Source organism: Klebsiella sp. HMSC25G12 (assembly GCF_001807705.1).
Classification (GTDB): Bacteria; Pseudomonadota; Gammaproteobacteria; order Enterobacterales; family Enterobacteriaceae; genus Klebsiella; species Klebsiella variicola.
In genome coordinates this window covers 96,783-151,722 of the sequence record NZ_KV789880.1, presented here as the reverse complement: position 1 = coordinate 151,722, position 54,940 = coordinate 96,783, and the positions used below count along the sequence as shown (strand labels likewise).

62 protein-coding genes and 2 pseudogenes (1 of these 64 running past the window's edge) are annotated in these 54,940 nt (G+C 56.8%); 55 read left to right on the top strand and 9 right to left on the bottom strand.

All coding sequences use genetic code 11. The features are described from left to right. On the top strand, nt 1-1,610 hold the 3' portion of the coding sequence (locus HMPREF3096_RS12385; RefSeq protein WP_070544481.1) for an ABC transporter permease. The gene continues 46 nt to the left of window position 1, outside the view; only the last 1,610 of its 1,656 coding nucleotides appear in the window; its start codon lies off the left edge, out of view; the stop codon is at nt 1,608-1,610. 76 nt (nt 1,611-1,686) lie between these two features. Next, nucleotides 1,687-2,532 carry an N-hydroxyarylamine O-acetyltransferase gene (gene nhoA / locus HMPREF3096_RS12380; RefSeq protein WP_070544480.1) on the top strand — a complete coding sequence of 282 codons (846 nt, stop codon included), beginning with the start codon at nt 1,687-1,689 and terminating at the stop codon, nt 2,530-2,532. A gap of 300 nt (nt 2,533-2,832) precedes the next feature. Here nhoA and narI read toward each other — a convergent pair whose 3' ends face one another. The 6 genes from narI to HMPREF3096_RS12350 form a co-directional block, all read right to left on the bottom strand. Further along, nucleotides 2,833-3,513: a respiratory nitrate reductase subunit gamma gene (gene narI, locus HMPREF3096_RS12375; protein WP_009484267.1), complete on the bottom strand. Its 681-nt coding sequence runs from the start codon at nt 3,511-3,513 to the stop codon at nt 2,833-2,835. After that, on the bottom strand, nt 3,510-4,205 hold the full coding sequence (gene narW / locus HMPREF3096_RS12370; RefSeq protein WP_004180106.1) for a nitrate reductase molybdenum cofactor assembly chaperone: 696 nt from the start codon (nt 4,203-4,205) through the stop codon (nt 3,510-3,512). Before narW ends, narI begins: the two co-directional genes overlap by 4 nt. After that, nucleotides 4,205-5,749, bottom strand: coding sequence for a nitrate reductase subunit beta (gene narH / locus HMPREF3096_RS12365; protein WP_049157847.1), 1,545 nt, complete (start codon nt 5,747-5,749; stop codon nt 4,205-4,207). The genes narW and narH overlap by 1 nt, the downstream gene beginning before the upstream one ends. Next, complete coding sequence (locus HMPREF3096_RS12360; protein WP_070544479.1) at nt 5,746-9,486, bottom strand: nitrate reductase subunit alpha; 3,741 nt, start codon at nt 9,484-9,486, stop codon at nt 5,746-5,748. The genes narH and HMPREF3096_RS12360 overlap by 4 nt, the downstream gene beginning before the upstream one ends. Before the next feature lie 113 nt (nt 9,487-9,599). Then, the gene (locus tag HMPREF3096_RS12355) at nt 9,600-10,982 is read right to left on the bottom strand and encodes a NarK family nitrate/nitrite MFS transporter (RefSeq protein WP_016161149.1); all 1,383 of its coding nucleotides are present in this window, start codon (nt 10,980-10,982) and stop codon (nt 9,600-9,602) included. A gap of 174 nt (nt 10,983-11,156) precedes the next feature. Further along, nucleotides 11,157-11,732: a TetR family transcriptional regulator gene (locus HMPREF3096_RS12350; protein WP_070544478.1), complete on the bottom strand. Its 576-nt coding sequence runs from the start codon at nt 11,730-11,732 to the stop codon at nt 11,157-11,159. 119 nt (nt 11,733-11,851) lie between these two features. Here HMPREF3096_RS12350 and kmrA point away from each other — a divergent pair, with 119 nt between their 5' ends. After that, entirely contained in the window at nt 11,852-13,351 is a 1,500-nt protein-coding gene (gene kmrA / locus HMPREF3096_RS12345; RefSeq protein WP_016161147.1) for an efflux MFS transporter KmrA, read from the top strand. Here kmrA and HMPREF3096_RS12340 read toward each other — a convergent pair. Next, entirely contained in the window at nt 13,346-14,182 is an 837-nt protein-coding gene (locus tag HMPREF3096_RS12340) for an IclR family transcriptional regulator domain-containing protein (protein WP_008804726.1), read from the bottom strand. The two genes, kmrA and HMPREF3096_RS12340, sit on opposite strands and share 6 nt — an antisense overlap. Nucleotides 14,183-14,353: 171 nt before the next feature. On the opposite strand from HMPREF3096_RS12340, the gene HMPREF3096_RS12335 reads away from it, so the two are divergent. From HMPREF3096_RS12335 to HMPREF3096_RS12305, 7 genes are all read left to right on the top strand, one after another. Continuing rightward, nucleotides 14,354-15,517 (top strand): muconate cycloisomerase family protein, encoded by a 1,164-nt coding sequence (locus HMPREF3096_RS12335; protein ID WP_165451320.1) that lies wholly within the window; start codon nt 14,354-14,356, stop codon nt 15,515-15,517. 12 nt (nt 15,518-15,529) lie between these two features. Further along, nucleotides 15,530-15,820, top strand: coding sequence for a muconolactone Delta-isomerase (gene catC / locus HMPREF3096_RS12330; RefSeq protein ID WP_012968100.1), 291 nt, complete (start codon nt 15,530-15,532; stop codon nt 15,818-15,820). Nucleotides 15,821-15,889: 69 nt separating this feature from the next. Next, entirely contained in the window at nt 15,890-16,816 is a 927-nt protein-coding gene (gene catA, locus HMPREF3096_RS12325) for a catechol 1,2-dioxygenase (protein ID WP_012541594.1), read from the top strand. A gap of 109 nt (nt 16,817-16,925) precedes the next feature. Next, nucleotides 16,926-18,308 (top strand): Rieske 2Fe-2S domain-containing protein, encoded by a 1,383-nt coding sequence (locus tag HMPREF3096_RS12320; RefSeq protein ID WP_023322700.1) that lies wholly within the window; start codon nt 16,926-16,928, stop codon nt 18,306-18,308. Further along, nucleotides 18,308-18,793, top strand: coding sequence for a benzoate 1,2-dioxygenase small subunit (gene benB / locus HMPREF3096_RS12315; RefSeq protein ID WP_015366457.1), 486 nt, complete (start codon nt 18,308-18,310; stop codon nt 18,791-18,793). Before HMPREF3096_RS12320 ends, benB begins: the two co-directional genes overlap by 1 nt. 9 nt (nt 18,794-18,802) lie before the next feature. Further along, nucleotides 18,803-19,819, top strand: coding sequence for a benzoate 1,2-dioxygenase electron transfer component BenC (gene benC, locus HMPREF3096_RS12310; protein WP_023322699.1), 1,017 nt, complete (start codon nt 18,803-18,805; stop codon nt 19,817-19,819). Between the two features lie 9 nt (nt 19,820-19,828). Next, entirely contained in the window at nt 19,829-20,602 is a 774-nt protein-coding gene (locus tag HMPREF3096_RS12305) for a 1,6-dihydroxycyclohexa-2,4-diene-1-carboxylate dehydrogenase (protein ID WP_023322698.1), read from the top strand. Here the strand turns inward: HMPREF3096_RS12305 and yddG are convergent. Further along, on the bottom strand, nt 20,599-21,477 hold the full coding sequence (gene yddG / locus HMPREF3096_RS12300) for an aromatic amino acid DMT transporter YddG (protein WP_023322697.1): 879 nt from the start codon (nt 21,475-21,477) through the stop codon (nt 20,599-20,601). The two genes, HMPREF3096_RS12305 and yddG, sit on opposite strands and share 4 nt — an antisense overlap. A 225-nt stretch (nt 21,478-21,702) precedes the next feature. Here yddG and HMPREF3096_RS12295 point away from each other — a divergent pair. Continuing rightward, nucleotides 21,703-22,008: pseudogene (locus tag HMPREF3096_RS12295) on the top strand (formate dehydrogenase); the annotation flags it as partial. 264 nt (nt 22,009-22,272) lie between these two features. Here HMPREF3096_RS12295 and HMPREF3096_RS12290 read toward each other — a convergent pair. Then, nucleotides 22,273-22,911 carry a helix-turn-helix domain-containing protein gene (locus tag HMPREF3096_RS12290; RefSeq protein ID WP_023301752.1) on the bottom strand — a complete coding sequence of 213 codons (639 nt, stop codon included), beginning with the start codon at nt 22,909-22,911 and terminating at the stop codon, nt 22,273-22,275. A gap of 171 nt (nt 22,912-23,082) precedes the next feature. Between HMPREF3096_RS12290 and HMPREF3096_RS12285 the strand changes: the two genes are divergently transcribed. From HMPREF3096_RS12285 to HMPREF3096_RS31450, 44 genes and pseudogenes are all read left to right on the top strand, one after another. Further along, the gene (locus tag HMPREF3096_RS12285) at nt 23,083-23,307 is read left to right on the top strand and encodes a helix-turn-helix domain-containing protein (protein ID WP_023301751.1); all 225 of its coding nucleotides are present in this window, start codon (nt 23,083-23,085) and stop codon (nt 23,305-23,307) included. A 2-nt stretch (nt 23,308-23,309) separates the two neighbouring features. After that, nucleotides 23,310-25,385, top strand: a complete 2,076-nt coding sequence (locus HMPREF3096_RS12280) for a Mu transposase C-terminal domain-containing protein (protein ID WP_064182400.1) — start codon at nt 23,310-23,312, stop codon at nt 25,383-25,385. 36 nt (nt 25,386-25,421) lie between these two features. Further along, on the top strand, nt 25,422-26,369 hold the full coding sequence (locus tag HMPREF3096_RS12275; RefSeq protein ID WP_023301749.1) for an AAA family ATPase: 948 nt from the start codon (nt 25,422-25,424) through the stop codon (nt 26,367-26,369). Between the two features lie 4 nt (nt 26,370-26,373). Further along, nucleotides 26,374-26,613: a hypothetical protein gene (locus HMPREF3096_RS12270; RefSeq protein WP_004114539.1), complete on the top strand. Its 240-nt coding sequence runs from the start codon at nt 26,374-26,376 to the stop codon at nt 26,611-26,613. A gap of 2 nt (nt 26,614-26,615) precedes the next feature. Then, nucleotides 26,616-26,903 (top strand): helix-turn-helix domain-containing protein, encoded by a 288-nt coding sequence (locus HMPREF3096_RS12265; RefSeq protein ID WP_004114541.1) that lies wholly within the window; start codon nt 26,616-26,618, stop codon nt 26,901-26,903. A gap of 15 nt (nt 26,904-26,918) precedes the next feature. Further along, nucleotides 26,919-27,536 (top strand): DUF3164 family protein, encoded by a 618-nt coding sequence (locus HMPREF3096_RS12260; RefSeq protein WP_064176652.1) that lies wholly within the window; start codon nt 26,919-26,921, stop codon nt 27,534-27,536. 80 nt (nt 27,537-27,616) lie between these two features. Beyond that, nucleotides 27,617-28,114, top strand: a complete 498-nt coding sequence (locus HMPREF3096_RS12255) for a nucleoside triphosphate pyrophosphohydrolase family protein (RefSeq protein ID WP_070544476.1) — start codon at nt 27,617-27,619, stop codon at nt 28,112-28,114. Then, complete coding sequence (locus tag HMPREF3096_RS12250; RefSeq protein WP_070544475.1) at nt 28,107-28,412, top strand: hypothetical protein; 306 nt, start codon at nt 28,107-28,109, stop codon at nt 28,410-28,412. Before HMPREF3096_RS12255 ends, HMPREF3096_RS12250 begins: the two co-directional genes overlap by 8 nt. A 117-nt stretch (nt 28,413-28,529) precedes the next feature. Next, on the top strand, nt 28,530-29,084 hold the full coding sequence (locus tag HMPREF3096_RS12245; RefSeq protein WP_070544474.1) for a gp16 family protein: 555 nt from the start codon (nt 28,530-28,532) through the stop codon (nt 29,082-29,084). Further along, on the top strand, nt 29,081-29,476 hold the full coding sequence (locus HMPREF3096_RS12240; protein ID WP_064173996.1) for a Mor transcription activator family protein: 396 nt from the start codon (nt 29,081-29,083) through the stop codon (nt 29,474-29,476). Before HMPREF3096_RS12245 ends, HMPREF3096_RS12240 begins: the two co-directional genes overlap by 4 nt. A gap of 3 nt (nt 29,477-29,479) precedes the next feature. Then, nucleotides 29,480-29,992, top strand: a complete 513-nt coding sequence (locus tag HMPREF3096_RS12235) for a hypothetical protein (protein ID WP_064173995.1) — start codon at nt 29,480-29,482, stop codon at nt 29,990-29,992. Nucleotides 29,993-30,092: 100 nt separating this feature from the next. Next, nucleotides 30,093-30,671, top strand: a complete 579-nt coding sequence (locus HMPREF3096_RS12230) for a glycoside hydrolase family 108 protein (RefSeq protein ID WP_070544473.1) — start codon at nt 30,093-30,095, stop codon at nt 30,669-30,671. A 2-nt stretch (nt 30,672-30,673) separates the two neighbouring features. Next, entirely contained in the window at nt 30,674-30,892 is a 219-nt protein-coding gene (locus HMPREF3096_RS31455; protein WP_071786705.1) for a hypothetical protein, read from the top strand. Beyond that, on the top strand, nt 30,885-31,292 hold the full coding sequence (locus HMPREF3096_RS12225; RefSeq protein ID WP_070544472.1) for a hypothetical protein: 408 nt from the start codon (nt 30,885-30,887) through the stop codon (nt 31,290-31,292). Before HMPREF3096_RS31455 ends, HMPREF3096_RS12225 begins: the two co-directional genes overlap by 8 nt. After that, nucleotides 31,280-31,891 carry a hypothetical protein gene (locus tag HMPREF3096_RS12220; protein WP_070544471.1) on the top strand — a complete coding sequence of 204 codons (612 nt, stop codon included), beginning with the start codon at nt 31,280-31,282 and terminating at the stop codon, nt 31,889-31,891. The genes HMPREF3096_RS12225 and HMPREF3096_RS12220 overlap by 13 nt, the downstream gene beginning before the upstream one ends. Continuing rightward, the gene (locus HMPREF3096_RS29210) at nt 31,888-32,118 is read left to right on the top strand and encodes a TraR/DksA family transcriptional regulator (RefSeq protein ID WP_032751432.1); all 231 of its coding nucleotides are present in this window, start codon (nt 31,888-31,890) and stop codon (nt 32,116-32,118) included. The genes HMPREF3096_RS12220 and HMPREF3096_RS29210 overlap by 4 nt, the downstream gene beginning before the upstream one ends. Continuing rightward, nucleotides 32,099-32,401, top strand: a complete 303-nt coding sequence (locus tag HMPREF3096_RS12215) for a DUF2730 domain-containing protein (protein ID WP_019704469.1) — start codon at nt 32,099-32,101, stop codon at nt 32,399-32,401. Before HMPREF3096_RS29210 ends, HMPREF3096_RS12215 begins: the two co-directional genes overlap by 20 nt. A 9-nt stretch (nt 32,402-32,410) precedes the next feature. Next, nucleotides 32,411-32,698, top strand: a complete 288-nt coding sequence (locus tag HMPREF3096_RS12210; protein WP_016807465.1) for a VpaChn25_0724 family phage protein — start codon at nt 32,411-32,413, stop codon at nt 32,696-32,698. Next, complete coding sequence (locus HMPREF3096_RS12205) at nt 32,698-32,985, top strand: hypothetical protein (RefSeq protein WP_077270166.1); 288 nt, start codon at nt 32,698-32,700, stop codon at nt 32,983-32,985. Before HMPREF3096_RS12210 ends, HMPREF3096_RS12205 begins: the two co-directional genes overlap by 1 nt. Continuing rightward, nucleotides 32,975-33,550 (top strand): DUF3486 family protein, encoded by a 576-nt coding sequence (locus HMPREF3096_RS12200; protein ID WP_064173990.1) that lies wholly within the window; start codon nt 32,975-32,977, stop codon nt 33,548-33,550. Before HMPREF3096_RS12205 ends, HMPREF3096_RS12200 begins: the two co-directional genes overlap by 11 nt. Next, the gene (locus tag HMPREF3096_RS12195; protein ID WP_176747750.1) at nt 33,550-35,136 is read left to right on the top strand and encodes a terminase large subunit domain-containing protein; all 1,587 of its coding nucleotides are present in this window, start codon (nt 33,550-33,552) and stop codon (nt 35,134-35,136) included. The genes HMPREF3096_RS12200 and HMPREF3096_RS12195 overlap by 1 nt, the downstream gene beginning before the upstream one ends. After that, entirely contained in the window at nt 35,136-36,707 is a 1,572-nt protein-coding gene (locus tag HMPREF3096_RS12190) for a DUF935 domain-containing protein (protein WP_070544468.1), read from the top strand. Before HMPREF3096_RS12195 ends, HMPREF3096_RS12190 begins: the two co-directional genes overlap by 1 nt. Further along, nucleotides 36,700-37,554 carry a phage head morphogenesis protein gene (locus HMPREF3096_RS12185; RefSeq protein WP_070544467.1) on the top strand — a complete coding sequence of 285 codons (855 nt, stop codon included), beginning with the start codon at nt 36,700-36,702 and terminating at the stop codon, nt 37,552-37,554. Before HMPREF3096_RS12190 ends, HMPREF3096_RS12185 begins: the two co-directional genes overlap by 8 nt. A gap of 114 nt (nt 37,555-37,668) precedes the next feature. Then, nucleotides 37,669-38,004 carry a hypothetical protein gene (locus HMPREF3096_RS30440; RefSeq protein ID WP_141749336.1) on the top strand — a complete coding sequence of 112 codons (336 nt, stop codon included), beginning with the start codon at nt 37,669-37,671 and terminating at the stop codon, nt 38,002-38,004. A gap of 92 nt (nt 38,005-38,096) precedes the next feature. Continuing rightward, nucleotides 38,097-39,068, top strand: coding sequence for a phage protease (locus tag HMPREF3096_RS12180; RefSeq protein ID WP_070544466.1), 972 nt, complete (start codon nt 38,097-38,099; stop codon nt 39,066-39,068). Between the two features lie 2 nt (nt 39,069-39,070). After that, nucleotides 39,071-39,973 (top strand): Mu-like prophage major head subunit gpT family protein, encoded by a 903-nt coding sequence (locus HMPREF3096_RS12175; RefSeq protein ID WP_064360136.1) that lies wholly within the window; start codon nt 39,071-39,073, stop codon nt 39,971-39,973. Nucleotides 39,974-40,048: 75 nt separating this feature from the next. Further along, nucleotides 40,049-40,669: a hypothetical protein gene (locus HMPREF3096_RS12170; protein WP_228704803.1), complete on the top strand. Its 621-nt coding sequence runs from the start codon at nt 40,049-40,051 to the stop codon at nt 40,667-40,669. Then, the gene (locus HMPREF3096_RS12165; protein WP_064174045.1) at nt 40,669-41,109 is read left to right on the top strand and encodes a gp436 family protein; all 441 of its coding nucleotides are present in this window, start codon (nt 40,669-40,671) and stop codon (nt 41,107-41,109) included. The genes HMPREF3096_RS12170 and HMPREF3096_RS12165 overlap by 1 nt, the downstream gene beginning before the upstream one ends. Then, complete coding sequence (locus HMPREF3096_RS12160; protein WP_070544464.1) at nt 41,109-41,651, top strand: phage virion morphogenesis protein; 543 nt, start codon at nt 41,109-41,111, stop codon at nt 41,649-41,651. Before HMPREF3096_RS12165 ends, HMPREF3096_RS12160 begins: the two co-directional genes overlap by 1 nt. Then, entirely contained in the window at nt 41,648-42,259 is a 612-nt protein-coding gene (locus HMPREF3096_RS12155; protein ID WP_070544463.1) for a hypothetical protein, read from the top strand. Before HMPREF3096_RS12160 ends, HMPREF3096_RS12155 begins: the two co-directional genes overlap by 4 nt. A 2-nt stretch (nt 42,260-42,261) precedes the next feature. Continuing rightward, on the top strand, nt 42,262-42,513 hold the full coding sequence (locus HMPREF3096_RS12150; protein ID WP_064360133.1) for a DUF2635 domain-containing protein: 252 nt from the start codon (nt 42,262-42,264) through the stop codon (nt 42,511-42,513). Between the two features lies 1 nt (nt 42,514). Beyond that, nucleotides 42,515-43,996 carry a phage tail sheath subtilisin-like domain-containing protein gene (locus tag HMPREF3096_RS12145; protein WP_064360132.1) on the top strand — a complete coding sequence of 494 codons (1,482 nt, stop codon included), beginning with the start codon at nt 42,515-42,517 and terminating at the stop codon, nt 43,994-43,996. Nucleotides 43,997-44,005: 9 nt separating this feature from the next. Beyond that, a complete protein-coding gene (locus tag HMPREF3096_RS12140) occupies nt 44,006-44,359 on the top strand; it encodes a phage tail tube protein (protein ID WP_023343241.1) in 354 nt (117 codons plus the stop codon). A 3-nt stretch (nt 44,360-44,362) separates the two neighbouring features. After that, a complete protein-coding gene (locus HMPREF3096_RS12135) occupies nt 44,363-44,746 on the top strand; it encodes a phage tail assembly protein (RefSeq protein ID WP_064360131.1) in 384 nt (127 codons plus the stop codon). A 98-nt stretch (nt 44,747-44,844) separates the two neighbouring features. Beyond that, nucleotides 44,845-46,722: a phage tail tape measure protein gene (locus tag HMPREF3096_RS12130; protein WP_070544462.1), complete on the top strand. Its 1,878-nt coding sequence runs from the start codon at nt 44,845-44,847 to the stop codon at nt 46,720-46,722. Then, nucleotides 46,722-47,978, top strand: a complete 1,257-nt coding sequence (locus HMPREF3096_RS12125; protein WP_070544461.1) for a DNA circularization protein — start codon at nt 46,722-46,724, stop codon at nt 47,976-47,978. The genes HMPREF3096_RS12130 and HMPREF3096_RS12125 overlap by 1 nt, the downstream gene beginning before the upstream one ends. Next, a complete protein-coding gene (locus tag HMPREF3096_RS12120) occupies nt 47,971-49,050 on the top strand; it encodes a phage baseplate assembly protein (protein ID WP_070544460.1) in 1,080 nt (359 codons plus the stop codon). The genes HMPREF3096_RS12125 and HMPREF3096_RS12120 overlap by 8 nt, the downstream gene beginning before the upstream one ends. Continuing rightward, the gene (locus tag HMPREF3096_RS12115) at nt 49,041-49,580 is read left to right on the top strand and encodes a phage baseplate assembly protein V (protein ID WP_070544459.1); all 540 of its coding nucleotides are present in this window, start codon (nt 49,041-49,043) and stop codon (nt 49,578-49,580) included. The genes HMPREF3096_RS12120 and HMPREF3096_RS12115 overlap by 10 nt, the downstream gene beginning before the upstream one ends. Further along, on the top strand, nt 49,577-50,029 hold the full coding sequence (locus HMPREF3096_RS12110) for a phage GP46 family protein (RefSeq protein ID WP_019704449.1): 453 nt from the start codon (nt 49,577-49,579) through the stop codon (nt 50,027-50,029). The genes HMPREF3096_RS12115 and HMPREF3096_RS12110 overlap by 4 nt, the downstream gene beginning before the upstream one ends. After that, complete coding sequence (locus HMPREF3096_RS12105; RefSeq protein ID WP_070544458.1) at nt 50,016-51,092, top strand: baseplate J/gp47 family protein; 1,077 nt, start codon at nt 50,016-50,018, stop codon at nt 51,090-51,092. The genes HMPREF3096_RS12110 and HMPREF3096_RS12105 overlap by 14 nt, the downstream gene beginning before the upstream one ends. Next, entirely contained in the window at nt 51,077-51,661 is a 585-nt protein-coding gene (locus HMPREF3096_RS12100) for a YmfQ family protein (RefSeq protein ID WP_070544457.1), read from the top strand. The genes HMPREF3096_RS12105 and HMPREF3096_RS12100 overlap by 16 nt, the downstream gene beginning before the upstream one ends. A 2-nt stretch (nt 51,662-51,663) precedes the next feature. Continuing rightward, complete coding sequence (locus HMPREF3096_RS12095; RefSeq protein WP_070544456.1) at nt 51,664-52,476, top strand: phage tail protein; 813 nt, start codon at nt 51,664-51,666, stop codon at nt 52,474-52,476. Continuing rightward, the gene (locus HMPREF3096_RS12090) at nt 52,476-53,351 is read left to right on the top strand and encodes a tail fiber assembly protein (RefSeq protein ID WP_070544455.1); all 876 of its coding nucleotides are present in this window, start codon (nt 52,476-52,478) and stop codon (nt 53,349-53,351) included. Before HMPREF3096_RS12095 ends, HMPREF3096_RS12090 begins: the two co-directional genes overlap by 1 nt. Before the next feature lie 9 nt (nt 53,352-53,360). Beyond that, nucleotides 53,361-54,940 (top strand): annotated as a pseudogene (locus tag HMPREF3096_RS31450) (hypothetical protein); the annotation flags it as partial.

Here is a 54,940-nt window from a genome sequence, read left to right as displayed (position 1 = left end):
TGCTGGTCGCGTTGCCGTTAGTATTTATTCTGCTGCAGGCGATTTTTCCCCATTTTAGCGCCGGTTCGCTCGGGGACGCCTTTGGCGGCGTCTCAGTGCTGCTGGCCGATCCCCAGTTACCGGCGATGCTCGGCGGTACGCTGTGGATCGCCGCCGGCGTGGCGCTGGTCAGCGTAATGATTGGCCTGCCGCTCGGCATCCTGCGCGGTATGTTTTCGCTGCCGCTGCCCCGACTGTGGGATCTCCTGTTTTTGATCCCCTTTCTGACGCCGCCCTATATCTCGGCGCTCTCCTGGATGCTGGCCCTGCAAAGCCAGGGCTATCTGCAGCAGCTGACCGGCTGGCAATTGAACGATCTGCTGTTCAGCCGCAGCGGTATCGTGCTGGTGATGACCTTTAATATTTTCCCGGTGGTGTACTTTGCCGTCTCCCGCAGCCTGCTGGCGAGCGGGACCCGGCTGGCGGTGGTCGCCCGCGTCCATGGCGCCACCGCCTGGCGCGCCTTCTGGCACGTGACACTGCCGATGCTCTCCCCGGCGCTGGCGGCGGGCACGCTGTTGGCGTTTACCCTCGCTATCGAGGAGTTTGGTGTACCGGCGGCGCTGGGCAGCCGGGCGGGAGTGGTGATGCTGACGGTCGGTATTGAGAAAAAGCTGGCCGACTGGCCGGTGGACCTTACCGGCGCCGCGCTGCTGTCGCTGCTGCTGATGGCGGTGGCGTTGTTCGCCTGGTGGCTGCAAAAGCGGCTGGTGGGGGAGAAAGAGGTCACCAGCGTCACCGGCAAGCCGGGAGAAAACCGCGGGGCATCGCTGGGCTGGATGACGCTGCCCGCCGTGCTGGTGATGGCGGCCGTCGGCGGCCTGGCGGTCGGCATCCCTGCCGCCTCGATGATGCTCACCAGCGTGATGGGCACGCTCTCAGGGGGCGTGAGTGTTGAGAATGTCACGCTGCGTCACTTCGCGGCGCTGTTTGACCAGCAGGGGGATGCCCTGTCGGCCCTCGGCACCAGCCTGTCGCTGGCCCTGGGCTCGGCGCTGATCGTCGGCGTGCTGGGCCTGCTGGCCGCCTGGCTGGTGATGGTGCAGAAGATTAAAGGGCGCGGGATGGTGGACGCGCTGTCGCTGATGCCGGCGGCGCTGCCGGGCGTGGTGGTAGGCGTCGGTTTGATCCTGCTGTGGAATCAGCCTTTCTGGCCGCGCTCGCCCTATAACACGCTGTGGATGTTGCTGCTCTCCTATTGCTGCCTGCTGTTGCCCTGGCCGGTGCGCTATGTCGGCAGCGCGCTGCGCCAGCTGGGCCCCAATCTTGAGTCCGCCGCCCGGGTGCACGGGGCGTCGCCACTGCAGGCGCTGCGGTTGATTGTCCTGCCGCTGGTCTTTCCGGCGCTGCTGGCGGCGATGCTGATGGTGTTCGCGGTGGCCTCCCGGGAGCTGGTGACCTCGCTGCTGCTCTCTCCGGCCGGTACGCAAACCGTGGCGGTGTTTATCTGGCGCCAGTTCGAACAGGGTTCCGTCGGTCAGGGCATGGCGATGGCCAGCCTGACGCTGTTGACCGGTCTGGTCCTGATGCTGACGGCGCTGGCGCTGATGCAGCGCAGCACGCGCGGTTAACGACAAGCGCACAAAAAAGACGGTCGGCGCGGAAAAATAGGCTATAAATGTCGGACACCTACAGCTGGAGGCCTTGATGAGTCCCTTTTTACGCGCCTATTTTTCCCGTCTGGGCTGGACGGGTGAGCCTGATGTATCCATTGATACCCTGCGGGAATTGCATCTGCAGCATAACAGCGCCATCCCCTTTGAAAACCTCGACGTCCTGCTGCCGCGGGAGATCCACCTTGACGATCGGGCGCTGGAAGAAAAGCTGATCGCCGCCCGCCGCGGGGGGTATTGTTTTGAACAGAATGGCCTGCTGGAGCGCGCGCTGCGCGAGATAGGCTTTAACGTCCGCAGCCTGCTGGGCCGCGTGGTGCTGGCCAATCCGCCGCAGATGCCGCCGCGTACTCACCGTTTATTGCTGGTGGAAGTGGCGGGCGAGCGCTGGATCGCCGACGTCGGCTTCGGCGGCCAGACATTGACCGCGCCGATCAAACTGCTGGCCGATATCCCCCAGCAAACGCCGCACGGTAGCTATCGTCTGGTGCATGAGGGCGATGAGTGGACGCTGCAGTTCAACCATCACGAACACTGGCAGTCGATGTACCATTTCGATTTAGGCCGGCAGTATGCGTCTGATTATGTGATGGGTAACTTCTGGTCGGCGCACTGGCCGCAGTCCCACTTCCGTCACCATCTGCTGATGTGCCGTCATCTGCCCGACGGCGGCAAAATGACCCTCACCAATTTCCACTTTACCCACTGGGAGAATAACCACGTGGTGGAGAAGGTCGATTTTGCCGATGTCTCCGCGCTGTATGAAGCGCTGCAGACCCGCTTCGGGCTGGGCGTGGACGATCCTAAACATGGCTTTAGTGAAGCGGCGCTGGCGGCGGTAATGGCGGCGTTCGATACCCATCCGGAAGCCGGGAAATAACTCTCCTCATGCCCGGCGGCGCTGCGCTGACCGGGCCTGTGAGACGACCCTGTAGGCCGGGCAAGGCGACAGCCGCCACCCGGCGAAATTACAGGTGCCGTGCCTGATATCTTGCCCGGCGGCGCTGCGCTTGCGCGGGCCTGGGAGGTATGAGCCTTTGAGAGGCCCCTGTAGGCCGGATAAGGCGTAGCCGCCATCCGGCATAAAGGCTGGAACCGGGGCTGAAAAATATGACCCGGAGTCGGCGCGAGCGCCTCGTCCGGGCTACCGGTAAACGGGCATGGCTGGGGCCGCCAGCCTTCAGCGGCGGGAGCGTACCACCTGGTAACGGCGGGTAAAATACTCCACCGGCGCACTCCAGACGTGAACCAGACGGGTGAAGGGGAAGATCAGAAAGATAGTCATCCCCAGCACCAGGTGGACGCGGTAAATCCACGCCACGCCGTCCAGATGCGCTGAGGCGCCGCCGTGGAAGGTGACCACCGCCTGCGCCCAGTCCACCAGCTTGAGCATTTCGCTGCCGTCCGGATGCCGGGCGGAGAAGGGGATGGTCGTCAGCCCCAGCGCGCACTGAATCAGCAGAATGCACAGGATCAAAATATCCGCGGTCGTGGAGGTGGCGCGAATGCGCGGGTTGGTCAGGCGGCGCATCAGCAGGCCGATACCGCCGACCAGGGTCAGCACGCCGCAGATGCCGCCGAGGATCATGGCCATCAGCTGCTTCTGCGACATCGGCAGGAACCACGAGTAGACCCAGTGCGGGGTCAGCATGCCAAAAAGATGGCCGAAGAAGATGCCGAGAATGCCGATATGAAATAAGTTCGACCATAGCACCATCCCGCGCTTATCCAGCATCTGGCTGGATGAGGCGCGCCAGGTATACTGCCCGTAATCGTAGCGCAGCCAACTGCCCACCAGAAACACGGTGCCGCACAGGTAAGGGTAGATATCATAAAAGAAGACGTTCAGATACTGGATCATTTCGGGCCTCCGGCGCGGATGTCAACGTACTGCGGCGCCACATCCTGACTAAAGCGTCGTTGATAAGCTTGCATCGACGAGCTGTCGCAAGCGGTCGCGTTATCTTCGATAAACTTCACCTGCTCTTCTTCCCACACGGCGTCCAGCGCCTGACGGGTATCGTCGCGCTTTTCTCCCGCCACCTGTTTTGTGACACTGTCACTGGTGAGCGGGCTTTTAGCCAGCGCCAACAGGGCGTCAAACAGCTGATAATACGGACAGGCTCGCTGCTTCAGGCGGCCGCCGATCAGCGCCAGAATCGGCGCGATATTCTGCAGCCCTTCGCGCGCCTCCGCGGGGGGTAAAATACTGAGGTACTCCAGATACAGCGGCAGATGATCGGGCAGCTCGCGACAATCGATCTGCAGACCCGCCTGCTGATACTGATTCATCAGGTCGACCATCGCCTGGCCGCGGTCTCGCGACTCGGCATGCACATGTTCAAACAGCAGCAGCGAGGTGGCGCGCCCGCGCTCGAACACCTCGCACCACTCGGCCTGGCGATCCAACAGCGGAGCCGTCAGCAGCTCACTGACAAACGGCGTCAGGGAAGGGACATCGGCCCTGACCAGCGCCAGGGCGTCGTCGCGGTTCTCCCACAGTAACTCGTCGGGGTACTCAAGCAGCAGACCGATCACTTTCAGGATCCGCATCACTCGCCCTCCCCATGCCTACGCACGCCGCTGACGTCGATGGCGTCGATCCGCCGGCTGTTAAACAGGTTGAATTTCGTATCTGACCCGTGGCAGCCATCGCCGAAGGTAAAGCCGCAGCCGTTACGTTCCGGGAAGGCATCCTCCGCCAGTTCGCGATGGCTGGTGGGGATCACGAAGCGGTCTTCGTAGTTGGCGATCGCCAGATAGCGATACATCTCTTCGACCTGCTCAACGCTGAGGCCCACCTCTTCAATGGCCCGGGTATCGGTGACGCCCTCGACGGTTTGCGAGCGCTTGTAGTGGCGCATCGCCATCATCCGTTTCAGCGCGCGCAAGACCGGCCCGGTATCGCCTGCGCTCAGCAGATTCGCCAGGTATTGCACCGGGATGCGTAGACTCTCAACCGCTGGCAGGATGTTGCCGTTGCCCGGCAGGCCGCCGGCGTCGGCAACCGACTGGATCGGCGACAGAGGCGGCACGTACCAGACCATCGGCAGGGTGCGATACTCCGGATGCAGCGGCAGGGCCAGCTTCCAGTCCATCGCCAGCTTATAGACCGGCGACTTCTGCGCCGCCTCAATGACGTTATGCGGGATCCCTTGTTTTAGCGCTTCCTCAATGACCGCCGGATCGTTTGGATTAAGAAACACCTCGCACTGGCGCTCATAGAGGTCGGTTTCATGTTCGGTACTGGCCGCCTCTTCGATGCGGTCGGCGTCATACAGCAGTACGCCAAGATAGCGGATGCGCCCGACGCAGGTTTCTGAGCAGACCGTTGGCTGTCCGGACTCAATACGCGGATAGCAGAAAATGCATTTTTCCGACTTGCCGCTCTTCCAGTTAAAGTAGATTTTTTTGTACGGACAACCGCTGATGCACATCCGCCAGCCGCGGCATTTATCCTGATCGATCAGTACGATGCCATCTTCCTCACGCTTGTAGATCGCGCCGCTCGGGCAGGTGGCCACGCAGCTCGGATTGAGGCAGTGCTCGCACAGGCGCGGGAGATACATCATGAAGGTATTTTCGAACTGGCCGTACATCTCTTTTTGCATGGCTTCGAAGTTACGGTCGCGGGCGCGTTTCTCGAATTCGCCGCCGAGCAGCTCCTCCCAGTTAGGGCCCCAGTTAATCTTATCCATACGCTCGCCGCTGATCAGCGAGCGCGGGCGGGCGGTCGGCAGATATTTGCCCTCCGGCGCGTTGTGCAGATGCTGGTAGTCGTAGGTAAAGGGTTCGTAGTAATCGTCGATCGCCGGCAGCACCGGGTTGGCGAAAATCTTCGATAATACGCTGACCCGATTGCCGAGACGGGGCGTCAGTTTACCGCTAATGCCGCGGATCCAGCCGCCTTGCCACTGATCCTGGTCCTCCCAGTTTTTTGGGTAGCCAATGCCCGGTTTGGTCTCCACGTTATTGAACCACGCGTACTCCATGCCTTCGCGGCTGCTCCAGACGTTTTTACAGGTGACCGAGCAGGTGTGACAGCCGATGCATTTGTCCAGATTCAGCACCATTCCAACCTGAGAACGGATTTTCATTTTTTCGCCTCCTGTACCTGATCGCGACCTTCGTCATCCAGCCAGGCAATATTCTTCATTTTGCGGATCATGATGAACTCGTCGCGGTTCGAACCGACGGTGCCGTAGTAGTTAAAGCCATAGGCTAGCTGGGCGTAGCCGCCAATCATGTGCGTTGGCTTCGGACAGACGCGGGTTACCGAGTTATGAATACCGCCGCGACGACCGGTCACTTCCGAACCCGGGATATTCATAATCCGCTCCTGCGCGTGGTACATCATGGTCATCCCCGGCGGCACGCGCTGGCTCACCACCGCCCGCGCGGTGAGGGCGCCGTTGGCGTTGAAAGCTTCAATCCAGTCGTTATCTTCAATGCCCAGTTCTTTCGCGTCGGTTTCGCTTAGCCAGACGATGGGCCCGCCGCGCGACAGCGTCAGCATCAGCAGGTTTTCGCTGTAGGTGGAGTGGATCCCCCATTTCTGGTGCGGCGTCAGGAAGTTGAGCGCTTTTTCCGGGAAGCCGTTTGGCGGTACGGCCTTCATCTGGCTGACGCTGCGGGTATCGACAGGCGGGCGATAGGCCACCAGGCTTTCGCCGAAGGCGCGCATCCACGGATGGTCCTGATAGAGCTGTTGCCGCCCGGAGAGGGTGCGCCAGGGGATCAGCTCATGCACGTTGGTATAACCGGCGTTGTAGGAGACATGCTCGCTTTCCAGCCCGGACCACGTTGGGCTGGAGATGATCTTGCGCGGCTGCGCCTGAATATCGCGAAAGCGGATCTTCTCATCCTCTTTATTCAGCGCCAGATGAGTGTGCTCGCGGCCGGTAAATTCTCCCAGCGCTTGCCAGGCTTTCACCGCCACCTGGCCATTGGTTTCCGGCGCGAGGCTGAGAATAACTTCGGAGGCGTCGATGGCGCTGTCGATGCGCGGGCGGCCTTTGGCCGGACCATCCGGCTTGAGGTAGTTAAGCTTGCCGAGGAAATCGACTTCGCTCTGCGTATTCCACGCAATACCTTTCCCGCCGTTGCCGAGCTTATCGAGCAGCGGGCCGAGAGAGGTGAAGCGGTCCCAGGTGGCGGGATAGTCGCGTTCAACCAGGGCAATTGACGGTGCGGTTTTGCCTGGAATGAGATCGCATTCGCCTTTGCGCCAGTCGAGGACATCGAACGGCTGCGACAGCTCCGCCGGAGAGTCGTGCTGCAGCGGCACCAGCACTACGTCGGTCTCTTTGCCAAGATGGCCGACGCAGACCTGCGAGAAGGATTTGGCGATATCCTTGTAGATCTCCCAGTCGCTTTTCGCCTCCCAGGCCGGGTCGACGGCGGCGGAGAGCGGGTGGATAAACGGGTGCATATCCGAGGTGTTCATATCGTCTTTTTCGTACCAGGTGGCGGTCGGCAGGACGATATCGGAGAACAGGCAGGTACTGGACATGCGGAAATCGAGAGTCACCAGGAGATCGAGTTTGCCCTCAATCGCCGCGGTCTGCCACTCGACTTCCTCCGGCTTCACGTCAGCGGCAGAGCCAAACTCCTCGCCCTGAATACCGTTATCGGTACCGAGCAGATACTTGAGCATGTACTCATGGCCCTTACCGGACGAGCCCAGCAGGTTCGAGCGCCAGATAAACAGGTTGCGCGGGTGGTTGTTGCCGCTGTCCGGCTGCTCGGCGGCAAAGCGAATGTCGCCTGATTTTAACGACTGGACGGTGAACTCAGCGGGGGAGAGCCCGGCGGCGTCGGCCTGCTGCCTGATGCTCAGCGGATTAACGTTAAGCTGCGGCGCGGAGGGCAGCCAGCCCATGCGCTCGGCGCGAACGTTGAAGTCGATCATATGGCCGCTGAATTTGCTGGCGTCGGCCAGCGGCGACAGCAGCTCCTGCGCGGTCAGTTTTTCATAGCGCCACTGGCTGGCGTGGTTGTAGAAATAAGAGGTACTGTTCATCTGCCGCGGCGGACGACTCCAGTCCAGGGCGAACGCCAGCGGCAGCCAGCCGGTCTGCGGGCGCAGCTTTTCCTGGCCGACATAATGCGACCAGCCACCGCCGCTCTGACCAACACAGCCGCAGAATACCAGCATGTTGATCATCCCGCGGTAGTTCATATCCATGTGGTACCAGTGGTTCACCCCGGCGCCGAGGATAATCATTGAGCGACCATGGGTCTTGTGCGCCGTCTCGGCGAACTCGCGGGCGATTTGTTCGATATGCTGGCGCGGCACGCCGGTGATCTGCTCGGCCCATGCCGGGGTATAGGCTTTGACCTCGGCGAAATCCTTCGCCGCATTGACATCGTCAAGCCCGCGATCCAGACCGTAGTTAGCCAGAATCAGGTCATAGACGCTGACCACCAGGCCGCGTTCACCGCTGGCCAGCGTCAGCTGTTTCGCCGGTAGCAGGTGAAGGGTCACCGGTGACTGCGCTACGCTGCGAAAATGCGGGTTTTCGTTGCCGCCAAAGTAAGGGAAGCCTACCGACACCACGCTGTCGCGAATATCCAGCAGCGACAGCTTCAGCTCGACATCGTTGCCGTCTGCCCGTTGTTCAAGATTCCATTTGCCTTTTTCGCCCCAGCGAAAGCCGATGGAGCCGTTCGGCGCCACCAGTTCGCCGTCAGCGTTACAGGCGACGGTTTTCCATTCCGGGTTATTCCTTTCCCCGAGACCGTCAAGCAGGTCGGAAGCACGCAGCATACGGCCCGGCGTATAGCTGCCGTCGTCGCGCGGCTCGAGCATCACCAGCATCGGCATGTCGGTGTAGGTCCGGCAGTAGTTAAGAAAGTAATCGCTCGGGTTATCGAGGTGGAAGGCTTTAAGGATCACGTGGCCCATGGCCATCGCCAGCGCGCTGTCGGTGCCTTGCTTCGGCGCCAGCCACTGGTCGCAGAGCTTGGCGACTTCCGAATAGTCCGGCGTGATGGCGATGGTTTTGGTGCCCTTGTAGCGTACTTCGGTAAAGAAGTGGGCGTCCGGGGTTCGGGTCTGCGGGACGTTGGAGCCCCAGGCAATAATGTAGCTGGAGTTGTACCAGTCGGCGGATTCCGGCACGTCGGTTTGTTCGCCCCAGGTCATCGGCGAGGCGGGGGGGAGATCGCAGTACCAGTCATAAAAGCTCAGGCAGGTGCCGCCGATCAACGATAAATAGCGGGTGCCCGCGGCGTAGGAGACCATCGACATCGCCGGGATCGGCGAAAAGCCCGCGACGCGGTCCGGGCCGTAGTGTTTGATGGTCCAGACGTTGGCGGCGGCGATCAGTTGATTTAACTCTTTCCAGCTGGAGCGAACAAAGCCGCCTTTGCCGCGGACTTGTTTGTAGCTGCGGGTTTTTAGCGGATCCTGCATGATGCTATCCCAGGCCTGTACCGGGTCGGGATGCTGCGCCAGGGCTTCGCGCCACAGCTCAATCAGCCGTTTACGCGCCAGCGGGTACTTCAGCCGGTTGGCGCTGTAGAGATACCAGGAGTAGCTGGCGCCGCGCGGGCAGCCGCGCGGTTCGTGGTTTGGCAGATCTGGCCGGGTGCGCGGATAATCGGTCTGCTGGGTTTCCCAGGTAACGAGGCCGTTTTTGACGTAAATTTTCCAGCTGCAGGAGCCGGTGCAGTTCACACCGTGCGTGGAGCGGACAATTTTGTCGAACTGCCAGCGTTGACGGTAACTATCTTCCCAGTCACGGTTGTTGTTGTAGACCTGGCCGTGGCCGTTGGCAAAGGTCTCGCCTTTCTGCTTAAAGTAGCGAAAGCGATCCAGTAATTTACTCATGACATTTCTCCTGCTCCGATGATGTCCGGCATCGTGCCACCCGGCCGGATGAGCGAACGAACTCGTAGGCCGGATAAGGCGTAAGCCGCCATCCGGCAGATAAATCGTTATGGTTAAGCGGGTTTACGGCGGCCGTAGACCAGCCAGGTCACCAGCACGCAAACCACATAAAAAACAAAGAAGACCTTCATGGCCCCGACCGGCGAGCCGGTCATCGCCAGCGAGGTGCCGAAGGCTTTTGGAATAAAGAAGCCACCGATGGCGCCGATCGCCGAGATAAAGCCCAGCGCGGCAGCGGTATCGGTCACCGCCTCGTGCTGCGCTTCTTCATCGCTGCCGCCGCGCTGCTTTACGCTGTCGATGGTGAGCTGGCGGAAGATGACGGCGATCATCTGGAAGGTGGAGCCGCTTCCCAGACCGGCGGTTAAAAAGAGCCCCATAAACACCACGTAGAAAGCGAGAAAGCTGCCGGAGCCGCTGCCTGGCAGGGTCAGAAACAGCAGGCCGGTAAACAGCGCCATCAGGACGAAGTTGACCAGCGTCACCCGCACGCCGCCCAGACGGTCGGAGATGATCCCGCCGAACGACCGCGCCAGCGCGCCGATGAACGGCCCAAAGAAGGCGAGTTTGAGGATATCGACTGCGGGAAACTGGGTTTTCGCCAGCATGGCAAAGCCGGCGGAAAAGCCGATAAACGAGCCGAAGGTCGCCAGATAGAGCAGGCTTAACAGCCACATATGCGGTCGCTTGAGTACGGGAAGCTGATCGCGAATCGAGGCCTTTGAACCGGCGATATCGTTCATGCCGAACCAGGCGGCGACGGTGGCGAGCAGCAGCAGCGGTACCCAGACGAGCGCCGCATTACTCAGGGTGATTGTCGAACCATCGGGCTGGGTGACGCCATGGACGCCGAGGAAGGTGAAGAGCGGCAGGAAGATCACCGCCGGGGCGACCATCTGCATCACACTGACGCCGAGATTGCCAAGGCCGCCATTGACCCCCAGCGCGCTGCCCTGTTTGGCTTTGGGAAAAAAGAAACTGATATTTCCCATGCTGGAAGCAAAATTCGCGCCGGCAAAACCGCATAGCAGTGCAATAACAATAAATACCCAGAACGGAGTAGTAATATACTGGATCGCCACCCCTAACCAAATACAAGGCACAATCAGGATCACGGTACTTAATACGGTCCAGTAGCGCCCTCCCAAAAGGGGTACCATAAAGGAGTAGGGCACCCGTAATATCGCGCCGGAAAGTGAAGGGAGGGCGGTTAATAAAAAAAGCTGGTCGGTAGTGAAATGAAAACCGACCTTATTGAGATTGACCGCCACGGCGCTGAATAACATCCATACGCAGAAAGCAAGCAGTAAGCAGGTTACTGATATCCATAGATTTCTTCTCGCGATGGCTTGACCTTTATTTTCCCAGAATGCCTTGTTTTCAGGCCGCCAATTCTTCAAAAGGTAATGATTATCTTTCTCATTATGTACCGACATATTGCCCTCTACTTGCCCGGAAAGGAGTAAATAAATAAGGTCAACTGCTGAATACAAGGGGATGGTGAATAACGCTTAATCTGCGTTATCTATGAAGCGTAGATAAAAAAAACGTGCTGACAGAGAGCACGTGGTAAGCGTAGCGGAATTAATTGTTACTAAATGTAAAGATGGCTAAAATAACTCCAGCGTAATCATCTTATTCAAATAACGGCTAAACGCCGCCTCATCCAGGGCCTGGGTACCAAGGGCATAAATCCCGTCGAGGCCGCACACCAGGGCGATAAAACGCCAGGCGATATCCGCCGCAGGCTCAGCCGATCGAAATTCGCCGCAGGCGAGGCCCTGCTCGATGATGGCGACGGTCTCTTCATGCCACATGGTCATCGTCAGCAGGTAGGCCGCTTTGATATCCGGGTCGCTGTCGGCCAGCACCTGGCCTTCGCGCCACAGGCGGATATAGGGCTCCAGCCGGCCATCTTCGCTGCCGATCATCGAGAATAACCGCTCGCGCCAGCTGGCGTCTTCGGCCACCAGCGGCATATCGAGCATCTCGCGGATCAGACGGATGAAAACCTGCGATTTCAGCTCGCCGATGGAGGCGAAGTGGTGGTGTAGTTGCCCGGCGGCCACCTGCGCTTCGCGGGCGATCTGCCGCACGGTCATGGCGGCAAAGCCGCCGCGCAGCGCCAGGCGCATGGCGGCCTGCATAATCCCTTCCCGTCGTGCATCCCGCTGTAAATAGTGCATAGAACCCCGCTGTCATCTGGCTTTGGCCGAGTGTAACAAAAAGTTGGACATGCGTTCAACAATCCGGCAGGATCGCCATCCTGGACGTGTGTCCAATTTCCAACATTGAGGTACAAGCTATGTCACGGCAATGGATGACGCTGATGGCGATTTTGCTGGTTTATATTCCGGTGGCGATTGACGCCACGGTATTGCATGTGGCCGCGCCGACGCTCAGCGTCGCGCTGGGTAGCAGCGGCAATGAGCTGCTGTGGATTATTGATATCTACTCCTTAGTCATGGCCGGTATGGTGCTGCCGATGGGCGCCCTCGGCGATAAAATCGGCTTCAAGCGCCTGCTGCTGCTCGGCAGCGCCATTTTTGGCGTCGCCTCGCTGTGCGCCGCGCTGTCGCCGACGGCCCTGACGCTGATTGCCTCACGCGCTTTGCTGGCGGTGGGGGCGGCGATGATCGTCCCGGCGACGCTGGCTGGGATCCGCAGCACCTTTGCCGAGGCCAGCCAGCGCAATATGGCGCTGGGTCTGTGGGCGGCGGTGGGCTCCGGCGGCGCGGCTTTTGGCCCGCTGGTGGGCGGCATGCTGCTGGAGCATTTCTACTGGGGGTCGGTATTCCTGATCAACGTACCGATCGTGCTGGTGGTTATCGCCATTAATGCGAAGGTGGTGCCGCGCCAGCCTGCGCGCCGCGAACAACCGCTCAATCTGCTGCAGGCGCTTATTTTGATTGCGTCGATCCTGATGCTGGTGTTTAGCGCGAAATCGGCGCTGAAGGGCCAGCTGGCGCTGTGGCTCACCGCACTGGTGGCGATCGGCGGGGCGGCGATGCTCACCTGGTTTATCCGCAAGCAGCTGTCGGCGACCCGCCCGATGGTGGATATGCGGCTGTTCACCCATCGTATTATTTTAAGCGGGGTGATGATGGCGATGACGGCCCTGATTACCTTGGTCGGTTTTGAGCTGCTGATGGCTCAGGAGCTGCAGTTTGTGCATCAGAAAACGCCGTTCGAGGCGGGGATGTTTATGCTGCCGGTGATGGTCGCCAGCGGCTTCAGCGGCCCGATTGCCGGCCTGCTGGTGTCGCGGCTTGGGCTGCGCGAGGTGGCGACCGGCGGGATGTTGCTCAGCGCCTTCAGCTTTTTGGGCCTCGCGCTGACCGATTTCAGCAGTCAGCCGTGGCAGGCGTGGGGGCTGATGACGCTGCTGGGCTTCAGCGTCGCCAGCGCGCTGCTGGCCTCCAGCTCCGCGATTATGGCGGCGGCGCCGAAGGAGAAAGCGGCGGCGGCCGGGGCCATCGAAACCATGGCCTATGAACTTGGCGCCGGTCTTGGCATTGCGCTGTTTGGCCTGATCCTGACCCGCAGTTACAGCGCCACCATTGTGCTACCGTCCGGGCTGAGTGAGTCCATGGCGCAGCAGGCGTCGTCGTCAATCGGCGAGGCGGTCAGCCTGACGCAGGCGCTGCCCGCCGGGATGGCTGAGGCGCTGATGGCGGCGGCGAAGGCGGCCTTTACCCAGGCTCACAGCCTGGTGCTGGCGACGGCGGGCGTACTGCTTCTGCTGCTGGCCGCCGGCATCTGGCGCAGCCTGGCGAGCGTGGCGAAACCGCAGTCAACGCTATAGCTGTAGCGACAGGTCCATCGCCGCGCGTCGAAGCGGGGCGAGGGCCTTCTCTTTTAACGCCGCGGCGCTGGTCGTCGCGGCGGGGACCCCGACATTCAGGGCGGCCACCACCTGGCCATGGCGTGACAGCACGGGCACCGCCAGCGAACACAACCCCACCTCAATCTGCCGGTCGGCGAGAGCATAGCCCTGCATGCGCACCCGGGCGATCTCCGCGCGTAGCCCGGGCATATCGCACAGGGTATGCGGGGTGTAGCGGATTAACGCTGCTCGTGACAGTGTCACTTCAAGCTGTTCCTCCGGCAGTGCGCTCAGCAATACCCGTCCCATAGAGGTCGCCCATGCTGGCAGGCGACTGCCGCGCCCCAGGTCGATGCTCAGTAAATTATTGACCGCCGCGCGGGCGATATAGAGCACGTTGTCGCCGTCCAGCGTCGCCGCTGAGCAGGATTCGCCGAGCGCTTTGCCAAGGCTATCCAGCGCCGTCTGCGCGACTTTCGCCAGCGGCGTGCCGGCCAGATAGGCGTGGCCGACGGCCAGCACCCGGGGCAGCAGTTCATAGCTGCGGCCATCCGGACTGTGCACCATGCCCAGCGCGGCGAGGGTATACAGGCAACGGCGTACCGCCGCGCGGGAGATTTGGGTTTTCTGGCTCAACTGAGAAATGGTCAGCCGCTGGCGCTGGGGAGTAAAAGCATTGAGCACCTCCAGCCCGCGGGCGAGTGACAGCATAAAATTGGGGTCGTGCTCGGCCTGCCTGGCGCTCAAGGTGGTGGGGGTATGGTCACGCATTGATTCCCTCTCCGTTGCAATGCAAAGCTCACGGGGCATCACTATACCGTGCGCAAACTGCACCGTCCTGAATTGTGCCGGTTTTACCACCGCGATCACATTATTAACTGCCTTTTAACAAACGTGCCGATAATCGCACAACATTTCGATTATCGCCGTTGACCAGCCGCCAGGCTGAACCCTATTGTCAATGGCACACACCTCCCCGTTATGGATGTGGGTACAAAAAGTTATACATCTCATCAGGAACCGAAAATGACCGCCACCGTAGAACGTATTGAGAGCTGGATAGTGGATGTCCCGACCATCCGGCCACACAAGTTATCGATGACCACCATGGGCTGCCAGACGCTGGTGATCGTGCGGCTTACCCGCTCCGACGGCATCTGCGGCATCGGCGAAGCCACCACCATTGGTGGTTTGAGCTATGGCGTCGAGAGCCCGGAGGCTATCTCGTCGGCGATAACCCATTATCTGACGCCGCTGTTGAAAGGGCTGCCGGCCGATAACCTGCATGCGCTGACGGCGCGTATGAACAGCGCCATTAGAGGCAATACTTTCGCAAAGTCTGCCATTGAAACCGCACTCCTTGATGCCCAGGGCAAAGCTTTAGGGCTACCGGTATCGGCGCTGCTCGGCGGCGCGCTGCAAACGTCGTTGCCGGTGCTGTGGACGTTAGCCAGCGGCGATACCGCGAAAGATATCGCCGAAGGGGAAACACTGTTAGCCGAGCGCCGTCATCAGGCGTTCAAGCTGAAAATTGGCGCACGGGAATTAGCCACCGACCTGCGTCATACCCGGGCCATTGTGGAAGCCTTAGGCGATCGCGCCAGCATTCGCGTTGACGTTAATCAGGCCTGGGACGCCGCGACCGGCGCGAAGGGCTGTCGCGAGCTGGCGGCGATGGGCGTCGATCTTATCGAACAGCCGGTCAGCGCCCACGACAATGCTGCACTGGTGCGCCTGAGCCAGCATATTGAAACTGCGATCCTCGCGGATGAAGCGGTCGCGACCGCTTACGATGGTTACCAACTGGCGCAACAGGGATTTACCGGCGCTTATGCCCTGAAAATCGCCAAAGCCGGGGGACCGAACAGCGTGCTGGCGCTGGCCCGCGTCGCCCAGGCGGCGGGGGTTGGCCTGTATGGCGGCACCATGCTGGAAGGGACCGTCGGTACCGTCGCGTCGCTGCACGCCTGGTCGACGCTGCCGCTGCAGTGGGGCACTGAGATGTTCGGCCCGCTGCTCCTCAAAGACGATATTGTCAGCGTGCCACTCACCTTTGCCGATGGTCAGGTAGCGCTCCCGCAGACGCCAGGGCTCGGCGTGGAGCTGGATGAAGACAAGCTGCGCTTCTATTCCCGTAAAGCATAACAGGAGTAAATAATGCTATTTAAAGTGGAGATGACCGTTAATATTCCGCTCGGTTTTCCTGCCGCCGAAGCGGATGAAATTAAACAACGCGAGAAAGCCTATTCGCAGCAATTACAACGTGAAGGCAAATGGCGACATATCTGGCGCGTCGCCGGTCTTTACGCCAATGTCAGCATTTTCGATGTTCGAGATGCCGAAGAGTTACATCAAATTTTAATGGGATTGCCGCTGTATCCCTTTATGGATATTCGCGTCGAGGCGCTGTGCCGTCATCCCTCGTCTGTTCGTGAAGACGATAGCTAATAATAATAACATCTGACCTCATGCCGGGAACACCCGGCAAATATCCTACAACGATAAGAGAGAATAATTATGAGTAATGCTTTCGTACAACAAGAAGCCGTGCAGAAATTATTACGTGAAGGCGCGGGGTTAAATGTCCCTGGCGGTAATGAACGTTTTAAAGCCATCGTCCACCGTTTGCTGGAGAATATCTGCACGCTGATCGATGACTATAACGTCACAGAAGAAGAGTTCTGGCACGCGGTGAACTATCTGCACGAGCTGGGTGGGCGTCAGGAAGCGGCGCTGCTGGCGGCCGGGCTGGGACTGGAGCATTTCCTCGACCTGCGTCAGGACGCCATTGATGCGGCGGCGCGCCGGGAAACCGGTACCCCGCGCACCATCGAAGGGCCGCTGTATGTGGCCAATGCGCCGCTGGCCGACAGCCACGCCCGGATGGATGATGGCACTGATGCCGGGGAAGTAATGTGGCTGCATGGTCAGGTTAAAGATAATCAGGGCCAGCCGATCGCTAACGCCATTGTTGATATCTGGCACGCCAATACCCTCGGTAATTACTCGTTTTTCGATCAAAGTCAGAGCGACTACAACCTCCGTCGCCGGATCCGCACTGGCGCCGATGGCCGCTACAGCGTGCGCAGCATCATGCCTTCCGGCTACGGCTGCCCGCCGGATGGTCCGACGCAGAAGTTGCTGGATCAGTTAGGCCGCCACGGCAACCGTCCGGCGCACATTCACTTCTTCGTCTCCGCCCCGGGCCATAAGCATCTGACCAGCCAGATTAACCTCAGCGGCGATAAATATCTGTGGGATGATTTTGCCTTTGCTACCCGCGACGGTCTGATTGCCGACCCGGTAAAAGTGACCGACCGCGAGACCATCGCGCAGCGCGATCTTGAGGGAGAGCACACCGAGGTCTGTTTTGATTTCACCCTGTGTAAAGCCCTGAACGCCGACGAAGAGCACCGCGGCACCCGCCTGCGCGCCAAAGAGTAACCGGCATTATCGGCCCCGGGCACGCCGCTGCCCGGGCCAGACATTGCACCCGAAAACGACAAATTCACCCTGTTTCTTTCATCCTGAATCCTGCAGGAGGAGTTAACTCATGCAAAAAACGCTATCAGCGCTTAAAGACAAAATTAACAAAGCGTTAATTGTCGACCGTGAAAATCATATTTACCGTTGCCACCGCTCTATATTTACCGATCAGCAGTTATTTGATTTTGAAATGAAACATATCTTCGAAGGTAATTGGGTGTTTCTCGCCCATGAAAGCCAGATTGCCGAGCCGGGAGATTATTATACTCTGACGCTGGGACGGCAGCCGGTTATTATTACTCGCGATAAAAAGAATGAATTGCATGCATTAATTAATAGCTGTGCCCACCGCGGCGCCATGTTATGTCGACGCAAAACCGGGAATAAAAATTCGTTTACCTGTCCGTTCCACGGCTGGACCTTCAGCAATAACGGCAAATTATTAAAAGCCAAAGATGAGAGCACCGGCGCCTATCCTGACACCTTCAAACATGAAGGGTCTCACGATCTGCAAAAATTGCCGCGTTTTCAGTCTTACCGCGGTTTCTTATTCGGTAGCCTCAATGCGGACGTGCAGCCGCTGGAGGCCTATCTCGGCGAAACCCGCAAAATCATCGATCTGATCGTCGATCAGGCGCCGGAAGGACTGGAAGTGCTGAAGGGCTCGTCGAGCTACGTTTACGAAGGCAACTGGAAGCTGGGCGCGGAGAACGGCGCCGATGGTTATCACGTCAGCGTGGTGCACTGGAATTACGCCTCAACCATGTCACGCCGCAACTATGAAGCGGAAGGGACGCATGCGGTTGACGCCAACGGCTGGTCAAAGAGCGTCGGCGGCGGCTACGGATTTGACAACGGCCATATGTTGCTGTGGACCCGCGCGTTGAACCCGGAAGTGCGCCCGGTCTATGCCCACCGCGACCGTCTGCAGGCGGAGTTCGGTGAACTGCGCGCCGACCAGATGGTCAATGAAACCCGCAACCTGTGCCTGTATCCCAACGTCTACCTGATGGATCAGTTTTCTACCCAGATCCGCGTAATTCGCCCGATTGCGGTCGATAAAACCGAAGTCACCATCTGGTGTTTTGCGCCGAAAGGGGAATCAGACCAGGCCCGGGCGTTACGCATCCGCCAGTACGAAGATTTCTTTAACGTCAGCGGAATGGGGACGCCGGACGATCTGGAAGAGTTCAGCGCCTGCCAGCGCGGCTATCTTGGCGAAAATCTGGCATGGAGCGACCTCAGCCGCGGCGCGCTACGTTGGGTCGACGGCCCGGATGAACACGCCAGGCACGCGGGTTTTACGCCGCGGCTAAGCGGGGTGAAATCGGAAGATGAGGCGCTGTATATTGCCCATCATCACCACTGGCAAACGGTCATGCTGGCGGCGCTGGAACAGGAACAGCAGCGCTACAACCAGTCCATTACCCAGCGCGTGGAGGTGGCCTGATGCTGAATCTCGAACAAGTTCGTCAGTTTCTCTATTACGAAGCCCGCCTGTTGGATGACCGTCAGTGGGATGAGTGGCTGAGTTGTTACAGCCCGCAGGTGGTCTACTGGATGCCGGCATGGGGCGACGATGACCAGCTGACGCGCGACCCGCAAAAAGAGATTTCACTTATCTACTACCCCAACCGTGAAGGACTGGAGGATCGTGTCTATCGCATTAAAACCGAACGTTCCGGCGCCAGCACGCCGGAGCCGCGTACCACGCACATTATCAGCAATGTCGAGCTGATGGGCGAGAGCGATGAGGGGCTTGCGGTGCGCTACAACTGGGTCACCTGGAGCCATCGCTATCAACACACGGATGCCTATTTCGGCTCTACCTGCTGCACGCTAATTGAGCAGGACGGCAGGCCGCAGATCGTTCGTAAAACGGTACGCCTGAATAACGACTATATCCGTCAGGTTATCGACGTTTACCACATTTAAGAGGCGCTTATGACTTTTAATATTGCTCTTAATTTTGAGGACGGCATTACGCGATTTATTCAATGCAATGCCGGGGAGAAGGTGCTGGATGCGGCCTATCGCCAGAAGGTAAACCTGCCGATGGACTGTTCGGACGGCGTTTGCGGTACCTGCAAATGCCATTGCGCCAGCGGTGAATACGATCTGGGTGAAGATTATCTCGACGAGGCGTTAAGCGACGACGAAGCGCAGAATCGCCAGGTGCTGACCTGCCAGATGGTCCCGACCAGCGACTGTGTGATCGACGTGCCGGTGGCCGCCGCCCAGTGCAAAACCGCGCTGACCAACACCGGGGCGCAGGTGCGGCAGGTGAATTGTCTGTCCGATACCGCCATCGAACTGGTGGTCGCCCTGGATGAGCCGCTGGCTTTTCTGCCGGGACAGTACATTAACATTCAGGTACCGGGCACGCCTCATGTGCGCGCCTACTCATTTAGCTCGCTGCCGGGTTCTCTTGAAGGGCGCTTTCTTATTCGTAACGTGCCTGGCGGCATGATGAGCCAGTGGTTAACCCAGCAGGCGCGGCCCGACGATCGTCTGACCCTCAGCGGCCCCATGGGCAGCTTCTATTTGCGCAGCGGCGAACGCCCGCTGCTCATGCTGGCGGGCGGCACCGGGCTGGCGCCGCTGCTGTCCATGTTACACACCCTGCAAACACAGGGCAGTCAGCGCCCGGTAACGCTACTGTACGGCGTGACCCGCGATTGCGATCTGGTGAAAACCGACGCGCTGGATGCGTTTAACCAACAACTGACGGGATATCGCTGGCTGCCGGTGGTGGCGGATGAAAACAGTACCTGCCCGCAGCGCGGTTTTGTCACCGACCATCTCGATGACGCGATGCTGAATAACGGCGACGTTGACATCTATCTTTGCGGACCGCCGCCGATGGTCAACGCGGTCGCCACGGCGCTGCGCGACAGAGGAATTTCCCCGGCAGGCTTCTGGTATGAAAAATTTATCGCCAGCCAGAGCGCGGCGGCATAAGGAGGCAGTATGCGTTTTACCGATAAAGTCGTCGCTATCACCGGCGCGGCGCAGGGGATTGGCCGCCAGACCGCGGAGCAGGCGGCAGCCGAAGGCGCTGCTCTGTTGCTGATTGACCGCTCGCCTTACGTACACGAACTGGCTGCCGTACTAGCCCTGGCCGGAAGTCAGGTACTGGCGCTGGAGGCTGACCTTGAGCAGTGGCAGAGTACCGAGCAGGCGTTTGCCGCTGGGATCGCGCATTTTGGCCGCCTCGATGTGTTAATCAATAACGTCGGGGGGACTATCTGGGCGCGACCTTTCGCTGAATATCAGCCAGAACAAATTGAGAAAGAGATCCGCCGCTCGCTGTTCCCCACCTTGTGGGGCTGCCGCGCGGCGCTCCCCGGGATGCTGAAGCAGGGGAAAGGCAGCATCGTCAATATCTCGTCGGTGGCGACGGCGGGGGTGAACCGGGTGCCTTATTCGGCGGCGAAAGGCGGCGTTAACGCGCTGACCCGGTCGATTGCCATGGAGTACAGCGGCAGCGGTATTCGGATTAACGCCGTCGCGCCTGGCGGGACGGAGGCGCCGCCACGTCTGACGCCGCGCAACGATGAGCAGCCGAGCGAGCAGGAAACGGCGTGGTATCAGCAGGTGGTCGATCAGACGGTAGCGAGCAGTCTGCTGCACCGGTACGGCACGCTGGCGGAACAGGCGAATGCGATCCTGTTTCTCGCCAGCGATGAGGCCAGCTATATCACCGGCGTGACGCTACCGGTAGCGGGCGGCGATCTCGGCTAGCGGCGGGTGGCGTACCAGCAGAGCAGGGAGCCGAGACACACCATCCCGGCCCCCTGCCAGAAAGACCACGACAGTGTAGCGCTAAGCAGGACAGCCGCCAGCGCGGAAGAGAGTACCGGCGTGAAGTACGAGGCCGCCGCCAGCAGGCTGACGTTGCCGTGCAGGATCCCGACGTTCCACGCCGCGTAGGCCAGCCCCAGCGCCACAGAGACCGTCATCAGCTTAATGACTACCGGCCAGCTAAACAGCATCGGCGGCTGGTCGCTGGCGAGAAATTTCAGCCATAGCGTCAGGGCGGTTAACAGGACAAAGAGGGTAATGCCATTTTTACCTTTGGCGTACTTCGCGGTCACCGTGCAGTACGCCGCCCAGATAAACGCCCCGACAAATGCCAGAATGTAGCTCAGCGGGCTGGACACCACGTTATTGATGATTTCCTCGGGGTTGAGCCCGTGCTCGCCGCCAAGTACCCAGCTCACGCCGAACAGCGCCAGCAATAAGCCGGGGATCACCAGCCAGCTGCTTTTCTGGCCATTAAAGAGAATGGCGAACAAAATCGTCAGGCTGGGCCACAGGTAATTGACCATCCCCACTTCAATGGCCTGCTGGCGAGTGGCGGCGAACCCCAGCGACAGGGCGAGGCAGATTTCATAGCTGACAAACAGCACGCTGCCAGCCAGCAGATAGCGGCGCGGGATCTGGTGCAGGTTGGGAAAGCCAACGGTAAAAATGAGCAGCAGGCCGCTGAGGCTATAAATCATCGCCGCGCCGCCAACCGGGCCTAACCCTTCGCTGACGCCGCGAATCAATCCGACCATCGTGCTCCATAAGATAATGGCGGCGAAGCCGATTGATGTCGCTCTCTTTTTTTGCATATTTAACCTGATAGTGACGCAAACGCAGCCGGAATTTATAACATCTTTTGCCGGTCGATGGTCGATATTTCCCGCCGGCGTTAACTCTTTGGTATTAGTCAAACTCGTCGCCGCTGACTATTAAGGGGGCGAGCGTTTTCGACCTTGATTTGACGCAAATAAAACAAAGGTATTGCTGTTAGTTTCCTCCGCGCGATGAATCAACATCCTGCATGGAGGAATGCAATGGACGTCAGCCGCAGAAAGTTCTTTAAGATCTGCGCAGGCGGTATGGCCGGAACCACAGCCGCCGCCCTGGGCTTTGCCCCTAAAATGGCGCTGGCTCAGGCACGCAATTTCAAATTGCTGCGTGCGAAAGAGATCCGCAACACCTGCACTTACTGCTCCGTGGGCTGTGGGCTATTAATGTATAGCCTCGGCGACGGCGCGAAAAACGCCAAAGATGCGATTTACCATATTGAAGGGGACCCGGACCATCCGGTGAGCCGCGGCGCGCTGTGCCCGAAAGGCGCAGGCCTGCTGGACTATGTCCTGTGGAGAACTAAAAGATTTGATACATCCGGGAACATGAGGAATTAAGCGGAAACTCGCGGGATTACTGGACTCGGCACAAAATTGGATTTGATACCGATTTGTAGAAAATGAAGCCGATCGGCAAAACATTTGATACTGCTAAGTATTGGACTTTAAAACCATAAAACCATCGTTCAAAATCAATTCTAACATATTCCTCAAAAAAACAGGCCGGCTAAATGTGGCTGGCATGGACCGCGATAAATGAAGATAAGCACCACATTAACTGGCCTTCTTGCTGGAACTGGATGGGCTGGGCTTGGTCACACCTTCACTACTTTCAGGTGCCTCTTTTTTCATTTGCATATTTAACCGGATCAGGCGCTCTTTCTCCTCGTTGGTTAAATCGTACCAGGTCGAGTTAACATCATTGATATTATTAAACATTTTTATTACACCTTGAGCGCCAAAGGTTACAAAAATATTAATCAACTTGACCTTATCATTGATGTTGAGGGCATCAAAGATAGCTCCCCACGTTAGTGACAGTGCATCTTCTGGTTTAGTGAAGTGCTTTGAAAAATCTTCATTAAATCCCTCCTTCGAGCTGATTGAGAGCTTTGTGGATTCTGTTGCGTCCAGAGTTTTGAAGTTATCTCCTTTCATACCTGTCCCCCAATCGCTCTCCCCGGTTGCTAGCCAACCAATCGATACGCCTTCATACGCTGAGATTCTTATGACTACATCTAGACCAGGTGTTGCTCCCTTAGCGAAATAATTATTTAAAGTAGAATACGGAAGCCCCCAGTCAATGGATGCCTGTCGCATGGATCTCCCTTTGAAGAGATACTTCAGCCTATCCTGAATGCTTTCTTTCGCGTTGCAATCAAAAGAAAAACTGTTTTCTTTTATGTTTGGCATTTTCTATTCCAATTAACTGTATGTTTTTAAATGAATTATCTATATGTAGCCCACACAAAACCTACATAGAGAAAAGAAAGGTTGATATTTTCTTTTTGTAGATCAATACTTACTCCAACAGATAACCCCGGCGGATTATTCCGGCGGATAACTTTTAAGAGTAAACGAACTATGGAAAGAAATGAAGTGCGTGACTGGCATCGCATTGACATTGTCGCCGAGCTTCACAAGCGTGGCGTGACAATGCGCAGCCTTTCCACCAGTGCGGGGTTAAGTCCCGACACACTGAAAAATGCGCTGGCTCGTTCATATCCTAAAGGTGAGCGCATCATCGCGAATGCTCTCAATCTGGAGCCGTCATCCATCTGGCCCAGCCGCTACAGCAAGGACTTGTGATCATGTTTGCCACGGTGAATGAATTAGTGGGCCTGCCAGGTTTGCCGGGAACGCCACAGGGCATCAGAGCCATGATGGGCAAACTGGTCAAAGACAACCAGGTTCTGTTGCGTAAGCGTCAGGGAAGCAAGGCGTTTGAATATCACATCGACAGCCTTCCCGCAGTTACCCAGAAAGCACTGCGTGACCGTCAGGTTAAAGAGCTGATGAAGATTCAGGATGCCGCGTTGCCTGCCCCTGAGCATTCCGCTGTGACGGAAAAGAGTGATACCCGGTTATCGCTTTACCGTGCTCACCCTGTGCTGATGGAACAAAAGCTCACCGGCTTAACTGCCGACCAGCAAAAGATTGCTGATGCCCGTATTGCGCTGGTATCGGAAGTCCTGAAACTGGGTGAAATACCCGGATTCAGCTGCGCGAAAGCCATCAGGGAAATCGTCAGACAGTCCCGCAGTGGCGAGTTACCTGAGCATCTGGCCGTACAGGTGACGTTGGCCAATGCCAAAAAAGGTTCATCCCGCACCCTGAGCGAGATCTCCCTCAAGCGCTGGATGGCGGATTTCAAAAAAGCCAGAACGTCGACTGAGCGTCTGGTACTCCTTGCGCCGGGTAAGCGTCAGCGTGTGGAGCCGGAGGAAATTGCGTGGCTGCCTGATTTTCTGGCGTATTACCGTAATCCCAATGGTGTGACGATGGCTGAGGCATATGAGGATTTTATTAAGGGCTGGTATACGCGATATGCAGATCAGCCGGAGATGCTTTTCTCTGCCCCGACCTATAACACGGTTCGCTACGCGATGGATAAGCTGCCGGAAGTGGTGAAACAACATCGCCGGATCACCGGTAGCGAAGCCCGACAGATTGAGGGTTTTGTGCGCCGTGACTGGCTGAGTATGCCGGTGAACTACGTCTGGATCGGGGATGGTCACGGCATGAAGATGAAGGTTGCCTCTCCTGAGCATGGTAACCCTATCACACCAGAGGTGACATTCATTATGGACGGGAGCTGCCGGTATATTGTGGGCTGGAGTCTGGCGCTATCAGAGAGCGTTATCGCAGTTGCCGACGCCCTGCGTCACGGCATTAAAAATAACGGCGTGCCTTATATCTATTATTCCGATAACGGCGGCGGTGAGACCAATAGTACGCTTGACGCTAATATCACCGGTATCTTACCGCGCCTTGGTGTTGACCACCGTCTGGGTATTCCTGAGAACCCACAGGGGCGCGGCATCATTGAGATCCTCAACAAAACGCTGGGGATGCGTATCTCCCGGCAATTTGCCACTTACTACGGAACTGGCGCGGATAAAAGCACCACGCGTAAGGTATCAAAATCCCTTATTGCCGCGCTGAACGCGGTGGATAAAGGGCGCGAACTGACAGCTAAGCAGGAGCAGACCCTTCGCGATTTCCCGTCATGGAATGAGCTTATTGGGGAGATTGAAGCCGGGGTTCACTGGTATAACAACCGCGCCCACGATTCACTGCCGTTGAAAGCTAATGGCGAGCATTTCACGCCAGCGCAGTTTCGTAAGTACAAGCTGGAAAAAGAAAAAACAGAGATTGAATGGCTCTCCGATATTGAGCTTCGTCATATGTTTATGCCGGAGGTTGAGTGCTCGGTCAGACGTTGTGAAATTCGACTTTTCAATAACCTGTATTACTCCGAAGCACTTCGCGAGGAGCATGGCCGCAAAGTGCGTGTCAGCTACGACATTCACGATGCAACGAAGATCGTCGTTCGTCGGATGGATGGTTCGCTGATATGTGAAGCCATATGGGACGGCAACAAGAAAGCGGCATTCCCTGTCACTGCGGAATACTGGCAGAAACAGAAACGTATCAAAGGTATGCGCGAACGTGGCGAGAAGAAGGTCCGTCTGGCCGAGGCCGAGAATGTACTCACTCTCTCCGAACCAGCAGGGCCGGACTGGCTAAACAGCAATGTATATCGCCCCAGCCAGCCCGCCCCCGCGATGAAGGTCGTACCTGAAGAAGAGGAATATACGGAGGACGAATATCTGAATAACTCGCTGGATATGCTGGAATCAAATAAACGTAAAAACTCGATTTAATACCGTTTAAATACCCTTCAAATAATGGAGTGAATTATGTCTGAGGTGAATATTTCCGATATTCGCGAGGTTCTGCGCAACCTCGTCGATGGTACCCGTTTTACTTTTGCTCAGGTTGCCCGTGAAACCGGCCTCTCAACCGGCGTTGTCAGTGGCTTCATGAATAACAAATATGCCGGTGATAACGACCGCGTCGAGAAAGCCCTGCAACGCTGGGTCGATAAACAAAACTCTGCCGCCGAGCTGCCGGAGCCGCCGCGCTTTATTGAGACTCCAACCGTTAAACAGATCTGGACGGCTTTCCGCTATGCGCACCTGACGGAGTGCATCGGCGTGGTTTGCGGTAATCCCGGCGTCGGCAAGTCAGAATCAGCGCGTGAATACCGCCGCAGTAACGATAACGTCTGGATGATAACGATCACCCCGTCCTGCGCCAGTGTACTGGAGTGCCTGACCGAACTGGCCTACGAGCTGGGGATGAATGATGCGCCGCGCCGTAAGGGGCCGCTGGCCCGCGCATTGCGCCGCCGTCTCGATGGCACTCAGGGCCTTGTTATCATTGACGAAGCGGACCATCTGGGTGCTGAAACGCTCGAAGAGCTGCGCCTGCTGCAGGAAGCCACCCGCGTCGGGCTGGTGCTGATGGGTAACCATCGCGTCTACAGCAATATGACCGGCGGCAACCGTACCGTTGAGTTCGCCCGTCTGTTCTCCCGTATCGCCAAGCGCGTCGCCATTAACAAAACCAAAAAGGCCGATGTGGCCGCGATTGCCGATGCCTGGCATATCACCGGCGAAAAAGAGCGCGATTTGCTCCAGCAGATCGCACAGAAGCCCGGCGCTCTGCGTATCCTCAGCCACTCACTGAGGCTGGCGGCGATGACGGCCCACGGTGCCGGTGACGCTGTCAGCGAAAGCTACATCCGCAAGGCACTGCGCGATCTGGATCTGGACGTAGATGTTTCAACCTTACTAAGGGGTTAACACCATGATTACTGAACGTATTGCTGAACATGTTGGAATGGCCACCGCTGCGCAGGCATGGCTGCAGGCGCGCGGTAGTCGTGTTACGGAGATGCGGGTGTGGATGCGCCGCCCGTGTCTGGAAATCACCTGTCCGCCAACTGAGCTGGTGAACAGGGCTAATCATCTGATTGAACGCTGCCCCACCGGGACCCGTTCCGTGTGGATGGCCACCCTTGAAGGCTGTCATGTTATCTGGAGGTAGGTATGGAAAAGCGCCGTATGTGGACTAAGCAGGAAATTCAGTTCGTTCGTGAAAATGCCGGAAAGCTGACGTCACAGCAGATTGCCGACAGGCTTAACCGCACCCGTCAGGCTATTCAGTCTCAGGCTAACCGCTGGGGCCTGTCGGTTCTTGTTCAACCAGCAGACGCACATGATGCTTATCTTTGTCGCGAACTTTATAAAGAGGGTCTGACCATTCCGGTTATTGCTGAAAAGATGGAATTAAGTCGTCGGGTTGTTTCGAATATTGTTTTTTCAGAATGCTATTAATTCAGTGAGGCTTTGATGAATACTTTAAATACCATCCCGGAAGGTTACCGGATTAACGCTCAGGGGCATTTAGTTCCTGAATCTCAGATTAAACCACTGGATAAACTGCGTGATGAAATGGTGCTCGGCATCGTTGAGGCGGCTCGTCTGCAGCGTCAGTCGCTGGTCGAGTTCAAGCTCGGCTCTATGGCGAAAATCGGTGACTTTATCGACCTTTCAGCAGCGGAGTACGGCGTGGAGTATGGCGGAGCCAAAGGCAATGTCACACTGGCCAGCTTTGATGGCCGTTATAAGCTGGTTCGCGCCGTAGGCGAACATCGCATCTTTGATGAGCGCATTCAAGCAGCGAAAAAGCTGATTGATGACTGTATTCATGAATGGTCTGCCGGGGCTAATGAAAAGATTATGGCAATGGTCGATCATGCCTTTCGGGTCAACAAACAGGGCCGGATTGATATCAATCAGGTTCTGGGGCTACGCTCACTGAATATTGACGATACCAAATGGAATGAAGCGATGGACGCCGTCGCGGACGCGATTCAGGTGACGGGAACCAGTCAGTACCTGCGTTTATATGAGCGTCAGGATGATGGCACTTATAAGCAGATATCGCTGGATTTAGCCAAGCTCTGAATATTCGTTAATTAATTTTATTTAATTTCCGGCGTTAGCGCCGTGGGGTTGCTCACGCCGAAAATCAGTAGGGACATATTATGAATCCGAAAACAAAAGGTATTTTTGAGGCTGCTTTCGCCAAATGGGGATTTGAATCTCAGGTGCTGGTTCTTTCTGAAGAAGCCAGCGAATTATCAGCTGCCTGCTCACGTTTTCTTAACCACAAAACGGACAGCAGCAAAGTGGCCGAAGAAGCGGCAGACGTCGAGATCATGATTGAGCAACTGCGCCATAACGGGATGGCCCCCATGATAGACAATGAAAAAAATCGCAAGATGGCGCGTCTGGCTCAGGTTGTTGGTGTTGAGTCACAACCTTTCAGCCCCTTTGGTCCGTCCGTTCTGGGGCTGCTGGAGGAAGCGACAGAGCAGATGGGGCTGGCAGAAACCCTCTATCGCGACACCAGAACCAGCAATCGTTATGCCGCCGCCCGAGCCCGTATGGCCGTCAGTCTGCTGATGCAGGCTGCTCAGAAGATGATACGCGAGCAGCAGTATGCCGAACGTATGCAGGCGGAGGTTAAATCTCATGGCTAAAGTAACCACCCTCGAAATGCTGAATCAGCGCTGGAGAGAGCAGCGCGTTGCCACGCATAGACGAGCATTCAGCGCGGCTGGTAATTTATCAGAAGACCGTTGGGCGCAGGTGTTCAATGCCCATAAGCGCCGAGTTCTCCGCCGCAAGGGATTGCGTAATCGTGCTGTATGGGTTGCATCCAGACTCAATGATATTCAGGTCTGGTCTGCACTTATTGGAGGTAACCGGAAGCATATTGGATTACCTCCGCAGATTTATCGTGTCACCGGTAATGGTGGAAAGGTGGAGGTGATATAAATGATTGCAACAATCGGCACATTTCTGTTCTGGGTGGTCGTCATCGCCGGAGGGGCTACTGCTGTGATTTGCGCGTTTATAGGTTTTATGGTCCTCATCAACTACAGGCGGTAACCAATGACTCGCTCAAACGCAATCCAGATTATCCATATCGCCAAAGGCCAGCTGGCGCTTGATGATAACACTTACCGCTCCCTGCTGGGGGCGGTAGTTCCCGGCAAGTCGAGCTGCCGCGAGATGACCATCGTCGAGCTGCAGGGCGTCATTCAGGCGCTGGAGGCTAAGGGATTCAAAAGCAAACCTCAGCGCCGCTCTAAGCGCCGCATGTCTGCCCCGTCAGATGTGAGTCTGAAAATCCGCGCAATATGGAAAACGATGTATAAAGAGGGTTTTATCCGGGATGGTAGCGATGTTGCTCTCGACCGTTTTGTCCAGCGCCAGACCCGTACCCGTAATGGTGGTGCTGGCGTCTCCAGCCTGGAATGGTTGCGCGGTGATGCCGAAGCGAATTTCCTTGAGAGCCTGAAACAATGGCACATCCGGGCAATGAGAGAGACTATGTTAGCGCACCGCATCCGACTCCCTGAAAACCCGGTCACCGGCGAAGAAAGCCGGGACTATGACACAATCTGCAGCGGCTACGCTGACGCAGCCAGAAGGTGGACAAAATGAATGACGATCTCTTTGGTGACGTGCAGGACGACAGCATTCTGGACCACCTCAACGATGAGATGGAAAGCTCCCGCTTTCCGTCGTTGTTGGCAGAACTGAATGCTTTATTGCGTAAGGAGCTTGAGCGCTTTGGCTATGACCCGCGCCATTCCATTGAACTGGTCGCGGCCATCAGCAGTAAGATCGGCGGAATGCAGGTTTACTTTCCACGCGGTCAGGTGCTGGAGCAGCTCGTCAGGGATATGCGTATCTGGCGTGATTTTCAGGGCAATAACATCCCGGATCTGGTTGAGCGCTACCAGGTGACCTACAAAACAGTGTATAAAGCTATCAAGCGAATGCGACGGCTTGAACAGCGAAAGTATCAACTGGACTTATTTGGCAAGGACTGACATATGAAATTCTCTGACGTCTTAATTCTTGGGGTTATTTTGGGTGGCGGATACACATACTTTTTTTCGAAAGATAAAACTCCCACTATAAATGAAAAACTCATTAGCCAATTTGATAAACATGATGTTATCAACAGTAACGAGTGGGGGAAAGGCAACGTTATTGATGGAGTTCAGATCTATTCTGTCCGCAAAGATTACTCAGTATTCCAGAGTATCTGGAGCTTAGGGAGGGATGAGGCTGGCGTGATGGTTTTAACTGAAGGAAAGGAGCCAAAAATTGAGGCTGCCTTCGCTTTAAGTCAGTGTAATCAACTGGCAAGTGCGGTAATAGACACCAAAGCCTCTGCTACTTCTGATGCCGTATTTTCTGTTTTTCAAAAAGCGCTAAGCGCTGAAAAAGATGATAAAGGAGTATTGCGTGCTACTGGCGACGTTGCTGGAAAATCATATGATGTATCTGCTCGTGTTATCAATTCGGTGTTAACATTTTCCTGTGGAATAAAAACAACATAATTAACTTCATTAAATGAAGCCGGTAAATCCGGCTTTTTTTATGCCTGCCACAAAATGAGAAGGAATCCAGATTAACCTTCTTCCTTGTAAAGGTGCAGGCATGACAACATCATTTTCCCCCGCGTTTTTACACGCACTCTCGTTCATTCGTGCCCGCGAAGGTGGTTATGTTGATGACCCCACAGACAAAGGCGGCGAAACCAAATACGGCATATCCGACAGGCGCGATGGACTTGCCGATGGCAAAACCGACGTCGATGGCGACGGCAAACCCGATACCCGAATTAAGGACCTGACCGAAGAACAGGCCGGGCAGATTTATTTCCGCGATTACTGGTATCCGGCTTATTGCACTGAGTGGCCAGACGGTATCTCACTCTTTGTCTTTGATTCCTCCGTGCAGCATGGTGCTAAAAAAGCGATCCAGCTCCTGCAGGATGCCGTGGGCGTCACCGCTGATGGCATTGTCGGGCCCAAAACCACCAAAGCAGTTATCGGTGCCGATGCCGAATGGCTGCTGACCCGCTGTTTTCTGCGCCGTTCCCGCTATTACGCCGAGATCATCAAAGCCAATTCTTCGCAGGGCAAATACCTCAATGGCTGGTTTAACCGTCTCGATGAGCTGGCGAACGCCTGTCAGGAGGTCATCGGTGGTCAGGTCTCGGTCCCCCGGAGCTGAGCATGGGTAAGGGCTGGGATTCATCGTTACGCGCGGGGCGGCGGGACCGTCTCCGTCAGGAGGTGCTTCACCGGGTTGCTGGTGGTCCTCCACCCGTTCCACAGGACTACACAGGCTGCGACGGCACTCATGCCAGTTATTACCGCAGGGGCTGGGACTCCGTCGATACAAGAGACATCGTCTGGCAGTGCCAGCGATATAAGGAAAAACATCATGTTTAAATCGTTGAATACCGACTGGCTGAAGCTGAAATTGCTCTGGGTGTTTCAGTCCGGCTGGACGGTGACCACCCTCGCGAGTCTGTCTCTGCTGTTCTGCAGCTTTGCTGGCCGTCAGGCGTTTATTGTCTGGTGGCTGACCTTTGCCGGTGTCCTGTTAATCAGTGCAAGCGTATGGCTTGGTAATCTCCCGTACCGTCTGCTGCAGCCGGGCAATTCTGCTCGTCGGTGGTCAGGTGTGTTGTCATGGATAATCTGGGGGGCTGGTTTCCTGTTGTTGGCCGTGGCACCCGCTAACGTAAAAGACCCGTGGATCCTGCTGTTTAATCCGCTGGCTGGACTGACTGCCTTCCTTCTCTGGTTATGGGCTTCACATAAGGAGCCGTTCAAATGGATCCGATAACCCTTTCCACAGTGGCCTCCGTTCTGCTCAAAGTCGGGCCTTCTCTGGTCCGCACTGTCGGTGGCTGGTTCGGTGGTGATAGTGACACGGCGAAAGCAGCGGACTCGGTGGCCAGCATCGTCGAGGCCGTCAACAGTGCCATTAATCCCGCCGACCAGCAGCGTGTTCTGGAGCAGAAGCTGGCGCAACTCCCTCCTGAGCAACTCGTCCAGCTTGAAACCTTAAAAGTACAGCTGCAGCAGTTCCAGCTGGAGCGGGACAAAGCGCAGATGGCTGACCAGCAGGCGGCACACCATGAGCAGCAGGAAACCATCCGCAACGGCGACAACGCTACTGACGAATATGTCCGCCAGACCCGCCCGCTGATGGCTCGCCTTTCGCTCTACAGCAGTATTGCTTACGTGATGATCATGTCTTTGGGGCAGCAGGCTGGCGCGGTGGCCGGTGCATTTGGTCATGCTTTTTCCATGCCCGAACCGGACTGGGATATCGCGCTGATGCTGGCGACCCCGGCCCTGGGGTATCTGGGTTTCAGGACGCTGGACGGCTTCGCCCGCTACAGCAAATCCAGCAAACACAAGGTCATGGTGGGTAAATGACTAAAGCATTTGATCGCGCAAGCGACCTTGAAATGGAAGAGCGCGAACGGGCCTTAAACAACCATTTAAACCGGGTTAAAGAGCTGCCGGAGAATTACGGATTCTGTAACGACTGCGGTGCGGCTATTCCGGCAGCTCGACTTAAGGCGCTCCCGTATGTGGCGACCTGTGTCACCTGTCAGTCCATCAGAGATATCAGGGGGAAGCATGGGCTGGGAAATTATTAAGGGTAACTGGGCGATCATCTGGGCGTTGTTTATGTCCGCCGTGAACGTTATTCAGCTCCTGCTGGCCAAAACCTACGTCAAACGAGAGGAGCTGGAGCTGATGCGTACCCGACTGCAGGGCATTGAAAATACCATCGCGGGTCTACCCAGCCAGAAAGACCTTCACCAGTTGCAACTGGAGATGAGCAACCTGCGGGGCGATTTGCGCGAACTGGGCCCGGCGATTCGCCAGGTGAAACACGTCAGCGATCTGCTTCTGGAAAACGAGCTGAAGGAAAAATAAGAGGTGACTATGCGTGACATTCTCGACCAGGACCAGCGCCTGGTTATTCTGCGATCCCTTGTCGAATGCGGTGACAGCGCCAACGAGTCGATTCTGCAGACGTGCCTGCAGACTTATGGCCATCGCGTTTCCCGCGATACCGTGCGCACGCATCTGGCGTGGTTGCGTGAGCAGGGTCTGGTCAGTCTGACGGATGTTTCCGGCTGTTATGTGGCTGAAATCACCGGTCGCGGTGATGACGTCGCCAGCGGTCTGGCCACAGTTCCGGGGGTGAAAAAGCCCCGCGCGAGGGGGTAATGATGGCTAAAACTAAACCTTACACCGAAGCACAGCGGCGTATTTTTTATCAACTGGCCGCAGTGATGGTTTGCTCAGAGATTGAGTCTCAGGTTATCGCGCCGTTCAGCGGGAAAGAGACCGGAAAACCTTATGACCGCAGCTCCCGAGATAGCTTTACCAACACGTTTCTGAACAAAAATCCGGAGTTCAAACGGGCATTCGAAACACTGGGCCGGGCCATCGCCAGAGAGCGGAAAAACCAGCTTCAGATGGCAAAGGCAGCAAGGAGCAAACATGGCAGTTGAGAAAACGACCCGTGGTCGCCCCTCAAAAATAGACCTGCTACCGGATGGTGTACGCGATCAACTGCACCAGATGCTGCGTGAGAAACGTCATACCCAGGAAGAAATCCGCGAAGCGATTAATGAGCTTATCGACAGCCACAACCTGCCGGAGGACATGAAGCTGAGCCGCACGGGCCTGAACCGCTACGCCAGCCGTATGGAAGAGTTCGGAGCCAAAATTCGCGCCTCCCGCGAAATGGCCGAAATCTGGGCCGCGAAGCTGGGTTCTGCGCCGACGTCTGACGTCGGAAAATTGTTGATGGAGTTTGTGAAAACGCTGGCATTCGAAACGTCGATGTCACTCGCTGAAGAAGAAGGCCCGGTTGAGCCGAAGGCCCTCGGCCAGCTGGCGCTGGTTGCTCAGCGCCTCGAAGCCGCTGCGATGGCCAGCCACAAGCGCGAGAAAGAGATCCGCCAGGCCTTCGCCGAAGAAGCCGCCGCGCAGGCGGAGAAAATCACCAAAAGTGCCGGGCTGTCTGCGGAAACCGCCGCTGATATCCGTCGCCAGATTCTGGGGATCGTGTGATGGCCGGACCATTGTCAGCGCAGGAACAGTTACGTAATCAGTCCGCCAGCGCCATTCTGGCGGGCGAGTTCGACGCGGATCAGGTGCTGCTGCCGTATCAGCGCCGCTGGATTGCGGACACGTCCCAGCTCAAGATTGCCGAGAAATCCCGTCGTACCGGCCTGACGTGGGCGGAAGCCGCCGAGGCGGCGCTCAGCGGGTCAATGTCACCGGAGGCCGGGGGAACCGACACCTTCTATGTCGGCACCACCAAAGACATGGCGCGTGAGTTTATTGACGCCTGCGCCATGTGGGCGAAGGCATATAATCTCGCGGCCTCCGCGATTGGCGAAGAAGCGCTGGAGGATGACGACAAGGACATACTGGTTTACGTCATCAACTTTGCCAGCGGCTTCAAAATCAAGGCGCTGTCGTCAAACCCCTCAAACCTGCGCGGTATGCAGGGTAACGTCATCATTGACGAAGCGGCATTCCAGAAAGACCTAGCTGCCGTACTGAAAGCGGCGCTGGCGCTGACCATGTGGGGCTCTAAGGTCCGTTTGATCTCCACCCATAACGGCATTGAAAACCTGTTCAATACCATCATCACTGACAGCCGTGCGGGCAAGAAACGGTATTCCGTTCACCGTATTGATATCGAACTGGCCATCAGCGAGGGACTGTATCGCCGTATCTGTCAGGTGACGAAAAAGCCGTGGTCACCGGATGCCGAGGCGGAGTGGCTGGCGAACCTGCTGAGCGATACCGCCACCGAAGAAGACGCCCGCGAAGAATACTACTGTGAGCCGAAGAACGGCGGCGGCACCTATCTGGCCCGCTCCATCCGTGAGCGAGCTGCGCGGGGCTCCGGTCCCGTTCTGCGCTTCACCGGTACGGCTGCGTTCAATGCCATGCCAGAAATCATCCGGGCGCTGGATATGCAGGAATGGCTGGATCAGGAGGTGCTGCCCGTGCTGAACTCGCTGCCGCAAAACCTTCGCCACTGCCTCGGCGAAGACTTTGCGCGGTCGGGCCATCTGACCGTTTTTGCGCCGATGACCGTCAACGATGACACCACACGCACCGTGCCGTTCCTGGTCGAGCTGGCCAATGTGCCCTACAAGCAGCAGGAGCAGGCGCTGTTCTTTATCTGCGATCGGTTGCCCCGCCGCGACGGTATCAAGCTCGATGGCCGGGGGAACGGTAACTATCTGGCCGAGCAGGCGGCGGAGAAGTACGGCGCTGAGGTGGAAGTAGTTATGCCCTCCGTCGCCCACTACCGCGAGAACATGCCGCGCTTTAAAGCGGCGTTTGAGGATGATGAGCTGGTATTACCGAAGCATGAGGACGTTATCAGCGACCTCGGCCAGATTGTCGTTCAGCGTGGGGTGCCTGGAATTGATGACCGGGAGAATACCGGCAGCGATGGCCACAAGCGTCACGGCGACAGCGCGTATGCGATCTTCCTTGCCTTTCTCGCCAGCAAAGAAGACTGCCAGCGCTATGAGCTGCATCGGCTCAACAAATCCCAACATCAGCGCAACAGCGACAGTCGCCGCCAGTTGCGCATCACCCGTGGCCTTAAGAATCAGCGAGGACTGCTCTGATGCTGAAGAAACTCACCGGTGCTATACGACGCCTGCTTAACCCGGCAACCGATGAAACCGTCGCCGTTAATGAAACCGACATGACCCAGGTCGAAGCGCGGGCCAGACGCGCCAGCGTCAGGTCCCCCTCTGCGGGTATCAGCGTGGCGAGCACCTTATCCCCGGCGAGATTAGCCGGGGTCCTGCGCAATGTAACCGAGGGAAACGCACGGGACTATTTCATCCTTGCGGAAGAGATGGAAGAGCGTGACCTGCACTACGCCAGCGTCCTGCGTACCCGCAAACTGACCGTCGCCGGTATTCCTCCTGCAGTGGAAGCGGCCAGCGACGACGAGCATGACGTACTGCTTGCTGATGCGGTCCGCGATCTTGTCGAACAGCCGCAAATCCCGGAGTTGTTGTTTGATCTGCTTGATGGTCTCGGTAAAGGCGTTGGGGTCTGCGAAATCCTGTGGAGTACCCGTGATGGCTGGATGCCGCGTGATTATGAGTGGGTTGACCCGCGGTTCCTGAAGCCTGACAGCGACACACTGCGTGAGTTCCGTCTGCTGACCGACGAACAGCCGGTAGACGGCATCCCGCTGACACCAGGTAAGTATGTTATCCATTATCCCCGCCTGAAGTCCGGTCTGCCGCTGCGTAACGGTCTGGCCCGTCTGGTAGCAGTCATGTACATGTTGAAGTCCTTCACCGTGCGTGACTGGTGGGCGTTTGCGGAAAAATTCGGCATTCCGATCGTCGTCGGTAAGTACGGGAATAATGCCACCGATGAGCAGATTAAGACCCTCATTGATGCTATCGCTTCCATCGCCTCTGATGCCGGGTGTGCCATCCCACAATCCATGCAGCTTGAGATGCAGGAAACTGCCAGCCGCAACGGAGGCGGCGCACTCTTCAAAGAGATGGCCGAGTGGTGCGACGCCCAGACCAGCAAGGCGGTGCTTGGTCAGACGATGACTACCGATGACGGTAGCTCGCGGTCTCAGGCCGACGTGCATGATCGGGTACGCATGGATATTGCCCGCTGGGATGCCCGTCAGCTGGAGAACACCCTCAATGAGTTTCTGGTACGTCCGTTTATCCAGTTCAACTACGGTCCGCAGGAAAAGTACCCGCGTGTGAAGCTGGCTATCAGCGAGCCAGAGGACCTCAAGGCCTTTGTCGATGCGCTTATCCCCCTGGTTGATCGTGGTCTGCGGGTGCAGGAATCCGAGGTCCGGGACAAGTTCGGGCTGGCGGAGCCTGAGCAAGGCGCTGCCGTTCTCTCGCCATCCAACAGTTTCTCTGCCTTCAGCCCCGCACCGGCGCTGAACCGCGAGCAACTTGCCCTTAACCGTGCGCAGGACGACGAGATTGACGTGATGGCCAGCGAGGCGCTGAAGGACTGGGAGCAGACCGGCGACGCCTTTACCAGTCCGGTGCTGCAGCTGGCGCAGGAAGTCGGGAGTTTCGAGGAGTTTCTGGCGCGTCTGCCGGACCTGCAGAAGACACTGGAGCCTGCAGCGTTCGTCGAGCAGCTGGCGATGCTGAGCTTTAAGGCGCGGACACTGGGAGATGCGAACGATGGCTAAGGCTCCCGATATTATCCCCAAAGAGGCGCTTGCCTGGCTGAAGTCGAAAAAGCTGACGCCGGGTTTCGATTACCGTGATGTGTGGAAACAGGAGCATAGCGTCGGTTTCACCGTGGCGAAGATGACGCAGCTTGACCTGCTCTCTGACGTCAAAGCGCTGGTTGATGAGGCAATGGCCAGCGGCCAGTCGTTCGCTGAGTTCCGCGAGGTGCTGAAGCCTCTGCTTGTGAAGCGTGGATGGTGGGGACAGCAGATGATGGATGACCCGCTGACAGGTGAGACAAAGCCGGTGCAGCTAGGCAGCGATCGTCGTCTGCGCACTATCTATGATACCAACATGCGCACCGCCCGCAGCGCCGGGCAATGGGAACGCATTGAGCGCACCAAACGCGCGATGCCGTATCTGCTCTACACGCTGGGCCCATCACGCGAGCACCGCGCCGAGCACCTGAAATGGGCGGACCTCTGTCTGCCCGTTGACGACCCGTTTTGGCAGACGCATATCGGCCCCAACGGCTGGGGGTGCAAATGCGGGGTCCGTCAGGTCAGTAAATACGAGTACGATCAGCTGCAGAAAAATGGCGTACCGCGCAACGTGCAGCTGCTCGATGACAACGGTCAGCCGACTGGGCACATTATCCGCCAGACCGTCCCGGTCCGCACCGAAGCGCCGCCCGTCAAACGGGTGAAGTGGGTTAACAAGCGCACCGGCGAAGAGGAGATGGTGCCGGAGGGAATTGATCCGGGTTGGGACTACAACCCCGGCATGCGCCGTCAGACCGAACTTGAGCGCCAGCTTGCCGCGAAACAAAGCGCCTTCGACAGTGATAATGAAACGAGGCGGTAATCCGCCTCAAACGCGCTCAGAGACTTTACCGGCATTTGTGGTACGATGATTCTCTAAAAATTTTTTAAACGCGCTACGGCGTTTTTAAACGTGGTTTGAACGGGGGCTGATACGATGGCAGTACTACAAGGGCTAAAACTTGAATCGACGATAGTATTTGCTGAATCTGATGGTGAGGCGTGCAGATATGAAATTTACCAGGACCTTGATGCCAATGGTCGCTTTGGCGCACATATTTATCTTCTCAAATATGTTGAAGGTCATGAAAAAGAAATGCCGTTTAATACAAAGTTAACTGGAGCGATCACGACCAGAAAAGTAAAAACTTGGGTATTTGCCAAAGGTATTAATTGCGAAAATTGTTCTTTTCTTCCAGAGGCCGAAACCTTCATTCGTGAGTACCATAACCAGAACTGGTTCAGCATCAGAAGTTTATTATCCCCTCTTTAGTACCCTTTAAATACATGGAAAACGGTTAATCCGCGTTCCTCTATCACATCGAAGACACTGTCCGTCAGTTACCTTTAACGACGGACAGCACCATGTCACAGCCTGCTACACAAACCGAATTTCTGGCCCTGTGCTTTGAGCTTCCCGACCTGTCGGATGCCAGCACGCCACTGCCGGAATGGTTGCCGATGATCCCTGCGGGCACATTCACTGGCCGGGATGGCCGTACGTGGGTAAACGACAATCCGCAGGCCATCATTGCCACGTCCTTTCGTTACCCGACGTTGCCGTTTGATGCCGAACATTCCACCGAGCTGCTTGGGCCTAAAGGCGAAGAAGCTCCGGCTTATGCCTGGATTGATGCCATGCGCGTCAACGCCGACGGCAGCATTGACGGTCATATCGAGTGGACGCCTGACGGCGAAGCGCTCGTTCGCGGTAAGAAGTACCGCTATTACAGCCCGGCTTTCCGTCATTTCCCTACCGGTCAGGTCTCGCATCTTTCCAGCGTCGGCCTGACCAACAAACCCAACCTGTATTTACCCGCACTTAATTCGGAGAACACCATGACTGTACCTGTGCAGATTGCCACGGTGCTGGGGCTTGCTGCGACTGCGTCGATTGACGATGCGGTCTCAGCGATCCAGACCATTAAAAACAGTGAACAGACCGCGCTGAACCGTGCTCAAAACCCGGACCTGTCGAAGTTCATCCCGCAGGAGACCTATCAGCTGGCGCTGAACCGCGCTCAGACAGCGGAAGATCGCCTCAAGACGCTGGATGAGAAAACGGCCACCGCGCTGGTTGACGATGCCGTGACCGCCGGAAAAGTCGCTCCCGCGAACCGCGACATGTATCTGGCCCTGTGCCGCACTGAAGATGGTCGCCAGAAGTTTGAAGCGTTCGTAAAAACCGCGCAGCCGCTGGTCAATCTGGACCCGACAAAAGGCAAAGAGAACAACAATCAGCAGACCTCGCTGACCGAAACTGAACTTGCTATGTGCCGAAGCATGGGTATCTCGCAGGAAGAGTTTCTCGCCGCTAAACCGAAACAGGAGCAATAACAATGCCAGCACCGTCAGCTGAAATTCTGCACGCGCTCACCACGTCCCTGAGCGCGGCATTTACCAAAGGTCTTGCGGGCGTCAATCCGCAGTACCTGCGCATCGCGACCGAAGTGCCGAGCGGTTCGGCGTCCAATACCTATGGCTGGCTTTCGGACTTACCGACCATCAAAGAATGGCTCGGCGAGCGCCAGTTCGCGCAGTTGTCTCAGTACGGCTACACCATCGCTAACAAGACCTGGGAAAACTCGATCCGCGTCAAGCGTGAAAACATCGAAGACGACCAGATTGGCCAGTACAGCGTCATTGCGCAGGCGTTCGGCCAGCAGGTCGCCGAATTCCCTGACACGCTGAGCTTCCCGCTGCTGGTTGCCGGTTTCAGCACCCTGTGCTTTGACGGCCAGAACTTCTTTGATACTGACCATCCTATGGCGGGCGGCACCTACAGCAACGTTGTAGGCAATATCGCGACCGACACCGGCGAGCCGTGGTTCCTGATTGATGAGAGCCAGGTACTCAAGCCGATCCTTTACCAGAACCGCCGTCCCTTCAATTTCCAGGCACTGGATGACCTCAGCAGCGACCACACCTTCAAGAACAATGAGTTCCTGTATGGCGTGGATGGCCGCTGCAACGTTGGCTTTGGCTTCTGGCAGACCGCCTGTGGGTCCCGCGCACCGCTGACTGTCGCCAACTATGAAGCGGCGGTGAAGGTCCTGCAGGGGATGAAGCGTGATTCGGGTTCGCCGCTGGGTATCCGTCCGACCACGCTGGTCGTGGGTCCGAACAACCGCGCCGCCGCGAAGAAGATCATCGACGCAATGCTGGTCGATGGCGGTAACTCCAACATCTATTACAAGGATGTGGAAATCGTCGACAGCCCGTTTATCACCACCCCGGCTTAATCGCCAGTCTGCGTTTTAAAACCGTTACAGCGGGCGTTAAACCCGCTGTAACCCACCTTTAAAGAGGATGGAACAGTGAGTGGAACGAAAGAAAAAGCAACGGGTAAGCAAAGCACTAAAGGTCGCGCTGGCAAGGTTCCAGCGCCGGAAGTGGCACAGGCTGATGCGTCTGACCTGCCGGGAGCTGAACGGTCAGTCACATTGCCAGGGCACTACGTTGCGGTGGGTGCGTCCCCCGTCAGTGTGACGCCTGGCGATGCTGGCGCACCTCAGCCATCTGATGACGCCATTACCTTGACCGGGGACAGCGTCAGCATTACCGGGCCTGCAGTTTCCATCTCAGCTGACTGGGTTAACGGTGTTCAGGGTGAGTTAAACGCCGCTCTGACGCCTGAAGGTCTGGCCGCTGGTGGCGGAAGTGAGAACCTTATCACCGTTATTCCTGCTACCGACGACGTCGAGGTACTGGAGGTTCGCGCCAGACATGAGCGCGGGTTCTGGCGCTGTGGCCGCTTCTGGCCGCGTGAGCCGGTGCATGTGTTTGTCAGCGACGATCCCGATGGCGATAACGAGGCGAACGCGCTGGAGGGTGATGTGGTGGTGGAGTGCTTCATCAGTCACGAAACCGCAGCACGCCTGAAAGCTGAGCCTCATCTGGTGGTGACGGTCCTGCAGACGGTAACGGAGAAAGACTGATGGGAATTTACGTTACCCGTGATGACCTGCTGGCTGCGGACGGGTCGCTGGTCTGGACGATGGCCATCGACAAAGCGACTAACCAGCTCGACGAGACGAAGATAGCCACGGCCATAGAGGATGCCGACGCGGAGATCAACTCGTTTCTGTCAAAGCGCTATCAGTTGCCGCTGAACCTCACCACCGTTCCGCGCCCGCTGCACCGGGTAGCCGTATCCATCGCCATTTACTGGCTGTCCGAGCGTGACAATCAGATCACCGACCTGATTCAGAAACGCTATGACAGCGCCACCCAGACCCTGAAGGAGATGGCAAACGGCACCCGCGACCTCGGCCTGCCGACCGACACTCCGGCCCCTGAGACCGATAACGGCAGGATGATTGTTGTCAGCGATAACAAACGTCTGTTCACCCGCAACAACCTTAAAGGGGTGCTGTGATGGGGATTTCGGTTGAGGTTATCGGCGCTGAGAAGCTGCAGCAGATGCGCATGGCCATCGAGAAACTTTCCGACAGTTCGCTGCAGCAGGAGCTGCTGGAGAGTATCGGTGCTGTCGTGGAATCGCAGACCCGCCGCCGCATCAGTGACGAGAAAACCTCACCGGCTGGCGAGCGCTGGGAGGAGTGGTCCGAGGGTTACCGCAAGACCCGCAGCGGGAATCAGAGCCTGCTGCAGGGCAATGGCGATCTGCTCGACAGCATCCAGTACATCGTCGAACGTGGCCGCGTTCGTGTGGGTTCGCCGCTCAGCTACAGCGGCGTTCACCAGGACGGCTTTGCAGGCAGCGTCCCGGTCAGCGCTCACAAGCGCCTTATTCATCAGGCGTTTGGCCGGGCGCTGAAACATCCGGTCTGGCAGACCGTAGGCTCCCATAACCGCCAGATGAATATTCCGCAGCGCGAGTACCTCGGGCTGTCCACTGCAAACAGTGATGAGCTGATGCACGTCATCGGCGACTTCTGGAAAGAGGTATTACCGTGAGTAATGAACGTCCATCCCTGCTGACCACCGGCTCCACGGTCTCCGCTGCCGAGAACATCGTGGCGTGGCTGAAGCCGGAGCTGCTGAACGAACCTCAGCAATACAAGCCTGACCGCGTCAGCGTCATCGAACGCCACATCGGCCAGTTCAGCACCCCGGCAGAGGTCAAGACCTACCTGACAGATCGTGATGGTTGTATCCGGCTGGCCGCACTGCGGGTGCGTAATATCCGCGCTCAGGCTGGCGGCACCGTCGGTGATATCACCTGGGCGGCGTACGTCATGGCCACCGATGCATGGGGCTATACGCGCGACACTCGCTGCGAGGTACTGGTCGGAAAGCTGGTGCGCCGTATTGTCCAGCGCGGGGCCGCTAACGGTATGAAGGCCGAGCGGCCGGCCACCTCTGTCAGTGCCGACAACATCTATTCCGGCGGGCTGAACGATCTGGGTCTGACCATGTGGGCCGTGACGTGGGAACAGGAGTTCCGTCTGGATGATGAAATAGACCTTGCCACCCTCCCGGACTTCCTGCGACTGGGTGCCATGCTGCAGGTAAGCGACGACACCGACCCCATTAAAGGCGTTATTAACGTAAGAGAGCCATAACGATGAAGAAACATATTAAGCCCGCCCGCGCGGGACTGCAGGTGCGTAAAGCTGACGGCCAGCACCTGAATCCCGAAGGGGAAGAACTGCCGGTAAGTGCGTGGTGGCTGCGTCGCGAAGCTGAAGGTGATGTTGTTATCACCGATATCCAGGCTGAATCCATAACTGAACCGGCGGAAGTGGTAACCGAGCCGGGGGATGTTAATTCCGAACAGGCGGAAGTCCGCCAGACCCGAACTGCAAAGGAGAAGTGATATGTCTTCACTGGGTGATATTCCTGCTGATATCCGCGTCCCGCTGGTGTACATCGATATTGATAATTCTCAGGCGCTCGACAGCGCCCCGGCGCAGTCGCGCAAAATTATCGTCATCGGCCAGCAGAGTGCGACCGGCACCGCTGCCGTTCTGACGCAAAACCGCATCACCAGCGACGGCACCGCTGACCAGCTCTATGGTAAAGGCTCCATGCTGGCCGGGATGCTCAAGACCCTGCGTAAGGCCAACAGCTATACCGAAGTATGGGGGATGGGCCTGGCTGATATTGCCGCCGGTGCTGCCGCAAAAGCAGAGCTGGCCATTACCGGCCCGGCCACCGCTGCGGGTACGCTGGCCCTGCTGGTTAACGGTATCTCAGTGCAGGTCGGCGTCAGCGCTGACGCGACTGCGGAAGATATCGCTTCCGCCATCATTACCGCCGTCAACAAACTGCCTGACACGCAGGTCATAGCTGCGCTGAAAGCAGGCTCCACCACTATCGTCACCCTGACCACCAACTGGCAAGGCGCGACCGGCAATGCGATGGACGTCCGTCTCAACTACTACACCGGCGAGCAGACACCGGCTGGCGTTGCTGTTGCCCTGACCGCTTTTACCGGCGGCACCGGCACCCCGGATATTGCAGCGGTCGTCGCGGCGCTGGGCGATGACTGGTACACCGATATTGTGTTCCCGTTCAACGATACGCAGAGCCTGAACACCATCCGGGATGAACTGCTCGAACGCTGGGGACCGCTCAGGATGATTGAGGCGCAGCTCTGGACCGCATTCCGGGGCACCCATGCCGAGTCGGGCACCTTTGGCGAAACCCGCAATGACTGGCTGATTTCCTGCATCGGGACCAACATCGCACCGCAACCGCACTGGCTGTGGGCGGCATCTTACGGCGGTGTAGCGTCATACTATCTGGCCAACGACCCGGCCCGTCCGCTGCAGACACTGGTGCTGCCGGGCATCCTGCCGCCGGTGAAAACGGTGCGCTGGGATATGCCGGAGCGCAACCTGCTGCTGCATGACGGCATCGCCACCCATTACGTTGACGCCAGCGACAACGTCTGCATCGAGCGTGAAATCACCATGTACCGCGTCAACCAGTATGGCGATGCCGATACGTCGTACCTCGACGTGCAGTCACCGGCGACGCTGGGGCGTATCCGCTACGTCATCAAAAACCGCTTCACCAACCGCTACCCGCGTCACAAGCTGGCCGGGGATGATGTGCTCGACCTGCTTGATCCGGGCCAGCCGGTGATGACGCCGAAGATTGCCCGCGCCGAGCTGCTGGATATCGCGCTGACTGAGCTGATTCCTGCGGGTCTGATTGAGGACTTCGACGACTACAAAGATACGCTGGAAGTGTATCTCGACGGCGACGACAAAAACCGCCTGAACTTTATCTGTCACCCGAACCTGGTCAATCAGCTGCGCGTGCTGGCCGGTCTTATCCAGTTCAAACTTTAAGGAGTCACTATGAGCATTCTGGGTATGGCGGCCATCCGTGTTAATGGCCGCGAAATCAAGACCGAGGGAAAATCCACCCTCAATCCGGGGGGCTATGCCCGTACCCAGCATATGGGTGGCGGCAAAGTCTGGGGGTACTCCCGCAAGATGGCGAGTCCCTCGATCCAGATGACCCTCGCTGCAGCGGAGGATATGGACGTTGTCGAAATCAGCAACTGGGAGAATGTCACTGTGATATTTGAAGGCGACAACGGGCTGACCTACATGATGACCGGCGCGGCGACGGCAGAACCAGCCACACTTGAGGAGGATGGTGGCACCATCAGCGCCAACTTTATCGGCACCAAACTGGTGAAGGTGTAAGTCATGGCGCAGATGAGTATCACCTTAAAACATGGTTACGTCGCCGGTAAAGGTACTGACGATGAGATCCTCTACAAAGAGGTTACCTTTCGCGAGCTGACCTCAAAAGACGTTATCGACGCCCAGCTGGAGGCAGAACGCGTGGTCATAGGCGAGAACGGCAAGGCCGTGGCGTACTGCTCTGAGGTGCTGATGGGGCTGGGTATGCTGCGACGACAGATTGCCTCGGTGGGCGAGATTCCGGGACCATTGTCGTTGAAGCAAATCCACGCCTTTCACCCGGAGGACCTGGAGTTACTCAGCAGTAAAGCTGCTGCACTCGATGACCTGCTTTCGGAGACTGCGTCACGGGGGCGACCTGGTGCCGCTGGCGACGGCGCTGAGTAACCTTATCGTCAATCTTTCCCAACGTTTTGATATGTCCTACCTGCAGCAGTTGCCTCTCAGGCAACTGCTGCGCCTGACAGAGCAGCTGAGGAAGCAACATGGCAAACCGCCTCACCACTGAGATACTCATCAATCTGGCAGGTAACCTGACCGCCAAAGCCCGCCAGTATGGGGCCAACATGTCCGAGTTCGCCCGTACCAATCAGCGGGCGATGTCGGTTGTTAAAGCGACATCTGCTGCTGCTGGTCGTGGCCTTGATGCGCTGGGTAATCGCTATACCACTATGATTGCAGGCATTGGAAGCAGTATGACAGTTAAAAATGTTGCTGATTTTGATGCACAGATGAGGCGTATGGGTACGGATGCACAGTTAACTGCAGAACAGGTAAGCAAATTAAGGGAAAAAATCCGTGAGGTTTCTAACGAAAGTGATATCAGAATTGATCCATCCGCCCTTGGTCAGGGAGCCAGTGAGTTACTCGGCTTAACCGGCGATGAAAAATTTCTTGATGAGAACATGAGAAATCTGGGTCTCACCATGCAGGCCTTTGGTGTTGATGGGCAGACAGCCGCAGGACTACTGGCACAGTTCTGGGAGAAAGGTGTTAAAGGGGCAGATGATGTCAGCAATATGCTGGATAAGTTGTATCAGCAGTTCGCAGTGGGTTCAGTAAGTGTTTCTGATATTGCGAAAGTAGCTCCCAAACTCTTTTCTATTATTGGTGAGCAGGGGCCGACTGCCATTGCCCAGATGGGAGCATTTGCACAGGTTTTCGCTAAAACCAAAGGAAGCGCCGACGAGGTTGTTACCAGTATTCAGGCGATGTATGCATCATTGCAGGACAAGAAGAACATAAAATTTCTTCAACGTCAGGGGATTGATGTTTTCAAACCAGGCACAAAGGACTTTAAGCTTCCGTTTGAGTTAATGAGAGAAATACTCAAGCGCGCAAAAAATGACCCCTTGAAGCTGCAGGATGTATTCGATCAGACGGGAATGCAGGGTATTAACGCATTGTTAAAACCTGAAAACATGAAGCTTATGGAGGAATTGATTTACGGCACAGCTGAATATGGTGCAACACAGAAGGCGGCAAAAACCAACGCAGAAGGGTTTAATGCGGCTCTTCAGTCGTTAAATAACGAATGGCAACGTTTCGCTGAATCAAACCTTGCTGAACCTATCCAGGATCTGGCTGATGCGCTGAATTCTGTCGATCATGAGACTGTGCAGCACTGGCTTGAGGTGGGTAAAAACGTTGCTATCGCCGTTGCTGGAGTAATTGCAGCCCGTAAAGCCTTCCAGTTTGGTAAAGGTGTCTGGGATTTATTAGGTGGAGGAAAACCCAAAGGGATCCCCGGTGGAGTTACGGACATATTTGGCTCAGGTGTCATGCCTGTCTATGTCGTTAACATGCCTGCCGGTGGGCTCGGTGGCGGTGGCGGTGGCGGTGACAACGATATTTCCGATGCGCTCGGCGATGCAGGAGATCTGCTTGGTGAGCGTAATGGGCGATGGGGGCGTGCAGGCCGCTGGCTGGGAAGATTGGGCAAGATTGCCGGTATTGCTGGTGTCGGATATACCCTCTATGACGAAGCGAAACAGCGATATGAGTCATATGACAACATCAGTGGATTAACGCAGGATATCTCGAAAAACGATAATGCGAGCCCAGAGGAAAGAGCCTTTGCCGCCGAGAGTAACCAGAACCGTGAGCACATGTCAGCGTTGTGGGACGAAATCAGGAACTGGTTTGTCTCAGTAACTAACGATCCGCAGATTGCTAACCCGGCACCGTGGGCTTCAATGCAGCCCCAGAACCAGCCCGGCTATCCGTTCCTGCCTCAGCAGTTGCAGGGCAATATTGAGGTTGTGATTAAGGATGATCGGGTGCAGGTCAACCGCGTCAAAGTCAATGCTCCCGGCGTTACCATGAGCGCCCAGTCTGGCGTCAGCAATGTGGAGCAGGACTGATGGCCACTCAATGGGAAGACCTGCGTGATGCCTCGTTCAGGGGCGTCTCTTTCTTTTTCCGCGACGTCGAGGGCGCTGGCGGCCGCCGCGCTATCCCCCACGCTTACCCCAAAAAAGAGGTGGGCTGGACGGAAGACCACGGCGCGGTGCTGACTCAGCAGCAGATTAACGCGATCCTGCTCGGCAGTGACTACATCGACCAGATGAACCGCCTGTTGGCTGCACTCAATACCGCCGGTCCCGGCGAACTGGTGCATCCGTGGTTCGGAGTTCAGAAGGTTCAGGTGGGCCGCGTTACGCATCGTCTCTCCACCGAAGAAGGCGGCATTGTCTACATTTCCTTTGAAGTGTACGAAGCTGGCGAGCAGTTGTTTCCGTCCGGCACCGAAGACACCAGCGCCACCACGCTCAGCGCGGCGGATAAGGTCAGGGAAGCACTGGCCAGTGGGGATTATTTTGCAGCGCTCGATGGCGTCGGCAGCATGGTGGACACCCTGCTGGAGGATATGGAGGGTTTTGTCACCAGTCTGCCGACCCTGCCGGATGCGCTCAGCGAATGGATGGACCGTCTTAACCGGTTTAAGGACCTCGCTGGTATTGTGGCCGCCGCGCCTGGTGAAATGATCCGCGATATCACCGGCCTCATCAGCGATATGAAAGACCTCGTCTCCGAGCCGCCTTTCGCCCTGCGGGTCTATGACCAACTGCGCGACAAGTGGGAGGGGGACCGGGCGGCGCAGTCTGCAACAAAGTCCCTGGTCGATAACATCAGCGTGAACACCGATACCGGCTTTGCCAGCAGCGTCACACCGGCATCAACGCCGGAGACCACGACGGCGATGGAGACCAATATCGTTGACTTCCGGCGGCTGGTGATTATCTCCACGCTGGTCGCTCAGGCTGAAGCGGTGGCCACCGCGACCTTCGAGACCGGCCAGGATGCGCAGAACACCGGCGACCAGCTGGCGGAGCGTCTCGGCGAGACCGCAGCGGAAGCCGTCGAAAGCGGCCTCCGAGAGCTGTGGCGCTCCCTTCGCGAGCTGCGGTTCGCTGTGGTCAATGACGTGCGTATCCGCAGTATCCAGTTGCCAGAACTGCGCCGCGTCACGCCTGCCCGGACTGTACCGGTGATGTTGCTGGCCTACCGCGAGACCGGCGACGCGGAGAACCGTGATGAGCTGGTGACCCGCAACCGGCTGCGCTATCCCTCCTTTATTACGCCTTCACAGACGATTGAGATCATCAGCAATGACTGAAGAGTTAACCCTGAACGTTGACGGCAAGGTCTGGGGCGGCTGGACAGATATGACCATCAACCGCTCGCTGGAGTCTGTGGCGGGCGAGTTTGATCTGACCGTCACCGCCCAATGGTCATCTGCCGCGCCGCGCTCCATCAAGCCCGGCCAGTCCTGCACGGTTTCCATCGGCCGCGACCGCGTGCTGACCGGCTACATCGACGACTTCATTCCCAGCTATGACGCAGAGAACGTCTCCCTGCGCGTCATGGGACGCGACAAAACCGGCGATCTGGTGGACAGCTCAGTAGTCGATAAGTCCGGCCAGTGGAAAGGCCTGAAGCTAGAGCAGCTTGCCGCCACTATCTGCAAGCCTTATGGCATCGAGGTGGTTAACGAGACCGACACCGGCGACGCCTTTGGCAGCATCACTCTTGAACAGGGTGAAACGGGCTTTGAACTGCTCGACCGTCTGGCCAAACAGCGCGGCGTTCTGGTGACCTCAGATGCTTACGGTCGGCTGGTTATCACCCGCGCCTCCACCCGTCGGGCGGGAGTGTCACTCACCCTCGGTGACAATATTCTGGCCGCCCGTGGTCGCTTCAGCTGGCGAGAACGTGCCAGCCAGTACATCGTCAAAGGCTCTGCCAGTGCGGGCGGTGCGACGTGGGACGACCAGCCGGTGAAGATGGTCGGTGGACGCCAGACCGTTGTCAGTGACCCGGAGATCACCCGCTATCGTCCGAAGATTCTGGTCAACGAGGACAGCCTGACGGTCGGCGGGGCCAGTGCTCGCGGCGAATGGTACAAAACCCGGATGTTAGGTGAAGCCAATACCACTGAAATCACCGTGGCAGGCTGGCGTGAGAACGGTGTCAGCGGTCCGTTGTGGCAGACGAACCGACTGATAAAAGTGACCGATGATATCCAGCAACTTGATGTTACCTGGCTGATTAAGACGGTTTCATTTATGGAAGGCGATCAGGGGCGGTTAACAGTGCTGTCACTGGTGCCGCCTGAGTCGCTGGATATGCCCTCGCAGAAGGCGAAGAAGAAAGGCAAAAAATCCACCGTGGGGGTCACATGGGACTGAAAGACGCGAACGTTTCCCGCTCCATCGCCGCTATGGGCCGTCGCCTGCGCCTGATGGTGGACCGGGCTCTGGTACGTATCGTGACGGACAGCCTCGGTCGGCAGAACCTGCAGGTGCAGTCGCTGGCCGATGAGACCAATGACGACGTCGAGCGCTTCCAGAACTACGGGTTCACCAGCGTTCCGCCTGTGGGCTCAGAGGCGGTTGTCGTCGCTGTGGGCGGACGTCGTGGCGGTCTGGTGGCCATCGCTGTCGAGGATAAAGGGAGCCGTCCCCGTGGCGGTGAAGAAGGCGACGTTATTCTTTATCATCAGGAAGGACATGTTATTCGCCTGAAAAAGAATGGCGTGATTGAAATAACAGGGAAGAAGGTAAATGTGGTTGCCGAAGAGAGCTGTGACATTATCGGTAAACAGATAAATATCACCGGCCCCACTTCTTTCAGTGAAGATATTCAGGTTCAGGGAAAAAGTTTCCTCGACCATATTCATAAGGATGGTGACGGTGCTGATACGACTAAACCCTTATGACCATCAGAATAAACTGGCACCTGCCCGCAGGTGGAGATATAGAGATTGAACACAATGGCCTTTCGTTTGACGAGGGCCTTGTTTCTTTGGTGTATATCTGCCTGTTTACTGATGCACGGGCAGATACCAGCGACGAAATACCCGACGGCACCGATGACCGTCGCGGCTGGTGCGGTAATTCCTTCAGCGATTTTGAATGGGGCTCAAAGCTCTGGCTGATTGACCGTGAAAAGCTGACCGAAGAGGTCAGACTCCGCGCGGAGAATTACGCCCGTCTGGCCATGCAGCCGTTATTACGTTACGGCTATGCGCGAAATGCGCAGGTCATTGCCACTATTCCCCGTATTAACTGGCTGGCATTAACCATTATTCTCACCCGCCCGGATAAAACCGAGTTAACCGTCGAAATAAAGAAACGCTGGGAGGCGGTAGAAAATGGCTACATTTGATGTTCCGACGCTTCGCAAGCTTATTCGATCCGGTATTCAGGATTTAGAGATTGCACTTGACCAGGAATTACCGATTTTGGGTGTTGAACGTGCGTTAAATACCGCTTTCAGTGGCGCTTTACGCGACGTCTACGATTATCAGACGTGGATTAAAAACCAGATTATCCCGTCAGAGCAGTCCGCCGACGAAACCATCATTGATACCGCCCGCTATGAGGGCGTTATTCGTAAGGCTGCATCCTATGCCAGCGGCCCGGTCACCTTCACCGGTACCCGACCGCTGCCCCTCGATACGGAGATGCAGACGCAGGATGGCGTACGCTTCCACGTCACCGCCACCAGTGCCCCGTCAGCGGGTAAAATCACCGTCACCGTGCAGGCTGATGAGACGGGCCTCAGCGGCAACCTGACGGTGGGCGACGTTCTGACCCTCATTTCTCCGGTGGCCGGAGTGAACAGCGACGGCGTGGTGGCGGATGCCGGTATCTCCGGCGGCGCGGACGTCGAGTCCGTGGCCGAACTGCTGACGCGCCTGCTGTACCGCAAGCGCAACCCACCCACCGGCGGCGCACTCCATGACTACGTTATCTGGGCCACCGAACTGCCGGGCATCAGCCGGGCATGGGCGTTCGACAACTGGCATGGGCGGAGCACCGTCGGCCTTGCGTGGGTTTACGACCAGCGCAATGACATTATCCCAACTGACACCGACAGAGCCGCAATGCAGGCGTATATTTTCCGCCATCAGGACCCGGCCACTGGGACTTACGTCGGCAAGCCCGGCGGTATCGAGGTCTGGCCCATCCCGCTGACTCTCAAGCCGGTGCCGCTGACCATCCGCGTCATCCCCGATACTGCGGCCATCCGTTCTGCGGTCACCCTGAGCCTGCAGGCGCTGTTCCGCTCGGTCTCGCCGGGCGACACGCTGCTGCTCTCCGCTATCCGCACAGCCATCGGCTCATCGACGGGCGTCACTGACTATGAGCTGGACCTCACCACCAATCAGGCCAGCGAGAACTATGAGCTGCTGACGCTGGGAGCAATCACATGGCGCATCGTGTAGAGGACTGGCAGGACGTCCTGCAGCAGCTGATGCCGCGCGGTAAGGCGTGGCCACGCGACCAGACGGCGGCGCTGACGTCACTGCTCCGGGGCTTCAGTTCCCGCCTGCAGCTGGCGGAGGCGAACGCGGATTTGCTGGTCACCGAGATGCGCCCGGAGACCACTGAGCTGCTGCTGTCCGACTGGGAAGACTATCTCGGACTGCCGGACTGTAACGCTATCCCGGATGGCTTCGACCGCCGTCGTGATGCCGTGGTGGAGAAGTATCACCGCAAGGGCGGCCTGGCCACCTGGCAAATTGAGCAGGCCGTGAAGGATGCGCTGGGCTTCACCATTCAGGTGACCGAAATCCTGCCGCATCACGTGATGCGCGACATCATGTATCCAATTTATTCGCATAAATACCGCTACCTGCTGCAGGTGACGGTCACGGATATGCCGATGATCCGCTTTCGCAGTATCAGCAACGTTCTGACGCCGTTAATCAGCCTGCAGGCGCAGATACTGGAATGTTTTTTACGTCGTTACCGACTCGCTGGCCACGATTATGATTTTCTTTACGAGGTTTAATTATGTATCACCTGGATAATGCCTCTTCCGTTCCTGATATGCCCGCCATTAAGCCGGTATTATTTACCGAGCGCCGCTGGTTTACCGAAGGCGGCGACGGTATTCAGCCAAGCTATCCGGGTGCGGACTGGTTTAACGCTATTCAGGCGGAAATGCTGAACGTGCTGGCGCTGGCCAATATCACGCCGGATAAAACGCAGCTGGACCAGTTTGCCCAGGCCATCCGGTTATTTTCATCGGATTATATGCTCCCTCCGGGCATTCCACTTCCGTGGCCGGGGGCGATCGCGCCGAACGGCTTTATTCTTATGTTGGGTCAGAGCTTCAATAAAACGGCGTATCCTCGTCTTGCCGTTGCGTATCCCTCCGGTGTTCTGCCGGATATGCGCGGCCAGACCATCAAGTTTCTGCCTGCATCCGGGCGTGCGTTGCTGTCGTATGAAGCCGATGGCGTCAAGACTCACGCACACACAGGGAGTATAGCCTCAACAGACCTCGGGACCGTACCCACCAGTAACTTTGATCACGGCACAAAACCCACCAGTCTGGATAACGAGCACGATCACGATGGTGGAATGGTTGGGCCGGGCGCTGTCTGGGACCCGGACTACATCGTCGGGTCAGATAATGATTCCCATCGTACCCGGAATAAAACCAGCAAAGCCCCGGCCCACGGACATATCGTCGAGATCGGTATTCACGGCCACACTGTTTACATCGGCCCACATGGCCATGTCGTGACTATCAATAGCACTGGTAATGCGGAAAATACCGTCAAAAACATCGCCTTTAACGCCATTGTGAGGTTAGCGTAATGTCATTCGAATTTTCTCAAAGCCCGCAGGCCATCTGGCTTTATCAGTACGACGTCGATGGCGTTTATATTGGCTCCGTCTTTATGACTATTCCGGCGGGCACCGGCCTGCCTGCAAATACCACGCATATTCCATGTGAACCGGATAAAGGTAAGACCGGCATATTTAAAAATGGTGACTGGGAATATGTGGATGATATTCGTGGGACCCGTTACTGGAATATTCAAGGCACCGGTTTTGTTATTTCGTCCCTGAGTGAATCCCTGCCGGAATGGGCCATCACCACTGAGCCGCCGGTCGCTGATGCCGGTTATGTTCTGCTGTTTGCAGATGGCCAGTGGACACAGATTGAGGATAAAACCGGTCAGCTTTATTACGAGAGCGACGGTACAAAACATACCGTCTCTGATGCTTGGTTTATGTTGCCTGAAGGCTATACGTTCGTGGCCCCACCAGAAGACAAAACGACGTTCGTCACCCGCTGGAATGGCACTGAGTGGGTTTATGTCACAGACCTGCGTGGTCAGGTTATCTGGAACACCGCGACCCGTGAGCCTCTGACTATCACCGATATCGGTCCTGTTCCCGACGGCTACACCCTCAAAATGCCGGGTCAGTTTGATGAATGGGATGGCTCTGCCTGGGTCAAAAACGAAGATGCTGAGCGGACATACCTCATCGCTCAGGCTGACCGCCAGAAGGCGAAGTTGCTCTCTGAGGCTTCGGAGCAAATTTCGCTGCTGAGCTATGCCGTCAGCAGCGGTCAGGCAACGAATGATGAAACCGCGCAGCTGGAGCGATGGGAGGCGTATCGCCTCGCAGTGAGTCGCGTGGGTACCACTGCCACCGATATTGTCTGGCCTGAGAAGCCGTAAGGAGTCGTCATGTATCATCTCGACAACACAAGCGGTGTCCCGGAGATGCCGGAACCGAAAGAACCGCAATCCATAACTCCGCGCTGGTTTGGTGAGAGTCAGGACCAAGGCGGTATCAGTTGGCCGGGGGCTGACTGGTTTAATACTGTGCAGGCTGAATTGCTAAACACCCTAAAAGCAGCCGGAGTTACCCCTGATAAAAGTAATCAGGGGCAACTTTCAGAAGCAATCAAGAGGATCGTATTTTTTGATTCTACAATTGATGTACTTACTTCGACAATAAATCGTGACTATTTCGTTTCAAGAGGGTTTTATCAACCTAACGACGGTGGTGGACATGCGTGGATTTCTACTGGAGTTTTAAGGTTAGATCGCGCAGGAAAACATATTCCATCTGAAGCAAAAGTGTATAATTTAAACGGCCTAGAGTTTCAAATTAAGATTGATGCTGGCAGTTTTGTTAATCCCAAAGTCAATGGCGTCAGAGAGCTGGTGGATTTTGACGAGTCTCAGGTAGATACTGATGATTTCGTATGCCTTGGAGAGGCAATAAACGGGCTTTATTTTACATTGCCTATCCTCTATCAGGCTGAAAATACGCTGTCCTCGTCGACAACTTTTAAAGCGCTAAATATCACTCTGCCTGATGGCCTGTATCGAATCGGCAAAGAAGCGATCAAGCTCCGCAGTAACATCCGTTACGATTTTGGAAAATCCACGATTTATGTTAAAGCGAGCAGGTCACGCAAATATTCAGTCACGGGAACGTATCTGAATGGTCTTGAGCACGCTGTTGAAGACATTGACTCTATTTATGCAGCGTGTGGTGAAAACCTGTACTGGGAATCAGTAAGTCTTGGCTTTACCACAATACGAGGGGGGGCGATTATTGGTGACCACGTTCCAGGCACCCTGGACGCTGACTGTACAGCGGGTATTGGCATTCTGGCGCTTAATCCATGGTATTGTTCTTTCTCGGATATACGTATCGAAAACTTCCGCGTAAATCTCGTCGGAATGCAGTGTCGGACTGACGAAGACGGCGTGCTGCCGAGCAGCATAATTCCCTACAAGTCCAGCCTGCTGCCAGAGAAGATTGGAAACTTCTACAGTTGCGTCTTCAAAAACTTGTACGTCAGCACCGCGCGATATTGCTGCGTGCGATTGCATATCGACTGGTGCCAATGGATTGGCGGGACGATTTCGAACAACGGACGCTGGGCATCATCTCCCAGCGGTCAGCAGTGCGATTATTTCCTGATCGAGACTGGTCATGGGTTCCATTGCTCAGGCGCATATCTCAGCATCCCGGCGTACAACCCGACCGAGCGTAAACCGAACAAGTCCGTCATCGCTACCGCTGCGCGTGGCTCCGTCTACTCTGCGTGTTATATGGAAAGCACCCCTTCCTATGTCACCATCCTGAACAAGTGGTGGAACGATGGCAACGAGAAGGGCTTCGGATTAAATATCGACTGTATTGGTTCGCAGTACCGGCCGGACAGAACCTATAAGTACCTGACTTTCGAGGCAGGTGCATTTGGGTATTACGACGCCAATGAGAACTGGGTGCCGCCAGCCGGATACGG

Coding starts and splice junctions, on each gene's coding strand:
- HMPREF3096_RS12135 (WP_064360131.1), top strand. CDS start 44,363: ATGGCGCAGATGAGTATCACCTTAAAACATGGTTACGTCGCCGGTAAA.
- narW (WP_004180106.1), bottom strand. CDS start 4,205: ATGCGGATCCTGAAAGTGATCGGTCTGCTGCTTGAGTACCCCGACGAG.
- HMPREF3096_RS12160 (WP_070544464.1), top strand. CDS start 41,109: ATGGGGATTTCGGTTGAGGTTATCGGCGCTGAGAAGCTGCAGCAGATG.
- HMPREF3096_RS12095 (WP_070544456.1), top strand. CDS start 51,664: ATGTATCACCTGGATAATGCCTCTTCCGTTCCTGATATGCCCGCCATT.
- HMPREF3096_RS12180 (WP_070544466.1), top strand. CDS start 38,097: ATGTCACAGCCTGCTACACAAACCGAATTTCTGGCCCTGTGCTTTGAG.
- HMPREF3096_RS12150 (WP_064360133.1), top strand. CDS start 42,262: ATGAAGAAACATATTAAGCCCGCCCGCGCGGGACTGCAGGTGCGTAAA.
- HMPREF3096_RS12275 (WP_023301749.1), top strand. CDS start 25,422: ATGTCTGAGGTGAATATTTCCGATATTCGCGAGGTTCTGCGCAACCTC.
- HMPREF3096_RS12320 (WP_023322700.1), top strand. CDS start 16,926: ATGCAAAAAACGCTATCAGCGCTTAAAGACAAAATTAACAAAGCGTTA.
- HMPREF3096_RS12185 (WP_070544467.1), top strand. CDS start 36,700: ATGGCTAAGGCTCCCGATATTATCCCCAAAGAGGCGCTTGCCTGGCTG.
- HMPREF3096_RS12125 (WP_070544461.1), top strand. CDS start 46,722: ATGGCCACTCAATGGGAAGACCTGCGTGATGCCTCGTTCAGGGGCGTC.
- HMPREF3096_RS12360 (WP_070544479.1), bottom strand. CDS start 9,486: ATGAGTAAATTACTGGATCGCTTTCGCTACTTTAAGCAGAAAGGCGAG.
- HMPREF3096_RS12335 (WP_165451320.1), top strand. CDS start 14,354: ATGGATGTGGGTACAAAAAGTTATACATCTCATCAGGAACCGAAAATG.
- catA (WP_012541594.1), top strand. CDS start 15,890: ATGAGTAATGCTTTCGTACAACAAGAAGCCGTGCAGAAATTATTACGT.
- HMPREF3096_RS12145 (WP_064360132.1), top strand. CDS start 42,515: ATGTCTTCACTGGGTGATATTCCTGCTGATATCCGCGTCCCGCTGGTG.
- HMPREF3096_RS12195 (WP_176747750.1), top strand. CDS start 33,550: ATGGCCGGACCATTGTCAGCGCAGGAACAGTTACGTAATCAGTCCGCC.
- HMPREF3096_RS12100 (WP_070544457.1), top strand. CDS start 51,077: ATGGCGCATCGTGTAGAGGACTGGCAGGACGTCCTGCAGCAGCTGATG.
- HMPREF3096_RS12350 (WP_070544478.1), bottom strand. CDS start 11,732: ATGCACTATTTACAGCGGGATGCACGACGGGAAGGGATTATGCAGGCC.
- HMPREF3096_RS12265 (WP_004114541.1), top strand. CDS start 26,616: ATGGAAAAGCGCCGTATGTGGACTAAGCAGGAAATTCAGTTCGTTCGT.
- HMPREF3096_RS12105 (WP_070544458.1), top strand. CDS start 50,016: ATGGCTACATTTGATGTTCCGACGCTTCGCAAGCTTATTCGATCCGGT.
- benC (WP_023322699.1), top strand. CDS start 18,803: ATGACTTTTAATATTGCTCTTAATTTTGAGGACGGCATTACGCGATTT.
- nhoA (WP_070544480.1), top strand. CDS start 1,687: ATGAGTCCCTTTTTACGCGCCTATTTTTCCCGTCTGGGCTGGACGGGT.
- HMPREF3096_RS12200 (WP_064173990.1), top strand. CDS start 32,975: ATGGCAGTTGAGAAAACGACCCGTGGTCGCCCCTCAAAAATAGACCTG.
- HMPREF3096_RS12220 (WP_070544471.1), top strand. CDS start 31,280: ATGGATCCGATAACCCTTTCCACAGTGGCCTCCGTTCTGCTCAAAGTC.
- HMPREF3096_RS12120 (WP_070544460.1), top strand. CDS start 47,971: ATGACTGAAGAGTTAACCCTGAACGTTGACGGCAAGGTCTGGGGCGGC.
- HMPREF3096_RS12290 (WP_023301752.1), bottom strand. CDS start 22,911: ATGCCAAACATAAAAGAAAACAGTTTTTCTTTTGATTGCAACGCGAAA.
- HMPREF3096_RS12270 (WP_004114539.1), top strand. CDS start 26,374: ATGATTACTGAACGTATTGCTGAACATGTTGGAATGGCCACCGCTGCG.
- HMPREF3096_RS12215 (WP_019704469.1), top strand. CDS start 32,099: ATGGGCTGGGAAATTATTAAGGGTAACTGGGCGATCATCTGGGCGTTG.
- HMPREF3096_RS12190 (WP_070544468.1), top strand. CDS start 35,136: ATGCTGAAGAAACTCACCGGTGCTATACGACGCCTGCTTAACCCGGCA.
- HMPREF3096_RS12285 (WP_023301751.1), top strand. CDS start 23,083: ATGGAAAGAAATGAAGTGCGTGACTGGCATCGCATTGACATTGTCGCC.
- HMPREF3096_RS12260 (WP_064176652.1), top strand. CDS start 26,919: ATGAATACTTTAAATACCATCCCGGAAGGTTACCGGATTAACGCTCAG.
- HMPREF3096_RS12210 (WP_016807465.1), top strand. CDS start 32,411: ATGCGTGACATTCTCGACCAGGACCAGCGCCTGGTTATTCTGCGATCC.
- catC (WP_012968100.1), top strand. CDS start 15,530: ATGCTATTTAAAGTGGAGATGACCGTTAATATTCCGCTCGGTTTTCCT.
- HMPREF3096_RS12165 (WP_064174045.1), top strand. CDS start 40,669: ATGGGAATTTACGTTACCCGTGATGACCTGCTGGCTGCGGACGGGTCG.
- HMPREF3096_RS12130 (WP_070544462.1), top strand. CDS start 44,845: ATGGCAAACCGCCTCACCACTGAGATACTCATCAATCTGGCAGGTAAC.
- narH (WP_049157847.1), bottom strand. CDS start 5,749: ATGAAAATCCGTTCTCAGGTTGGAATGGTGCTGAATCTGGACAAATGC.
- HMPREF3096_RS12255 (WP_070544476.1), top strand. CDS start 27,617: ATGAATCCGAAAACAAAAGGTATTTTTGAGGCTGCTTTCGCCAAATGG.
- HMPREF3096_RS12175 (WP_064360136.1), top strand. CDS start 39,071: ATGCCAGCACCGTCAGCTGAAATTCTGCACGCGCTCACCACGTCCCTG.
- narI (WP_009484267.1), bottom strand. CDS start 3,513: ATGATCCAGTATCTGAACGTCTTCTTTTATGATATCTACCCTTACCTG.
- HMPREF3096_RS12305 (WP_023322698.1), top strand. CDS start 19,829: ATGCGTTTTACCGATAAAGTCGTCGCTATCACCGGCGCGGCGCAGGGG.
- benB (WP_015366457.1), top strand. CDS start 18,308: ATGCTGAATCTCGAACAAGTTCGTCAGTTTCTCTATTACGAAGCCCGC.
- HMPREF3096_RS12205 (WP_077270166.1), top strand. CDS start 32,698: ATGATGGCTAAAACTAAACCTTACACCGAAGCACAGCGGCGTATTTTT.
- HMPREF3096_RS12140 (WP_023343241.1), top strand. CDS start 44,006: ATGAGCATTCTGGGTATGGCGGCCATCCGTGTTAATGGCCGCGAAATC.
- HMPREF3096_RS12110 (WP_019704449.1), top strand. CDS start 49,577: ATGACCATCAGAATAAACTGGCACCTGCCCGCAGGTGGAGATATAGAG.
- HMPREF3096_RS12090 (WP_070544455.1), top strand. CDS start 52,476: ATGTCATTCGAATTTTCTCAAAGCCCGCAGGCCATCTGGCTTTATCAG.
- HMPREF3096_RS30440 (WP_141749336.1), top strand. CDS start 37,669: ATGGCAGTACTACAAGGGCTAAAACTTGAATCGACGATAGTATTTGCT.
- HMPREF3096_RS12355 (WP_016161149.1), bottom strand. CDS start 10,982: ATGTCGGTACATAATGAGAAAGATAATCATTACCTTTTGAAGAATTGG.
- HMPREF3096_RS12115 (WP_070544459.1), top strand. CDS start 49,041: ATGGGACTGAAAGACGCGAACGTTTCCCGCTCCATCGCCGCTATGGGC.
- HMPREF3096_RS12225 (WP_070544472.1), top strand. CDS start 30,885: ATGTTTAAATCGTTGAATACCGACTGGCTGAAGCTGAAATTGCTCTGG.
- HMPREF3096_RS12230 (WP_070544473.1), top strand. CDS start 30,093: ATGACAACATCATTTTCCCCCGCGTTTTTACACGCACTCTCGTTCATT.
- HMPREF3096_RS12235 (WP_064173995.1), top strand. CDS start 29,480: ATGAAATTCTCTGACGTCTTAATTCTTGGGGTTATTTTGGGTGGCGGA.
- HMPREF3096_RS29210 (WP_032751432.1), top strand. CDS start 31,888: ATGACTAAAGCATTTGATCGCGCAAGCGACCTTGAAATGGAAGAGCGC.
- HMPREF3096_RS12340 (WP_008804726.1), bottom strand. CDS start 14,182: ATGCCCCGTGAGCTTTGCATTGCAACGGAGAGGGAATCAATGCGTGAC.
- HMPREF3096_RS12280 (WP_064182400.1), top strand. CDS start 23,310: ATGTTTGCCACGGTGAATGAATTAGTGGGCCTGCCAGGTTTGCCGGGA.
- HMPREF3096_RS12250 (WP_070544475.1), top strand. CDS start 28,107: ATGGCTAAAGTAACCACCCTCGAAATGCTGAATCAGCGCTGGAGAGAG.
- yddG (WP_023322697.1), bottom strand. CDS start 21,477: ATGCAAAAAAAGAGAGCGACATCAATCGGCTTCGCCGCCATTATCTTA.
- kmrA (WP_016161147.1), top strand. CDS start 11,852: ATGTCACGGCAATGGATGACGCTGATGGCGATTTTGCTGGTTTATATT.
- HMPREF3096_RS12245 (WP_070544474.1), top strand. CDS start 28,530: ATGACTCGCTCAAACGCAATCCAGATTATCCATATCGCCAAAGGCCAG.
- HMPREF3096_RS31455 (WP_071786705.1), top strand. CDS start 30,674: ATGGGTAAGGGCTGGGATTCATCGTTACGCGCGGGGCGGCGGGACCGT.
- HMPREF3096_RS12240 (WP_064173996.1), top strand. CDS start 29,081: ATGAATGACGATCTCTTTGGTGACGTGCAGGACGACAGCATTCTGGAC.